The sequence below is a fragment of the Pseudomonas sp. NUPR-002 genome (assembly GCF_056322725.1).
In genome coordinates, this window is record NZ_CM150476.1 from 1,700,596 (window position 1) to 1,755,900 (window position 55,305).

Consider the following 55,305-nt stretch of genomic DNA (forward strand, 5'->3'; position numbering starts at 1 on the left):
GTAAGGCTAGTTCCGATCACCTCGTCCGTGCTTGGCGTCGTACGTACGGTTTGCCAATACTTATTACTAACTGCTCTAATAACTACGGCCCTTACCATTTTCCAGAAAAACTTATCCCGCTGATGATCCTTAACGCACTTGAGGGTAAGCCGTTACCTGTATATGGCAAAGGAGATCAGGTGCGCGACTGGCTGTTCGTCGAAGATCATGCGCGTGCTTTATATGCAGTGCTGAGCCGTGGTGAAATTGGTGAAACGTATAATATCGGCGGCCACAACGAGCGGCGTAATATCGATGTAGTTTATACCCTATGCGATCTCTTGGATGAGATGTGCCCAACAGCACAAAACCCCTCAACTAAGCACCTGACGAGCTACTCAGCATTAATAACCTACGTGGAGGACCGCCCAGGTCATGATCTACGTTACGCCATCGATGCAAGTAAGGTTGAAAGTGCGTTGGGGTGGGTGCCTGAGGAAACTTTCGAGTCAGGCATCCGCAAGACTGTCCAGTGGTACCTGGACAATTTGACTTGGTGTGGGCGTGTTCAGGATGGCAGCTATCAGCGAGAGCGTCTTGGTGCACAGGCTCAAGGAGCAGTAGTATGAAAGGTATTGTATTAGCCGGAGGCTCTGGCACTCGTTTATACCCTATCACCAAAGGGGTATCGAAACAGCTTTTGCCAATCTATGACAAACCGATGATTTACTATCCTTTGTCTGTACTAATGTTGGCGGGTATTCGAGATATTTTGCTGATTAGTACCCCCGAAGACATGAGCGGCTACAAGCGTCTACTGGGCGACGGTAGCGATTTCGGAATCCGTCTGAGTTACGCATTGCAACCAAGCCCGGACGGACTTGCCCAAGCCTTTATAATAGGTGAGGAGTTTATTGGTCAGGACGCGGTATGTCTGGTCCTAGGGGATAATATTTTCTACGGTCAAGGTTTCACGCCTATGTTGCGTCAAGCCGCTCAGCGCCTTACTGGCGCGACTGTATTTGGCTATCAAGTAAAAGACCCAGAGCGTTTTGGAGTGGTTGAATTTGACGCGCAGAAACGGGTTGTATCCATTGAGGAAAAGCCGTTAAAACCGAAATCACATTTTGCTGTAACAGGACTCTACTTTTACGACAACGATGTAATAAGAATTGCAAAAAATGTCCGCCCTTCCGCTCGAGGCGAACTGGAAATTACCAGCATCAATCAGGCTTATCTCGAACGAGGAACTCTTAATGTGGAGTTACTTGGCCGTGGTTTCGCTTGGTTGGATACAGGGACGCACGAAAGTCTGCTGGAAGCGGGTCACTTTGTTGAAACTATTGAAAAGCGTCAAGGTTATAAAGTTGCTTGCTTGGAAGAAATTGCTTTTAACAATGGTTGGTTACAAGCAGATGACCTTCGACGTGTAGGGGCATCACTTAGCAAAAATAGTTATGGTCAGTACCTGTTGTCGCTGACTGAGGAGTTGACATGAGTGACAAGCCGGTTTTCGTAACGCAGCCATACCTACCGCCATTGGAAGAGTTTATTCCCTATCTGGAGAAGATTTGGGATACAAAGACGCTTACAAATGGAGGGCCGATGCACCAGAAACTGGAGAAAGCACTCTGTGATTACCTTGGCGTTGAACACGTCGCTTTGTTCAATAATGGCACTATTGCGCTCCTGACTGCCTTACAAGCGCTAAGAGTTACAGGGGAGGTGATTACTACACCTTACTCCTTCGTTGCTACTGCGCATTCTTTGTTGTGGAATGGCATTAAGCCAGTTTTTGTAGACATTGATCCGAAAACCTTGAACTTAGACCCGGAAAAAGTAGAGGCAGCAATCACACCTCAGACTACTGCGATCATGCCGGTACATTGCTATGGGAATCCTTGTGATGTACACGCATTGCAGCAAATAGCAGATAACTACCATTTGCGTATTATTTATGATGCCGCTCATGCGTTTGGCGTGAGGGATTCAGGTGGAAGTGTCCTTCGTCATGGTGATCTAGCGGTTCTGAGCTTTCATGCCACAAAAGTTTTTAATACTTTTGAGGGGGGGGCAATTATTTGTCCTGATGCAAAAACGAAGAAGCGGATTGATCAGCTAAAGAACTTCGGGTTTGTGGATGAGGTGACTGTTGTTGCTCCTGGTATCAACGGTAAGATGAGTGAGGTTAATGCGGCTTTTGGGTTGTTGCAACTACAACATATCGATCATGTGATCGCGCGCCGCAGAGAAATTGATCGGCTTTATAGAGAAAAGCTCAGTGCCGTAAAAGGTATTCGCTTGGTTGATCAATTAGACGGGGTTGTAAGTAATTATTCGTATTTCCCGATATTGGTTGAGCCCGGGTACTCCCTGACTAGAGATGAGCTATATGAGAAGCTAAAGTTTAACAATATCTATGCTCGCCGGTATTTTTATCCTTTGATAAGTGAGTTTCCGATGTATCGCGGAATGAAATCCGCAGAGTCTAAGAATCTACCAGTAGCAAGCAGGGTGGCCCAAGAAGTGATTTGTTTGCCCATTTATCCTGATTTGAATGAAAGGGACTTTAACGAAATAATTGAAATTATCACTGCGGGTTGACTTGAATTATGAAATTAGCAGTTATGCAGCCCTATTTGTTTCCCTATGCAGGATATTTTAAGCTGCTTGCGCAGGTGGATAGGTTTGTATTTTTTGATGATGTCAACTATATCAACAGAGGTTGGATTAATCGGAATAGGTTAATTCTCTCTGGGGAAATTCGCTATTTTACTGTTCCATTGTTAAAGGCTAGTCAGAACTTAAAGATCAATCAGATTGCCGTCCAGGATCGGACTTTGTGGGAAAGGAAGATCCTTGAAAGCGTTCGCCAGTCATACGCGAAAGCGCCAAATTTTGCAGATGTATTTGACTTGATGCGTGATGTGTTTTCGTGTGATGCGGAAAGCATTGCAGATTTAGCCAGGGTTAGTATTGAAAAGTCTTGTGAGCGCTTGGGCTTAGGCGTTGAGTTTGTGAAAACATCAGCAGTCTATGCCAACGCAGACCTTAAAGGGGCTGAGCGCATACTCGATATATGTCGAAAAGAAGGCGCTAATGAATATATGAATCTTCCTGGTGGGAGAAGCCTTTATGATGAGCGTCAGTTTTCTGATAATGGTATCCGCTTGGAATTCTGCTCCTCTGATTTGCCAGTGTACACGCAATTTCAGGAAGCGTTTGTACCAGGTCTTTCTGTTATAGATATGATGATGTTTAATGACTTTGATGAATGTGGGAGGCTTTTGATTAAGTCATGATCTGAATTTAACTCTATTGGGCTGGAGGTGGTAATGGAAGATTTGTTTGCAATGATCGAGTCAGAGCAGGCGCGCCAAAGCGATCGATTGATTCAAGGGGTGTCGCTTGAGCAGTACTTTCAAAAGATTGAGTCCAATGCAGAATTCCTAGTTCATAGAATTTCAGGGGAGACTGCGGGGTTTGTTGCGTTTTATTGCAATCAGCCGGATGCGGGCGTTTGTTTTATTACCATGGTGTTAACAGCTCAAGAGTTTAGAGGTAAAAAAGTTGCAGGTGCTCTTTTAGATGGAGTTATTTCGCTTGCTCGTGCAAGAGGGTTTTCCAAGTGCGAGCTAGAGGTTAGGAGAGATAATTACCCAGCGATTGCCCTATATTCAAAGCATGGGTTCACTTTTGTCGATACCGATAGTGATCAAAGGAAGATGATGTTCTTGCTCTAGGTAGCGTCTGTTGGGTTTGGCTGGTTAATAAATTAAGGCGTCTGGCTGTGTCTTTGAAAAAGAATATTCTCGCCAATTACATAAGTCAGCTGTATGTAGCTGTTATTGGCATTGTAGTTCTACCTCTTTATATTAAGTATATGGGGGCAGAGGCTTACGGTCTCGTGGGCTTTTTTACGATGCTACAAGCCTGGTTCGCGTTACTAGACCTGGGGTTGACACCGACGATCGGACGCGAAACGGCGAGGTTGCGAGGGGGGGTAACAACCGCTTTGGCATTTCGTCAATTGCTTCGAGCTTTGAATGTTTTGTTTGTTTCCATGGCTGTAATTGGCGGTGGGATTTTATGGATGCTTTCTCATACTATTGCCAGCAAGTGGCTGCATGTTGGATCACTGGAAGTAGAGGATGTGGTTCAGGCTGTGCATATAATGATATTTTGTATAGCACTGAAGTGGTTGGGGGGGATTTATAGAGGGGTGATCAGTGGTTCTGAACGCCTGGTTTGGCTCAGCAATTTCAATATAGTCATAGCGACCTTTAGATTTGTCGCAGTTTTTGGGACTATGTCAGTTTTCGGTTTTACACCTAAGGTTTTTTTCTATCATCAATTGATTGTGGCAGTTTTTGAGTTGGCTGGATTGTTTGTAATGAGTCGGTATTTACTACCTGCTCTTGATCAGCACAGTCATCCGGTAGGCTGGAGTTTCCGTCCTATTCTACCAGTGCTAAAGTTCTCATTAAGTATTGCATTTACCTCTTCAGTTTGGATACTGGTGACACAGACAGATAAACTTATTCTATCTGGTATTTTGCCTCTAGCAGAGTACGGCTATTTTTCACTAGCTGTTTTGGTGGCTGGAGGAATCATGATTATAAGTGGACCTATCAGCAATGCATTGCTACCACGGATGGCGAGGATGCATGCAGAGGGTTCGAATACTGATTTGATAAATCTTTACCGAAAATCTACCCAACTGGTGGCGGTATTAGCCGGTGCCGCATCTGTCACAATTGCATACTGCGCTGAGCCGCTTTTATTTGTATGGACAGCAGATCAGAAGCTCTCTGAAAGCACGGCTCCGATACTTAGGCTTTATGCAATTGGTAATGGTATTTTAACACTTGGTGCGTTTCCCTATTATCTCCAATATGCAAGGGGAAACCTCAAGTATCACCTGATTGGTAGCGGCTTGATGGTTTCTTTGCTGATTCCAATTATTGTATTGGCGGTTAATAATTTTGGCGCCGTTGGTGCAGGGTATACTTGGCTTGGTTTGAATTTGTTTTTTTTGCTTTTTTGGGTCGGGTATGTGCACCAAAAATTAGAGCCGGGATTGCATTTACAATGGCTTTTTAAAGACTGCTTAGGAATAGTTGTCGGGCCGATACTAATACTTTCCCCATTGATATGGATTAATGTCAGTTTTCAAGAGCGCTGGCAGACATTGATGTTTATTGCTGGCGTCAGTACTGCTGCTCTGTTAGCCGCAGTCGTTTGTTCTGATTGCTATCGCGAAATGCTTCGCAATCGGTTAAGGAGATGGCTCTAATGCCTGGAATAAAAAAAGTTTCCGTGTGCGTGATGACTTACAATCAAGCGCAGTACATAGGGCAATGCTTGCAAAGTCTCGTCGATCAAGAAGTAAATTTTGATTACGAGATCCTTGTGAGCGATGACGCTTCCAGTGACAGCACCCCGGACATCGTTAGAGAGTTTCAGCTAAAATATCCTGAGTTGTTCAGGGTGTTTTTGCATGAAACTAATAAGGGGGTGAGTGATAACTATCATTTTGTTCACCAGCAAGCAACGGGGCAGTATATCGCACATGTGGATGGTGATGATTACTTTCTGCCAAATAAGCTTCAGAAGCAGGCCGACTTTTTAGATGAAAACTCACAGTTTAATATTGTATGGCATCGTATGCTGGTAGAGCTTCCCGATGGGACTTTACGTAAGGAGAGTGACTCCGAAGGTTTAGATAGTATTTACACGGGAAGCTATGGGCGATCAGAAATTATTCAGTTTATCGCAGTGGGTGCAAATAGTTCAAAGATGTATAGAAAGTCTGTCCGAGACTTCGAAGATCCGGGTTTTGATGCTGTAGATTATTATGCAAATGTTGAGCAAGTAGGCGATGGTTATGCTGGGTTCGCATGCACGGAGCCTTTAGGGGTCTATCGTTCAGGTATAGGTATTTCTTCAGTTGGTTCTAAAACGCGGGAAATTCTGTACAAGTGTTTTATATTTTTCTCGAAAAAATATCCTGAATACAGGCTGCAGGTCAATACCGCTGCGTTAACCTACCTAGTAGCTGATATGAAAAACAGGAGAAGTACCTGGCCGATGTTCCTCAAAGCGTACTTTAAGACCTTTCATCCATTATCAGTATTTAACTTTGTTAAGTCTTTACGGTTCATTAGCAAGCTGAAGGTTAGGAAGTAATGATGTTTGATAATATTTCTAGGGATTTGAAGCGTTTTGCTGGTGGTGGGGGTATGGCCAGTATGATTAAAACATGCCTGATAAGCCATAGCTTTCATCTTGTTGCTGTCTATCGCATGGGGGTGGTTCTATCTAAGGTTCCGCTGATAGGTTTGTTGTTTCGAGTGATGATTGAGTACTTTATAAGGGTGGTGTATGCAAGTGATATATCTCTCCGCTCTAAAATTGGGCCTGGCCTTATTATTATGCATCGGCATGATATCGTGATAGGTAGTAGTGTCGTAATTGGTGAGAATTGTAAGATTTTAAATGGTGTTACATTTGGGAATAAAGATACTGAGTCGGATATTAATCAGCAGCCTCTTATTGGAAGTGGGGTTGTCGTGGGTACTGGCGCTAAAATTCTCGGTGGGCTTGTAATTGGTGATAATGTGAGAGTTGGAGCAAATAGCGTCGTGACAAAAGATGTTCCTTCTAATGTTGTCGTTGCAGGGGTTCCGGCCAAAGTCATCCTGAAATAGTGATTTTATGAGGTAGCCGAGGGATCAGAAATTGACAATTTCGCCGTTTTTTTGCTTGTTTTCTTTGTATTTTCTAGCAAATCTAGTGTCAATGGTTTTTGCCGTCAATGATGGAGGTATGGTATTAGAGGGTTATTTTTTTGAACTGGAGTCAGAATCGCTGGTTTATGCTTTCATTTTGCAAATGTCGAGTTTGTTGTTTCTCTATTTGTTCTATAGGGTTTTTTTTAACGGATGTCACAAGGGGGATTTTTTTCTAAAAAATGGTTATGGTTTTTTTCTAGCTGTCGTTCAGGTCGCTTTTTTGATATTTAATATTTCCGCCGGGGTCAACGTGGCTGGCGTGGAGTCAAAAGGCGGACTTGTTAACTATATTTTCATATTGCTGCAGCCTGACTTATTATTTCTACTGATCGGTGTTTGCCTAATCTCAAATAAGCTATTCTGGGTAAACTGTTTAATATTTTTAATTTCGATGTTTTTGCGCGGCTGGATGGGGGGTGTATTCGTTGTTATTATTTTGCTAATGTGCAGAATGCATCCGATGCGGGTTTCCTTGAGAGTTTTTTTTGGAGGCGCATTTGCAAGTGTATTATTTTTCGCATCTATTCCAGTCATTATTGAAGCTAAATGGGCAATGCGAACAGGCATGTCTGTTGTCGATTTTTTTTCCAGTCTGCCAAGTCCAGACTCCGAGAGTTATGAGGCAGCATTGCGTTATTTGTTGAATAGATTTCAACATGTAGGGCATGTGGCATTGATCCTGGAGAACTCTGAGCGATTGCAGTATTCATATCTCAAGGGGAGCTTTATCCCTTATTGGGCAGATGGACTTCCGCAGATGTTTTTTTACAAGATTCTTGGTATTGAATATATAAAATTAAATTCATATATGGTTGGCGATTTGTTTGGATTGCCTGATGTAAGTTGGAATACTAACCCTGGTATCGCCGGTTGGTTTGGTTTGCTTGGTATGTATGGCGTAGGTCTTTTTGTTTACTTATCAGCGCTGTTATTGGTTTCATTCGGTTTCGTAAGACAATATGGAGGGGGGAGAGTTGTGCTGCTAATCTCCTGCTTTTCTCTAGTTTATCTATACCATGGTTGGATAGGAGCATTTTTCAACATGGTATTTTTTGCTATAATTTTTCTGTTTTTTGTTCGTGTCAGACTGTTTAGTGGTCATGCAGGGCATAGGAATAATTTCTGATGTGTGGATTTTCTGGGTATTTTCAGTCTTCACCTATCTCGTACGATCCGGCTGAAGTTCTGCGGAGGATGGGGGACGCTATATACCGTCGTGGTCCAGATGATGGCGGCGAATGGTTTGATATAAATCAGGGTATCGGCTTGTCTCATCGTCGATTGGCGATTGTTGACTTGTCTTCAGCCGGAGCACAACCGATGCTCTCTGCATGCGGACGGTATGTCCTAGTGTTTAACGGAGAGATCTACAACCATTTAGAGTTGCGAAAAGAGTTGCAGAGGCATGGGCAGCACTTTAGTTGGCGTGGTCACTCGGATACCGAAACGCTACTGTCCTGTTTTGTAAATTGGGGAGTAGAGCGGACGTTAAAAAGTGCTGTAGGGATGTTTGCTTTTGCTTTATGGGATCGCCAGGATCGTACCCTCATCCTTGCTCGCGACCGTTTGGGCGAAAAACCTCTCTATTGGGGGTGGCAAGGAAAAACGTTGGTATTCGGTTCTGAACTCAAAGCACTGAAAGCACATCCATCATTTTCTGCCAGCGTGGACCGGGGAGCACTGTCTTTGCTCCTTCGACATAATTATATCCCTGCCCCCTACAGCATCTATAAAGGGATCAAAAAATTACTGCCCGGCCATTTCGTTTCTATTCCTTGCGGAGAGGAAGGCCGCAAAGCTGAGACTCATGCTTACTGGGATATGAACGCTGTAGTTGAGTCTGGGTTACGTACACCCTTTATTGGTACTGATGAAGATGCGGTTCAAACGCTCGAAGGTATATTGAGTAAAAGCATTTCCGAGCAAATGCTGGCTGATGTTCCATTGGGTGCATTTCTTAGTGGTGGCGTTGATAGCAGTTTGATTGTTTCACTTATGCAGAAGCAAAGCGAGCGTCCAATTAAAACCTTTACAATTGGTTTCCGTGAGGAAGGTTTTAATGAGGCTGAGCACGCGTTAGCGGTCGCACAACATTTGCATACAGAACATACCGAACTTTATGTCGGCTCCGCTGAAGCTATGGCAGTCATTCCAAAGTTGGCTGATATTTATTGCGAACCATTTGCGGATAGTTCGCAGATTCCGACATTCCTTGTTAGTCAGATGGCCAGACAACATGTAACCGTGGCATTAAGCGGGGATGCCGGTGATGAGCTTTTTGGTGGCTACAATCCTTATTTGTTCGCACCTAAAGTTTGGAGACACCTGTCGAGAGTTCCCTATGCCTTGCGAAAATTAGCATATCGTTTGGGTGGGCAGGTTAATTTGCCAGGGAAGTTTCAAGTCCTTTCTGAGATCGTTGACTCTCCTACGCGAGAAGTTTTTTATCAGAAACTTTTGAGCCACTGGAAGAAAACAGAAGGTGTTGTAATCAATGGAGAGGTTCCAGATACATTCTTTGATGCTGCTGAACTTTGGCCAGCGACAGATAGTTTTGAAAGCTGGATGATGGCTGTTGATGCCCAGACTTATATGGTGGATGACATACTTGTTAAGGTTGATCGAGCCGCAATGGCGAATAGCCTAGAAACACGTGTGCCATTACTAGATCACCGAGTGGTTGAGTTTGCTTGGAAGCTGCCATTAGATTTGAAAATTCGAGATGGAAAGGGTAAGTGGATCTTGCGTGAGTTGCTCTATCGGCACGTGCCGAAAGAATTGATTGAGCGTCCCAAAAAAGGATTTTCAATTCCTCTTGGAGCATGGTTAAGAGGTCCGCTACGTGAATGGGCGGAGTCGCTCCTTGATCCTGTAGTGCTAGCTCAACAAGGTTACTTTCATCCGCAACCCATCAGACAGCTTTGGCAGCAACACTTGACTGGAAGGGTTGATCGATCCAGACAGCTATGGAGTATCTTGATGTTCCAGGCCTGGTTGCAGGAGCAATGACTTTGAAGGTTTTGCATGTGATTGTGGGCCTTAATGTGGGAGGCGCCGAGCTAATGCTCAAGCGCTTGATTGAATCCCAGCTCAATTGGCCAGAGTACGAACATTCGGTTATTTCGCTTACCGATATCGGGATAATTGGTCCACAGTTGCAGGCGCAAGGAGTTCTTGTCAGCAGCTTAGAAATGCGCAATCTATTGGGCGCTCCTAAAGCCTTGTGCAGCTTGTACGGAAAAATTCGCCAATTACAGCCAGATATTGTGCAGACCTGGATGTATCATGCTGATTTGTTGGGTGGCTTAGCCGCGCGTGCTGCTGGAGTGCGAAATGTAATCTGGGGGGTGCGGACTACCGATCTAAGCAAGGGTGGAAAGCGTTCAACACGGTTAATTCGTAAATTATGCGCTTTCCTTTCAAGATTGCTGCCGTCCAAGATCGTTTGTGCTGCGGAAGCTTCAAGGAATGCTCACGTTAAAATCGGTTATGACAGCAGCCGTATGGAGGTCATCCCCAATGGTTTCGATCTCAGCCGTCTCGTCGCAACTAATACACAACGTGATGCAATACGCAAAAGTTGTTCCATTACCAATGAGCAGATTGTCATTGGCAGTCTTGGACGTTTCAACCCTGTAAAAGATCAAGCGAATTTCGTGGAGGCCACAGGAATTCTTGCAAAGCGTTACCCGTCATTGCGTTTCATGATGGTGGGAAGGGGGCTTGAAAGTTCTAATCAGGTGCTGACAAACCTAATTGAAGCTACAGGTTATCCTGATCGCTATATATTATTGGGTGAGCGGCAAGACGTACCCGCTTGTTTAATATCGATGGATATCTTTTGCCTTCACTCAAAGACAGAAGGCTTTCCCAATGTATTGGGCGAAGCGATGGCTGTTGGAGTGCCTTGTGTCGCCACAGATGTTGGTGATGCTGCTCTGCTGCTTGGCGGAAATGGTATTGTTGTACCACCACAGGATGCTGATTCACTTGCCAATGGCCTAGAGAATATGATCCAGCTTCCTCAAGAGCGCCGCGAACTACTTGCGAATCAGAGCAAGGCTCGAATTTTCAATGAGTTCTCACTGGAGCGCGCTTCTCTACGCTTCCGAGACCTGTACGACTCACTAATTGAAGCTCATGGTAAATAGGTATTTAAGAAGGCCAACGCAATGGAGTGAAATTAGTATAAAGATTATTATGGTTTTGGGGTTGTATATGTTTATGAGTAAAATTCGATGTTCGTTACTTTTCTAAAGTATTCCTAGAGTTTTTGTAACTGGCTATTTAGCGGTTCATGTTTTTTTGGTCGCGCGAGAAATTTTTAGGTTTTTCAGAGGCTAAAATTTTTTAATGTAATAGACTTGCTGTGAACAGCTTCGCTGTAGGATCGCTTCAATCTTTCGTTGAGTGAGGGAGTATGGCCTGGTTTAGCTATTATTAGGGTGCTAAGTGTTCGCCATATTTTCTTTGCTGAACTTAAAGTTGCGTACGTTTTATTGCTGCCGAGTGGCTCGTTTATTTGTTGGCAGGATTAGGTTGTTCGTTGTTGTTATTTTGACTGTTCTATCTCTTGCAGTATTCTCGGCTTGTGCAGTTGGTGTCTTGGGGCGGTGTTAAAATGCGTGGCTGATAGTTTTGTTGTATTTTGGTTCGCGGTCGTTCCTTATGTATTTTAAATACAATATTTAATGCAGAGCTTGTTGTTCAAATTGTTAGCTCTGCCTCTACAGACCACCCTATAAATTTCGTATAGCTAAAGCCTAAACTCTTTGATGCTCTGTTGAGCTGGGTGCTTGTGCAGCTTTGGGACGGCTAACCTTTTTACAATCTCCGTTGGTTTGAGATCTCACAAATATTCGGTTCTTTAATGGTTTGTGTTGGATTGTCGGGATTTCGAACGTAGCTTAGGGATGTTAACCTAGCTTAGGTAAGCCTACACCGGGGAGCCATTGAGCATGGTCAGGAGAAGGCTCAGTCTTTGTGCTGGCAACTCCAGCGCTGCGCCATCCGGTTAAAATAAGGAGATTGGTTGTTGCTCGCATACAGCTGGAGTCGAGCGTTGGTTACAATGGCTGCGATTGTAGCGGTGCTTCCCTCATAAATTCTTGTTAGCCTAGTAGAGTGACAGGATTTGGTTTTTTATGGGAGGCTGTTGGCAGTTTTTGAATTTATCGCCACTGTGGAAGTCGGAAGTATTTTTACGGTGAGAGATGGCGTCCCATAAATGCAAACACCTTGAGATTGGGGCGCAGAAATAGCTTGTTTTTCTCTAATGAAATTTGCACGCAATTGGGTCTGAATTGAGTCCGTGTAGTGGAATTTTCCAGGACAAGAATCAAATTGGATCAAGCACTGACAGGATTAACATGAAACCAGTTCTACTGATAATTGGGAATGATGCCAAATATTTCCTTTCGCATCGTCTACCTATCGCTCTGGCAGCACGAGAAGAAGGGTACGAGGTTCATATTGCCACTCCAGAGGGGCCGTCTGTTAAGGAAATAAAAAGCCTGGGTTTCAGTCATCACGAACTGTTCTTCTCGCGGAGTGGTACTAATCCTTTCGGTGAGTTGAAAGCTTTACTTTCAATTTGTTCGCTTTGCTGGAGTCTTCGCCCCGAAGTTCTTCATTTGGTAACTATAAAGCCTGTTCTATACGGTGGCATCGCAGCGCGATTGTCACCAGTAAAAGGTGTGCTGGCAGCAGTTCCTGGGCTTGGTTTTATATTTATGGCTCGGGGAGTTAAGGCAAACTTGGTGCGGGGAATAATAAGCATCATGTACCGGCTTGCATTGGGTAAGCGGAATCTTTTAGCTGTTTTTCAGAATCCAGATGATCAGAAAGCATTAATGGATATAGGAGCAATTACCCTCCAAAAGAGTATGATCATTCGCGGCTCCGGTGTGAGCCTTTTGCAATATAGTATGTCTCCTGAGGTCGACGGTGTACCGGTCGTTACTTTTGCTGCCCGTCTTTTACGTGATAAGGGTGTTATTGAATTTGTGGAGGCGGTACGAATTCTTAAGTCGAGAGGTTTGAATGCACGTTTTCAATTAGTTGGTAATATTGATCGAGGTAATCCAACTAGTATTTCTGCAGAGAATGTTGACAGCTGGCTGAATGAAGGTGTGGTCCAGTCCCTTGGCTACTGTAGTAACATGGCGGAAGTTTTGAAAAATTCACATGTTGTGGTACTTCCCTCTTATCGGGAAGGGTTACCGAAAGTTTTAATAGAAGCGGCGGCTTGTGGACGTGCGGTGGTTACTACAGATGTTCCGGGCTGTAGAGATGCTATTGATCCTGATGTGTCAGGGTTGCTGGTTCCTGTTCGAAATGCATCTGCGTTGGCTGAGGCGATCCAACGCTTGCTTGAGAATCCAGAGCTCCGCCGGGAAATGGGGCTCGCTGGACGTGCTCTGGCTGAGCGCGCATTTGCTATCGAAAGTGTAGTTTCGAAGCATTTGGAAACTTATAGGCTGCTGGAGCGCAATATTTAAAAAAGCGTGAATGCATCCGGTAATCTTGGTTAAGTTTTATAAACCCTTTGCCTTTCAACCCAAACCTGGCCTGGGGTGTTGATTGACACTCGAAGGCCAGTTCTGGAGTTTTATATTCTGATTACTTTAAAGGTTTACAGTTCCAAGCGTCTCTGTTGATAAACCCAGTCGACAATCTCCCCTTCTGGGGTGTACCCGGTCACTGTCGCCCTCAAGAGCTGCCGAACACGTGTGAAATCCTCTTGAGAAGCGGCGCTCAATAGCTCGGAGAGACGGTTTTTGAGTGTATCCCAAGGAAGGTAATCCTCGTTTGCTCTCATAATCATAGGGTGCTGAGTTGGCGCAACGTTGTCGCCAATCAGTAGTTCCTCATAGAGTTTCTCACCGGGACGCAGTCCCGTAAACTCTATAGCAATATCACCATGTGGATTCTGCTCGGAGCGAACGCTCAATCCGGAAAGATGTATCATTTTTTCGGCTAAATGGGCAATGCGAACAGGGTCGCCCATATCCAGTACGAATACATCCCCCCCTTGCCCCATTGATCCTGCCTGGATCACCAATTGTGCGGCCTCTGGAATCGTCATGAAATACCGGGTGATCTTGGGGTGGGTTACTGTCAGGGGGCCGCCAGCTTTAATTTGTTTATGAAAAAGTGGAATTACTGAGCCTGAAGAGCCCAATACATTTCCAAATCGTACCATTGTGAACCGCGTCTTATTTACGCGCGCAACATTTGCTGAGTCGCCAAATAATACGGGAGCCATTTCCTTGCTCAGTGCTTGTAGTGAAAGCTCGGCCAAGCGTTTGGTGCTACCCATGACGTTTGTCGGACGTACTGCTTTATCGGTAGAAATGAGTACAAAATTTTCAACATTGGCTTGAAGTGCGGCTTGAGCTGTATTCAAAGTGCCAATGACATTGTTGAATACGCCCTCGGCTATATTGTGCTCTACCATCGGAACATGTTTATAGGCTGCCGCGTGATAGACAGTGTTTACATGCCACATGCTCATTGTGTCATACAAGTGCTTCTGGTTGCGTATAGAGCCCAGGAAGGGAAGAACTCGCACGGGGAGCGATTCACGAGTGACACGTTGTTCGAGTTCACCAAGGATGCTGTAAAGATTAAATTCACTATGCTCGAAGAGGATTAGCGCTTTAGGTTCAAGAGAAATAATTTGCCGACAGAGCTCTGAGCCAATGGAGCCTCCGGCACCAGTTACCATTACGGTCTGACCCGTAATGCATTTAGCAAGCAGATCACCCTGAGCAGGCACTGCATCGCGTCCAAGCAAGTCCGCGATATCTACTTCCTGAATGTCATCCACCTTCACGCGTCCGCTTGCAAGGTCCATTACGCTTGGAACGCTACGAACGTGCAACGAAAATTTTTCGAGAAGCCCGAGAATTTCGCTACGCCGTGCGCGTGTTGCTGAGGGTATAGCGAGCAGTACTTCGTCGGCGCCGGTCATATCTATCATTCGTTGGATGTCGGTACCCCTGAATACCTGCAAGCCCGAAATGACGCGATCCGCAATGCTTTCATCGTCATCAATGAATGCTACTGGGCGCATTGCCCGATCCAGGCGCAGTGCTGCCATGAGCTGGTTGCCAGCTGCACCTGCTCCGTAGATTGCTACCTTTGGTAGCCCGTCTTTAAAATTGGTGAAGGGGACGTGTTGCTTAGTAGCGTACCAATCTCCAAGGAAGAACTGGCGCATTACTAGGCGTAAGCCCCCGATCATGACAAGGCTAAGCCACCAGTAGTTGAAAATTATAGAGCGCGGGACAACGGTTGTGTGGTTGCTATACCAATAGACCACAAGAGCTAAGACGAGGGCTGATAGGCTAACTGCCTTGGCAATCATTATTAAGGCATCGTTTCCAAAATAACGCATTACCGCTCTGTACATACCGAAGCGGATAAAGATAGGTATCGCTACCAATGGTGCGGCTATGAATAGCCAAAAATGGCCCTTAAGCGGATTATTCAAATCCTCGAGTCCTAAGCGAACCACAAAAGCCAGCCAAAGCGCGAACCAAACTAACAGCACATCCGTAAAAACTTGTACTATGCGCTTATGCGGTCGTGGCAGCTCTAGCATGCGCTTTCTTAATTTATCCATAACCCCTCTATCTATCCTCAGTTTCTGCATTCATGCTCTGAGTAAAATACCCTTCAGCTAATAGTCGCTAACCATTGAAGCTTCTCTGTCTTCCGGCCCCGAAGCTTGAGTAGGCTACCCTGCCTTTGCTGGGTATCGCTATGCGGCTTGTCGGAAAGGACGCGAGGTAGCGATGCCTTGGCTTGGTCAGATCAGCCTGCAGATTATGACGCTTTCTGTGCGTTCAGGTGTGTTTTATTTGCCCTGTGTGCCACCCCGGGCAGGCAAACCTTATCCTGGCCAAGCGGCAGTTCGAAAATGGTCTCGACCACTACTTTCCTTGGTGGCGCCACGCCAGCCTTGCTGATTTTTGATTCGCCCTTAATTGAGGCGCTGATAGCTCAAATAGTGGAAGGTTTACAGTAAGCACTGCCATCACTTCCGGCGTAAACGGCATCACGGCCTGTACGTGAGTGACATTGCCCCATCGTCGCTCTGTCGCAGAAACCTCAATGCCTTGCCTCTAAGGCTATGTGCCCTTAAAGCAGCGCGGCTAAGCTCTCATCAGTCAATGGGCAAATATTTTGCTCGTATCGTCCTGCCATGGTACGGTCTTGGCCATCATTGAGTTCATGTGACAAGCTATAATTCCAGCCAAGCTTCGGCTTCGACCAAATCTGCGGTTGACTCAGACGACTCGACCTAACGGCTTTTCGAGCGCCCATTGGTCAATCCGTTTGGCCGCAAGCGAAGTATGGTTGTGAGGTTTTTTCCTGATTGGGTATGCGGGAAGAGCGGACGGTTTCGGATATAATGGTGCAGCGTTCTTGAGTCTAGGTACTTGGTCCTCTTCAGTAATAATCAAATACAAAGATCCCTCCTTGGTTCTCAGTCTAGGGTTGGTCTTTGATGGTGATTAATTGTTGTGAGTACAATAGATTTAGTTTAATTGGCGGGCTGATGAGGGAACTAAGTCAGTGAAAATCATGCTAACTGGTGCGACGGGGTTTGTTGGTCGCGCGCTTATAACGCACTTGCATCGTCTTGGCCACGAGTGTGTCGGTGTTTCGCGAGCGAAAGTCGAGATTGTTTCGGGGGTGGTTACACAAGCCGTCGGGGATATTAGCGATGATACCGACTGGAGAGATCTTCTGGCTAGCGTGGAGTGCGTTATCCACTTAGCGGCGAGAGCTCATCTGCTTAATGATCGCGTTATTAACCCACAGTTAGAGTTTGATCGAGTAAACTACCACTCTACTATGAACTTGGTTCGGCAAGCTGCTGAGGCTGGTGTCAAGAGGTTTGTCTATATAAGCAGCATTGGTGTTCACGGGGCTTCATCCGGAGATGTTCCTTTTACAGAAGTTTCAGCGTTAGCGCCTCACTCGTTTTATGCTAAGTCAAAGTTAAAGGCAGAGGAAGGAATTATACGCTACCTGAAAGACAAACCGATGGAATGGGTTGTAGTCCGTCCACCGTTGATTTATGCCGCCGATGCGCCTGGAAATTTCCAACTACTGCTCAAGTTAGTCAGAAAGGGTCTACCACTTCCTTTCGGTAATGTGTGTAACGCCCGCTCCATGGTTGCTCGGGAAAATGTTGTTGATTTTCTCACCTGTTGTGCCTCCCATCCGCGGGCGGCAAGGGAAGTGTTTGTAGTTGCTGATGGTCAAGATTCATCCATTGGTGAAATCGTCGAGTTGATCGGACGAGGAATGGGAGTTCGCACGCGACTTTTTAGCGCGCCAGTCAGCTTTATTAAATTTTGTGCACGTCTGATCGGACGTCAGAATATGTACGTCCAATTATTTGAGTCATTGCAAGTAGATGCTGCCAAGGCAGCAGAACTACTCGAGTGGCGGCCAGTGGTCAGATCAGATGAGGCATTAATCGATAGCGGACGGCTGTTCCAATCTGGCAAGTAAAGTGGTGATTAAATGAGTTTTCTTTTTATTGTAGTTGCGGTTCTATCAGCATGGGGGCTGACTTGGCTATTACGTCGTTATGCGCTGGCACGCAGCATCATAGATGTCCCTAATGCTCGCAGTTCTCATTGTGTACCCACCCCCCGAGGGGGGGGAGTTGCCATCGTCGTATCGTTTTTGGTAGCGCTGGTGTGGATGCGTAGCTCTGGATTGGTGGATGCTGTGACCACTTGGTCCGTGTTTGGCGCCGGTGTCGCTATCGCCATATTGGGTTTTCTAGACGACCATGGACACATCGCTGCGCGGTGGCGGTTACTCGGTCATTTTGGCGCTTCGGCCTGGGCTTTATGGTGGTTAGGCGGACTACCGCCGTTGACACTTTTCGGTAGTGAGTTACAAATGGGGTGGATAGGCCACAGCTTGGCTTTATTCTACTTGGTGTGGTTGCTCAATTTGTACAATTTCATGGACGGGATCGATGGTCTAGCCAGTGTTGAAGCAATTACTACATGTATTAGTGTTTGCCTGTTGTACATATTAGTAGAAGCTCCGGATTTGGTGTCGCTACCACTAATACTAGCCGCAACCGTGGCAGGATTTTTATTCTGGAATTTCCCACCAGCCCGGATTTTTATGGGAGATGCGGGTAGCGGTTTTCTTGGAATTACCTTGGGTATTCTTTCGTTACAGGCGGCCTGGGTTTCATCCGACTTACTCTGTGCGTGGCTAATTCTGCTCGGTGTATTCATTGTTGATGCCACAGTTACTTTACTACGTCGTTTGCTGCGCGGAGACAAGGTTTACGAAGCGCATCGAAGTCATGGATATCAGTATGCTTCTCGTCGGTTCGGTCGGCATTTGCCTGTGACCTTGGCGGTCTTACTGATCAACCTCATCTGGCTATTACCTATGGCTGCCTTGGTAGCACTCAATTACATTGATGCTGCTGTTGGAGTAATAATTGCCTGGTCTCCTCTGGTCGTTCTGGCGTTCTTGTTCAATGCAGGGGAGCTTGAGAAAGTTTAATCGAGCTTTAAGTTTGCAAGGGTTTTGCCGAGAATTACTTCATTTGCGGTGAATCAGACTCTGTACGGAAAAATATAATGCTACCTGTTTTCCGTGCAGAGCTTACATTCGATCGAAGCGTTAGCTGGCGATCAAGTGTGCGTTATGCAGTGTCGCTACACCAAATATGATGATCAATTGAGTGAACTCCGTTACAGGGTCTGATGATACCTTTGCACGCTAATCTATTGGTCTCCGATGGTAAGCTCAATGGTTGTTGTAACTTCGGACGGTCGCTTAGCAGTAACCTCGAGCGGATCAACTGTTGATAGCAAATTTGCTGGTCGACCTCGCTAAAGCAGTATCCACGTATGGATGATGTTAGCGCTGATGCTCTCTCTGATAGAGAGGCTGGAAGTGGTTACTTCGAGCGGCTGTTGTTAATGCGCGACTGGGGGGGGGCGAAGGTTTTTCAGGTAGGGGCATTGTTCGTGCGAAGAAATCTTGGTGGTAAGAGCGATTGTATTCACTTAATAATAAGCGAATACAATCGCTCTTAATTCTGCAGGCTGGCGTAGGCGTGGATAGAAGCTTATGTTTGTTTCATGAAAAGCTATTAATGAAAATCTGAAACTTCTGTAAGTTTATTTGTAATTACCGTAGACGCTTTGGTGGACCCATCAATTGATAGGTGAGTGGCGTCGGAGTAAAGGATTTTCCCACTTTCTATTGTGCTGCACATTCCGTCCGGGCATAGGGCTTCGAAAGAATCAATATAGTATGTGTTTTTGTGATTTCTCGCAAAATTCTTCAGTATCATATTGATTTTGTAAGAGTATGCCTGTTCTGCTCGATAGTGCATGCTTTCTTCGCATCGTTGGTAAACATAGCTTGGGCGCAATAGGCAAGAAGCAGCAGATTTACTTAATGAAAGATACGGTTGACTACCCACAATTATGAACGGACGGTCGCCAATGTCTGAACGAACGCCTGAAAGCAGGTTGGTAATCACTGTGGCGTAGTCTTCGTCACTTGACGAGTTTACTAGAGTCCCGGCAGAGTCCACAATTTTATTTTTGTACCCGTCCCAGCTTTGGGCGAACACGAATGGCAGATTGTTACCATTGAGGCTGGATATTATCTTTGCATAGGAATCGCGGCAGTCTTGTCGAGGTACATTATTAAGCGTTCTGGTATATTCGCCTGATAGTACACAACCGTGCTGGAATATGCCGTCTATGTACAAGCCCTTTCCCTTCAAGAGTTTATCTATGCCGGAGGCATATTGGTGGGCGAAACTATCGCCGCCAATAACTGCTATTTTTTTTCCGGAGGTGTCACCAAGGGGGGTTTCAAGTTTAAATCCAGTTCCGCCATAGTTTGATCTGTGGAATTTGACTGGGTCCGATGCCATGGCTAAATAGCTTGCGGGGACTCGGCTAGGAATTCCTTTGTTGTTCACGATAGAGGTTGAGGCAATAAATACTGCGAAAGACCCTAGCGCAGTTAGTGTGGTTCCAATTATGAGAGTTAATTGTTTTCTAGATATGAAGACTCTTTCAATTGCTTTGTATTGGAGCCATCCAAGGGCGATTGAAACGATCAGAAGTGCTAGTTTGTCTGGAGTCTCAAGCTCGCGAAATACGTAATATTTGTATAGTACCAGCAGTGGCCAGTGAACCAAATATACAGAGTAGGATATAAGGCCAATGGATACTGCAGGTTTAATTCTTAGTATCGCTCCGGCAGAAGAGTAGCCGTAAGCAATACATAGAGCCGTTCCTATGACCGGGATCACTGCATGAAGCCCAGGGAAGGGGTCAGCTGAATTAAGAAGAAATGCTGATGCAATTATAGAAACTGCGCCGATGGTGAAAAGTGATGAGCTGATTTTATCACTTACTTGTGACTGGCTTAGAAAGGCAAGTAGGCCTCCAGACGACAGTTCAAAAATTCTAAATGGAGTAAGGAAATATGCCGCGGAAGAATCAATGGATAACATGAGTTCTGACGCGATGAGAGAAGCGATAGTTATTGATAATAATGTTAGGGTTGATAGGTTTTTTGGGAGTTTTACAATGGCCCACATGATGAACGGCCAGACTAAATAGAATTGCCATTCAGCAGCAAGGGACCATGTGTGTAGCAGCGCTTGAGTCTGTGCTGATGCGTCAAAATAATCCTGATGTTGCCAAAAATATATATTTGAAATAGAAAGTATGGCGTGTTTTGCTGACTCTGCGAGAGATGAAAATGAGGCAGGGTCAAAAATTACGTAGGCTGCTGCAAGGGTAGTAGCAACTGTTGATATCAGTGCAGGGTGCAGCCGAAGCAGACGGCGAATATAAAAATCTACAAAAGAGAAAGATCCCTTTTGCATTGATCCTCGAATTATCCCAGTTATTAAAAAGCCAGAGATCACAAAGAATACATCTACGCCTATAAAACCACCGGGCACACCAAGTTCGAAGTGGAATAGTAGTACCAGGATAACTGCAATAGCCCTGAGGCCGTCTATGTCTGGCCTATAGACCAACTGTTTGCCTTGCATTTCGTAGATTTCCCTTCTGGGGCCGCTTTCGGGTCGCAGATGATACCGTTTTGCCCGCTATACGGGGCTTTTTTATGCCGAATGAAGGACCTTAACCCCTAGCAGGGCTTGTCCCAGTCCGATTTAGAAACGATTCCCTTGTCGCTCCCAATTTGACTCCCCCCCATCCCGTTCTACGGTTCAAAGGCAGCCAAGGAAAAGCTGCCTTCGAAATCACCCTAGGAGTCAAACCCCATGCGCAACACCGTCCTGACCTACCTGCTGCTCCCCCTGTTCGCCAGCGCTTCCCTTGCCCTCAACGCAGCCCCAGCCACTGAGCCCGTGACAAGCCCAGTGCCTGTCGTCGCTACACAACAAACCACCCCGCAGCTAGACCTCAACACGGCCGACGCACTCACCCTCCAAACAACCCTCAGTGGCATCGGCAAAACCAAAGCCGAAGCAATCGTCGCCTACCGTCAGGAGCACGGCGCCTTTGCTTCAGTGGACGAGTTGTTGGAAATCAAAGGCATCGGCAAAGCCTTGCTAGACCGCAACCGAGACAAGCTCACCGTCAACTAGCCTTCGTGCAAAGGCCGGTCAGTTGACCGGCCTTTTTGTTTGGAGGCGCCTTTGGTCGGGGGGGTATTGTGAAAATATTACGCTGGTAATATTTTGCTCGGGCAAAGCGAACCAATCACGGCGACCCCTCGGAGATCACCGCTATGTCAGGCTTCTCGCAATCCTTTACCGCGCTCGTCACGGGCGCTTCTTCTGGAATTGGTGCGGTCTATGCCGAGCGCCTCGCTGCCCGAGGCCACGATTTGTTGTTGGTTGCTCGAGATCGTCAGCGTCTTGAAGCCCTGGCCGCCGATCTTCAGGCCCGTCATGGCATCAATGTCGAGGTGCTACCCGCAGACCTTGCGCAATCGGCTGATGTGGCACGCGTTGAGCAGCGCCTTCGCGACGATCAGCGCATCAGCGTGCTGGTTAACAATGCTGGAATCGCCATGCATGGCACCTTGGCGCAGGCTACGGCCGAGCAGATCGACGCTTTGGTGGCGCTCAATATTGTCGCGTTGACGCGCTTGGCATCTGCGGCGGCCACGCAGTTCGGCAATGCCGGGCGCGGTACCATCATCAATCTGGCTTCTGTTGTGGCGTTGGCGCCGGAATTGTTCAATGCGGTGTACAGCGCCAGTAAGGCCTATGTGCTGAGTCTGACCCAAACGCTGCAGGGCGAGTTGAGGGACAAAGGCGTGCAGGTTCAGGCTGTGTTGCCCGGTGTTACGCGCACGGAGATCTGGGAGCGTTCAGGACTGGATGTCGCCCATATCGATCCGCAGATGGTCATGGAAGCAGGGGAGATGGTGGATGCCGCGCTCAGCGGGCTGGAAAGCGGGGAGTTGGTAACCATCCCGTCGCTGCCCGATGCGGCAGATTGGTACGCTTATATCAAGGCGCGCGATGCTTTGGGGCCAAATCTTTCGCGCAGTTCGGCAGCAGCACGTTACAAGTGATGCTGTGACTTAAATCAGGCCGCCGGGCTTAGCGGTCTTGGGCATCCTTGGCATCCATTTCTGCATTGCGTTCATGAATGCGTTTGAGCTGCTCCTCGGTCAGGGGCAGCTTTTTCGCGGTGTCGCGCAGCAGCATCAGGCCACCAACGATGGAGCCTATCGCGAGCACCAGAATCAACCAGGCATACCAGGGCATGGGGACCTCCTTTGCGCGGCGAACGTCGCTGCGTCTATAAATTGGAGCGAATCTGTTATTTGTTGGTTCAATTATAGGGGCGCCTGCTTTGCGGGGCCAATTCGCGATCATCGGCCCCCCACACGCCGCTGCTTCGTTTACAATGCGCGCCGTTCAAGACTTGCCAAGAGACCAGCCCATGTCCGCCTGCCAGACGCCCATCATTGTCGCCCTGGATTTCCCTACCCGTGACGCCGCCCTGAAACTGGCGGATCAACTCGATCCGTCCCTGTGCCGGGTCAAAGTCGGCAAAGAGCTGTTCACCAGCAGCGCGTCGGGCATTGTTGAAACGCTGGTTGGGAAGGGCTTCGAGGTGTTCCTCGATCTGAAATTCCACGATATCCCCAACACCACGGCGATGGCGGTGCAGGCTGCTGCAGAAATGGGTGTGTGGATGGTTAACGTTCACTGCTCCGGCGGTCTGCGCATGATGTCGGCGTGCCGTGAAGTGCTGGCCAAGCGCACGGGGCCGCAGCCACTGCTGATCGGTGTCACCGTGCTTACCAGCATGGAGCGCGAAGACCTTGCCGGTATTGGTTTGGATATCGAGCCGCAGGAGCAGGTGCTGCGCCTGGCAGCCTTGGCCGAGAAGGCCGGGATGGACGGTTTGGTCTGCTCGGCGCTGGAAGCTCCGGCACTGAAGGCTGCGCATCCGTCGCTGCAGTTGGTGACTCCGGGTATTCGCCCAGCCGGTAGTGCGCAGGATGACCAGCGTCGTATCCTCACTCCGCGCCAGGCGCTGGATGCCGGTTCCGATTATCTGGTGATCGGTCGCCCGATCAGCCAGGCTGCTGATCCTGCCCAGGCATTGGCAGCAGTCGTCGCAGAGATTCGCGGCTGATTTGAAATCGGCCAGTAGGGGTGGGCTTGCTCCGCGATTGCGATGTATCTGATACACCGCAATCGCGGGGCAAGCCCGCTCCTACATTGGTTAAATCTTCAGTACTAGCTTGCCGAAGTTTTCTCCGCTGAACAGCTTCAATAGCGTTTCAGGGAAGGTTTCCAGACCTTCGACTACATCTTCTTTGCTCTTCAGCTTGCCGCTCGCCAGCCAGCCGGCAATCTCCTGGGCCGCTGTGCCGTAGTTGGCGGCATGGTCCATCACCACGAAGCCTTCCATACGCGCACGGTTAACCAGCAATGACAGGTAGTTGGCCGGGCCTTTGACTGCTTGTTTGTTGTTGTACTGGCTGATGGCGCCGCAGATCACTACCCGCGCCTTGAAGTTCAGGCGACTCAACACAGCGTCGAGGATGTCCCCGCCGACGTTGTCGAAGTAGACGTCCACGCCTTTCGGGCATTCGCGCTTGAGACCTTCAAGTACGTCTTCGGCTTTGTAGTCAATGACGCCGTCAAAGCCCAGCTCGTCGATCAGGTAGCGGCATTTTTCCGCGCCACCGGCAATCCCGACGACCCGGCAACCTTTGAGTTTGGCGATTTGCCCGGCAATGCTCCCCACAGCGCCGGCGGCACCGGACAGCACAACAGTTTCACCGGCCTTCGGTGCGCCAACCTCCAGCAGGGCGAAATATGCAGTCATGCCGGTCATGCCTAAAGCTGAAAGGTAGCGGGGTAGGGGGGCCAGTTTGGGGTCGATCTTGTAGAAGCCTTGTGGCTCGCCAACAAAGTAGTCCTGCACGCCAAGTGGGCCGTTCACGTAGTCGCCTACAGCGAAAGCAGGGTGTTTCGAGGCAATCACTTCGCCCACACCCAGGGCGCGCATCACCTGGCCGATCCCCACCGGCGGGATGTATGACTTGCCTTCGTTCATCCAGCCGCGCATGGCCGGGTCCAACGACAGGTACAGGTTTTTCACTTGCACCTGACCTTCGGCAGGTTCGCTCAAGGGTGTCTGCTCGAAGTTGAAATCGTCACGGCTGACAGCGCCGATCGGGCGTTTGGCGAGTAGGAAACGGCGGTTGGTCTGTGGGGTCATGACGGCGTCTCGCGTAAAGGTCAAAGCTTGTTGATAGACCCTCATCGGCATTCCGACAAGGTTTACCCGCCTGGCGAATGCATCGTGATCCATGGGGGTGATCCAAGTGAGGTGAGATAATCACTCACAGCGATAGCCTGCCAACGGGCACCTTGATGATGCTGCCCATTGCTGATGATGACTGCATAGACTCCGGGTCGTTGACCTCACTTTGTTGCAGGAGCAAGCGATGACGATGACTTTTTCCGGCCAGGTTGCCCTGGTCACCGGCGGTGCCGCAGGTATCGGCCGCGCAACTGCCCTGGCGTTTGCTGCTGAAGGATTGAAGGTAGTAGTAGCTGATCTGGATGCCGTTGGCGGCGAAGGAACGGTGGAGTTGATCCGTGCCGCAGGCGGCGAGGCGTTGTTCGTTGCCTGCGATGTCACCCGCGAGGCCGACGTTCAGCGCTTGCTGGCCAGCACCGTTGAGGCCTATGGCCGCCTCGACTATGCCTTCAACAATGCTGGCATCGAAATTGAGCAGGGGCGGCTGGCCGAAGGTAGCGAAGCCGAGTTCGACGCGATCATGGGCGTTAACGTCAAAGGTGTGTGGTTGTGCATGAAGCATCAACTGCCGTTACTGGTGGCGCAGGGCGGCGGGGCGATTGTTAACACCGCTTCGGTGGCGGGGCTGGGGGCAGCGCCGAAGATGAGCATTTACAGCGCGTCCAAGCATGCAGTGATCGGTCTGACGAAATCCGCGGCCATCGAGTACGCCAAGAAAAAAATCCGCGTCAATGCGGTGTGTCCGGCGGTGATCGATACCGATATGTTCCGCCGTGCCTATGAAACGGACCCACGCAAGGCCGAGTTTGCTGCTGTCATGCACCCGGTGGGGCGAATTGGCAAGGTGGAGGAAATTGCCAGTGCCGTGCTGTACTTGTGCAGCGATGGTGCGGCGTTCACCACCGGGCAGGCTCTGGCGGTTGACGGCGGGGCTACCGCTATTTGATCGGGGCCAGTGTAACGGGCGCGGCTCTGTTGCGGTGCAGCAGAGCCAGGCTGGTCACCAGGCAACCAGCCAGCAGGGTCAGGCCGAATACCAGCAATGAGGCTGCGGTGCCGATGTTCTCGATCAGCAGGCCGGTGAGAATGACCGGCAGGCTGAAGCCGATATAGGCCAGCAAGAAGAAGCCTGCGCTGGCACGGCTCTTTTGCTCACCGGCCAAGTGAGTCACTGCCGACAAACCACCCAGATAAATAAAGCCATAGCACGCGCTGCTTGCGGCTATCGCCCCGATTAGTACTGCCAGTAGGTGCCCGTTGTCAGCACCCCAGGCCAGCAGTGCATAGCTGCAAGGCAATACCGCAAGGCCGAGGAGGGTGGCTGTGCCAGATGGCATGCGCCGGGCCAACGGTTGAAACAACACACCACAACTGATCACGCAGAACGTTGAAAACCCAGACCAGCGGCTCAAGCCATGTTCCTTGAGAATGGCAGGCAGCAACGCCGACACCAGACCGACACAGGCCCACGCCAAGAGTATCGCCACGCCATACGGCAGACTGCCACTGGGGTAGCAGGGCAGGCGTAACCAAGGGCTGCGGCTGTTTTGGCGCTGATCAGGCAAACGCCAGACCAGTACCAGCGCCAAGCCGGCCAGTACCACCTGAAGATAAAAGCTGTCAGGGGTCAGGGTTGGTGCGTGTAACAGGCACAGACTGGTCATCGCCGCCCCGAGGCCAAAGCCCAGTGATGTGCTGGCGGTGACCCAGTTGGTTGCGCGAGAGGTGTCGGCGTTTTGCATCAGCTCGCCCATATACGCCGTACCGGTTGCTGAGGCCAGCGCCGTGCCGATGCCCAGCAGCAAGCGCGCCAGCCCCAGGGTTTCCAGGCCGGGCGCCGCTAGCATCAGCGAAGTGGCCAGAATCGACAGGCCCAGAGCGACAAGGATTAACGGCCTGCGCCCGACCCGATCTGCCAGACCGCCGAGCAACAGCAGCACCGGTATCACGCCCAGCACATAGGCTGAGAAGGCCACTGCCGTGGCGCTTGCACCTTTGCCGGAAAGCTCGGCGTAGACGGTGTACAGCGGCGCCTGCAGATTGACGGCGAAGGTGATCATGCACAGGGCAAAGGCCAATTGGGCCGGGGCGCGTGGGGCAGGCATTGAGGTCTCCTTGTCGATAGCGCGACTATCCTGCGCCGGCTGGGGGCTCACAAGGCACACTGCCCGAGGATTTGTGATTAACTGTTTGAACAAAATCAGCAAACACTTTGCCTATGAACCTGACACTTGATCGCCAATCGTCCACACCACTGGTTCAGCAACTGGTGGATCAGTTACAGGGCTGGATTTCCAGTCAGCGTTTGCGCCCCGGCAGTCGCTTGCCGTCGATCCGGCAATTGGCGCGCGAGCTGAGCGTCAGCCAATCCTGCGTGATCGAGGCCTATGACCGGTTGGTGGCTACAGGATTGTTGGAGGCACGGCATGGCGCGGGCTTTTTTGTCGCCGAGCAGCGCCTCAGGGTGCCTGTGGTTGATCAGCCGTTTCGCGATGAAACCTTCGATAATCGCTGGCAACAGTTCAGCGACCAACCGGCCGATCTGCTTAATTTGTGTTGTGGGTGGCTACCTGCCAGCTGGCGAGATTGCGAGGCGATTGCCCAGGCGGTACGACAAGTGAGCCGCGGCCCGCTGGAAGATTTGCTCGACTACTGCCCACCCCTGGGCTTGGCCAGTTTGCGCAGCCAGTTGCACAAGCGCCTGGAGCAGATCGGTATCCAGGTCAGCCCGCAGCAGATCCTTACCACCCAAGGCGCCAGTCACGCGCTCGACTTGCTGGTGCGGACCCTGCTCAAGCCCGGTGACAAGGTCGTGGTGGAAAGCCCGGGGTATTACAACCTGTACAACTTGTTGCGCCACCATCAGGTCGACATGCTGTACGTGCCGCGCAACAGCAGCGGCCCCGACCTTCAGGTGCTGGAAAGCTTGCTCAAGCGCCATAAACCTCGGTGTCTGTATATCAACAGCCTTTATCACAATCCCACGGGCAGCAGCCTGACACCGAAGGTAGCTTATCGCCTGCTCGAGCTGGCTCGCGAGCATGACGTGCAGATCATCGAAGACGATATCTACGCCGACTTTCAGGACGGTGCGGTCACGCGTCTGGCGACGCTGGATGCGGAGCAGCGGGTGATCTACCTCGCGAGTTTTTCCAAAACCCTGAGCAGTTCGTTGCGCTCTGGCTATCTGGTGACAGAGCCGGCGCTGGTTGCGCGGCTGGCGGAGCTGAAGATGGTCGCCGGACTGGGTACCAGCCGCTTCACCGAACAGGTGGTGGCACAGATGCTTGCCAATGGCAGTTACCGCAAGAGCGTGGCCCGACTGCGTCCGCGCCTGGCCCAGCACATGGCCAAAGCCCTGAGCCAGTTGGAGGCCAACGGCTGGGAGGTGTTCACCGAGCCCTACGGCGGCATGTTCGTCTGGGCGCGACGTCCAGGTTGGGATTTTGAGGCACTCAACCGGGCGGCACTGGCATGTTCGGTGTTGTTGGCGCCGGGTAGCGCGTTCGATCCGCAGGGCGCAGCCAGTGACTGGTTACGGATCAACGTCGCCTACGTCCAGGACCAGCGCGCCCAAGCGTTCTTGCGCCTCACCCGGTAGGAGCGAGCTTGCCCCGCGATAGCGGTTTGTCAGCCACATCGCATCGCGGGGCAAGCCCGCTCCTACCGAGCAGCATCAAGCGTTCTTGCGCCAATTGAGGATCATCAGCGTCAGCACGCCTGCGACAATCCCCCAAAACGCCGAGCCAATCGAGAACAACGTAAAACCTGAGGCGGTAACCATGAAGGTGATCAACGCTGCTTCGCGCTCTTTGGCTTCATTCATGGCAACGGTCAGGCCATTCATAATCGAGCCGAACAGCGCCAGGGCGGCAATCGACAGCACCAGCTCCTTGGGCAGGGCGGCGAAGAGGGCGGCCAGGGTGGCGCCGAATACGCCAGCGATGCCATAGAAAATCCCGCACCAGACCGCCGCGGTATAGCGCTTGCTCGGGTCTTCATGGGCGTGGGGCCCGGTGCAGATAGCGGCGCTGATGGCGGCCAGGTTGATGCCGTGAGAGCCGAAAGGTGCCAGTAGTAACGAGGCCACACCGGTGACCGAAATCAGCGGCGAGGCCGGCACCTGATAGCCATCGGCACGCAGCACCGCAACACCTGGCATGTTCTGCGAAGTCATGGCGACCACGAACAACGGTATGCCGATGCTGATCGTGGCCGCCAGGGAAAAGCTCGGGGTAGTCCACACCGGGGTTGCCACTTCCAGGCTGAAACCACTGAAGTCCAGCAAACCCATCGCACCCGACAGCGCGGTGCCCACCAGCAAAGCAGCCAGCACGGCATAACGTGGCGACAGGCGCTTGATGATCAAGTAACTGAAGAACATCCCCAGCACCAGCGCAGTACGGTGCTGGGCCGCAATAAAGATTTCGCTGCCGATCTTGAACAGAATGCCGGCCAACAGCGCCGAGGCCAGTGAGGCGGGAATGCGTTTGACCAGGCGTTCGAAGCTGCCGGTCAGGCCGCAGATCACCACCAGCACGGCGCAGGTGATGTAGGCACCAATGGCTTCGCCGTAGCTGACGCCGCCCAGACTGGTAATCAGCAGCGCGGCACCCGGGGTCGACCAGGCGACAGTCACCGGTGTGCGGTAGCGCAGCGACAAGCCGATGCTGCACACCGCCATACCAATCGACAGTGCCCAGATCCAGGAAGAAATTTGCGCGCTGGTCAAACCCGCAGCTTGTCCGGCCTGAAACATCAGCACCAGGGAGCTGGTATAGCCGGTCAGCATGGCGATAAAGCCTGCGACCACGGCTGAAGGGGAGGTGTCAGCCAGCGGGCGCAGTTGTGCGGAAGTGGCATCGGACATGGGGCAATCCTTGTACTAGGTGTAAGCAGATTTTGCAGACTAACGTGCAGTTCGCTGAGCTTTGTCATACAGCAGGCATTGCATTTAGCCGTACAGTCGCCAACTATGGGCGGCGTGCAGGATCAGCTATTGAACAGGGGGAGTGATGTACAAGGTCTACGGTGATTACCAGTCGGGCAATTGCTACAAGGTCAAGCTGATGTTGCATCTGCTTGGTCTGGAGTACGAGTGGCACTCGGTGGATATCCTCAAGGGTGAAACGGAAACCCCGGAGTTTCTGAAGATGAACCCCAACGGCAAAGTGCCAGTGTTGGCGCTTGAAGATGGCACTTACTTGTGGGAATCCAACGCGATCCTCAACTTTCTCGCGCATGACACAGATTTCCTGCCGAGGGATTCGCGCTTGCGAACCCAGGTGCTGCAGTGGCAGTTTTTCGAGCAATACAGCCATGAACCCTATATTGCCGTGGCGCGCTTTATTCAGTTTTACCTTGGCCTGCCGCAAGAGCGCCTTGAAGAATACAAGTCCTTGCACAAAGGTGGTTACAAAGCCTTGCGGGTGATGGAGCAGCAGCTGCAGTTGACCCCGTATCTGGTCGAAGACAGCTACTCGATTGCCGATGTTGCTTTGTATGCCTACACCCATGTCGCCCACCAGGGTGGATTTGATCTGGATGCGTATCCGGCAATTCAGGCTTGGTTAGAGCGTGTGGCCGCCCATCCTCGCCACGTGAAGATGGTCGACTAGGTCGGTCTGGGGCGGTGGGAGCGGGCTTGCCCCGCGATGCGATGTGACTGACGCACCGCAATCGCGGGGCAAGCCCGCTCCTACCAAGGCGTCAGAGCGGTGCGAAGCGCTTGTTGAGATAGTCGATGATCACCTTGGATTCGTACATCCAGGTGGTCTTGCCATCTTCTTCGATGCGCAGGCACGGCACTTTGATTTTGCCGCCTTCCTTGAGCAGCAGCTGGCGTTCCTGCTCGTTATTCTTGGCGTCGCGCAGCGCCACCGGCACGTTCAGACGGTGCAGGGTGCGGCGGGTTTTTACGCAGAATGGGCAGGCGTGGAACTGGTACAGGCTCAAGCCCTTGGCCTGTTGCTCGACCAGCGCCTGGGCTGCCGGGTCGCGCTTGAGCTTGGCCGGACGGCTGATCCAGTCACCGAACACAATCAACTGGCCTAAGCCCACACGCAGTGCTTTGACGATCATGGCAACTCCTGAGAATAAAAAAGCCGACCACGGAGGGCCGGCTTGCAGACGTACCTGATTACTTGATCAGGCTGAGAAACTCGCTGCGAGTCGCGGCATTTTCGCGGAATTCGCCGAGCATCACCGAAGTGATCATGGTCGAGTTCTGCTTTTCCACACCGCGCATCATCATGCACATGTGCTTGGCCTCGATGACCACCGCCACGCCCAGCGCGCCGGTGACCTGCTGGATCGCCTCGGCCACCTGGCGGCTGAGGTTTTCCTGGATCTGCAGGCGACGTGCGTACATGTCGACGATCCGCGCCACCTTGGACAGGCCCAACACCTTGCCATCGGGAATGTAGGCAACGTGAGCCTTGCCGATGAATGGCAGCATGTGGTGTTCGCACAGCGAGTACAGCTCGATGTCCTTGACCAGGACCATTTCGCTGTTATCGGAGCTGAACAAAGCGCCGTTGGTCACTTCTTCCAGGGTTTGTTCATAACCGCGGCAAAGGTACTGCATGGCCTTCGCAGCCCGTTTGGGCGTGTCGAGCAGGCCCTCGCGGGAGACGTCCTCGCCAATCTGGCCGAGGATAGCGGTGTAGTTCTGTTCCAGGGACATGGATCTACCTGTGGGATTTATCGCAAACGCGAAGGGTACGGCGGCTGTGGCGGCGCTGCAAGTACGGCGTTACTCGTCACGGCCTTCGAGCATGGTTCGTTTGAGCATCACGTACACCGCACCGGTGCCGCCGTGACGCGCCTGGCACGAGGTAAAACCCAGTACCTGCGGGTGTTGGCGCAGCCAGGTGTTGACGTGACTTTTGATCATTGGCTTCTTGCCATCCAGGCGTACAGCCTTGCCATGGGTGACGCGTACGCATCGTACCTCGAAGCGGGTGGCTTCGGCGAGAAAGGCCCAGAGGGTTTCACGGGCTTTTTCCACATTCATGCCGTGCAGGTCGAGGCTGCCTTCAAAGGCGATCTGGCCGAGCTTGAGCTTGCGCATCTGGCTTTCCTGAACGCCGTCACGGCGCCAGTGCAGGTCGTCTTCAGGGCCGACGTCGATGACAAACTGGTCTGACAAGCCGTCGACTACGCTCTGGTCGCTCCGCACCGTTGCGGCCTGGCGCAGGCCGGCCAATTGCTTGCGGTCGGCTTTGGGTTTGCCGACTTCAGCGCGATCATGCTTGATCGGTTTGACACCGCGCATCTCGCTCTTGAACAGGGAAAAATCGTCGTCTTGCATGTAAGCCTCCGCCTGGGCGGCGTAGTTTACGCGACTCCCCCTCAGGTTGCAGTCAATCGTGCTTTTTCATCAGGTGCGGTGACAGGTTCAGCTCACGGCTGCGGCGCAGGCGCAAACGACTGCGCCGCCAGAACCAGACGCCCAGGTACAGCAACAACAAGCCACCGGCCAGTACCACGGCGGCACCCGCCCGGTTGGCGTTCAGCTCGGCCAATGCTTCAAGGTTACCAAGCAGGCTGGCGGTGCCGGCCATGGCCAGCAACACGCCCAAGGTAGCCAGCAGCGCTGAAAAAGCGGCAGCCAGGCGAGCCCCCCAATTACGCGGCTCACGCTGGCGCAAGCGCTTGGCATCGAAACCGTCGGACAATTTCATGCCGATTCCCTCTCTGGATATCCGGCGTATGACCGAATTACCGCAAGGTGGTTCCGCGAGCCGTCAGATCGCCGATCAGATCAGGCTGCTGGTTGGAGCCACACAAGCGAAGTTGTCGGCCATGATCGCCAATTCACTTTGCTGGATCTGTGCCGCCGGAATGACACCGCCTTTGTAAGGCAGGTCACGGGTGGCGCAGGCGTCCTCGATCAGGGTGCAACGGTAACCATAGTCCTTGGCCCGGCGTACGGTGGTGCTGACGCTGGAATGGCTCATGAAACCGCAGACAATCAGGTCCAGATGACCATACTTCTGCAGGGTTTCATGCAGGGTGGTGTTCTTGAAGGCGTTGGGCATACGTTTTTCGATGATCACTTCATCACCCTGAGGCTCAAGGCCGGGGATGAATTCGCCACGTGGACCTTGTGGGTCGAACATGCCGCCGACGGTGCCGAGGTGGCGCACGTGAATGATCGGGCGTCCGGCCTTGCGGGCGGCCTCGAGCATTTTAGCGATGTTCATGACAGCTTCGTCCATGCCCGACAGTGCCAGAGGACCGCTGAGGTACTCTTTCTGTGCGTCGATAATGATCAGGCTGGCGTTGTTCAGCTTGGCGGGTGGATAGCCACGGCCGCTGAGGTGGAACATCGTCGTTGGAACAGACATCAAGGGCTCCTTTGGATAGGGCTTTTCACCTATTGTCCCCTGCCTGAGCACTTATGTGAATCGCTTCGCGTACAAGCAGCGTCGTTAGTGGCCTGCAGCCATGTCGGCGAAACACTTACACGGCGTTTTGCCGAACCTTTTCTGTGAGCGGGCTGTTAGAATCGCAGGTCGTCTTTCAAGGAGTCTGTTGTGATCACTTCTCGCCTGCGCACCCTGCGCGATCATATCCGTTGGGCTGTCAGCCGTTTCCATGAGCATGGCCTGTTTTTCGGGCATGGCGCCGATAACGCCTGGGACGAAGCTCGGTTGTTGGTGCTGGGTTCGGTGCATTTGCCTTGGGAAGTTGCCGACAGCTACCTGGACTGCCAGCTGGAAGATGACGAGTTGGTGCATCTGCAGCGTTTGCTCAAGCGCCGTATCGAAGATCGCGTGCCAACCGCTTACCTGTTGGGAGAGGCGTGGTTCTGTGGCCTGTGCTTCATCGTGGATGAGCGCGTGCTGATTCCGCGCTCGCCCATTGGCCAACTGATTGAAAAACGCTTCGAACCGTGGCTGGCCAATGAGCCGGCGCGAATCCTCGACCTGTGTACCGGTTCCGGTTGCATTGGGATCGTCAGTGCCGAAGTGTTCCCGCAAGCCGAAGTGGTGTTGGCCGACCTGTCGTTCGAAGCGCTGGAAGTGGCCAATCAGAACATCGAGCGTCATGGCCTGGAAGAACGTGTCTTTACCGTTCAAGGCGATGGTTTCGACGGATTGCCGGGGCAGCGCTTCGATTTGATCCTGTCCAACCCGCCGTATGTCGATGCCGAAGATTTTGCCGACATGCCGGAAGAATTCCACCACGAGCCGGAGCTGGGCCTGGCCTGTGGCAACGATGGTCTGGACCTGGTGCGGCGGATGCTGGCCGAAGCGGCAGATCATCTGACCGAGAAGGGCTTGTTGATTGTCGAGGTGGGCAATAGCCAGGTGCACGTCGAGGCGCTGTACCCGGAAGTGGACTTTGCCTGGCTTGAGTTCGAGCGCGGTGGGCACGGGGTGTTCATGTTGACGGCGGAGCAGTGCCGACAGCATCAGGCGTTGTTTGCTTCGAAGGTGTAAATCAATCGCGGGGCAAGCCCGCTCCTACGGTAGGAGCGGGCTTGCTCCGCGATGCATTCATTCAGTGAGTCGCAATCCAGATCAGCAACCCCGCTTGGAACACGGCAAAGGCCACCAGGCAGGTAATGGTGAAGCGCAGGCCGCTGTCTTCACGGCGGTACTTGCTGACCCGCTCGTCACGTTCACGCAGTTGTGCTTCTTTTTCCTGCAGGCTTTGTTCAGCCTGCTGGAGCATCTGCGCCGCCTCGAGGATTTCGACGCGCTGCACTTTTTCTGTGTTCCAGCCGCCTTTGAGTTCGCCGACCTGCACATCGACGTAGCGCCCCTTGAGGTGCTGGGCATCGGCGTACTCGACTTCCAGGCCGTGGCTACGCAACAGTTGGTCGCGGCGCAGGCGGGTGTCTTCGTTGAGCGCGTCTTTACTGGCCAGGGCCGCGCCTTCGACCCGGTAATGTGACCATTTGCGCTGCGCCCAGCTAATCGCCTGGGCCAGCAAAAAGCGCCCCAGGCCGCGGTTCAACGGTTCGACTTGCAGGCCACTGTCGGGGCCGATGCGCACGTGTTTTTCCAGGTGATCAACCCAGATGTCCAGATGGTTCTGTTCCTTGCGCACTTTTTGACCCGGCAACTGGATGGTCATGCGCAACAGGCTGAGGTCTTTGCCGTGGCGCTCAGCGAAACCGTACTGGACGAAGCGCAGCGGCCGAGCGCCGCTGTTGCGGTCAGTGGGCAGGGGCGCCAGACGCAGCATCTGGAAATGTTCTGCACTCACCTCGGCCCACGGCAGCGGGGCGGGTTCCGGCGCGTCCTCTTGGATTTCGGGGGCGTCCTGGGGGGCAACTTCAGTCATCACGGCAATCCTCTTGTGCGCAGCAGGCTGGACACAATCACGATGCCAGCACTGGCTTATCGGCAGAATCGTCCGGGACTGGAGGCGAAATATCGGTGAAATGCGTTCAAGCTGCGGGCAGCCTGTGAATGAAGTCGACGATGCGCTCGCCCAGCTCGCTGGCTTGTGGCAATTGCGGGTTCAGATAGCTGTCGCGCTGCTGGCTTGCCGCTTGCGGGGCAATTCTCAGCATGTGGTTCATGCCCTGGATCAACACCAGCTCAGCATCGGGTTTGGCGGCTTTCAGGCGTTGGGCATTGCTGACATCGACCTGAATGTCGTGGGTACCCTGGAGGATCAGCGCAGGCACCTTGACCTTGGCGAAGGCGGCGGCGGGGTCCTGGCGAAACAACGAAATCAGATAAGGCTGCACGCTCGGACGCAACACATTCTGCAAGGGCCGGGGAATATCCGCCGACGTCTGGCCGGCCTTGAGGTTGTCGAGTATTTGCAGGACACGCGCGTTGTAGCGGGGCGGGATCTGCCCGGCCAATTGCGTGCGAAACACGTCATCGATCGGCCTGCCGCTACCGGCCACGCTGATCACAGCGCTGGCGCCTGCAGGCCCGGCTGCCAGGCTGGCAATCAGTGCCCCTTCACTGTGCCCCAGCAGAATCAGGGGGCCGAAACGCGGGTCGGCCTTGAGCGTGCGGCTCCAGGCCACGGCATCGGCAACATAGCCTTCAACGCTCAAGTTGCGCTCATCGGGTGTCGCGGCTTGGCTGGCGGCTACGCCGCGCTTGTCGTAGCGCACACTGGCAATGCGGTTTTTGGCCAGCACCAGCGCCAGTTGCCTGAGGTTGTCGGTGTGGGCGCCGTCCGGGCTGTTGCCGTTGCGGTCAGTGGGCCCCGAGCCCGGGATGATCAACACCACGGGCGGCGGCTGTTCGGTGCGCGGTAACAGCAAGCTGCCGTAGAGCGTGCCGTTCCCGGTATCGAGGCTGATCGGGCGTTGCAACACCGTGGGAGCAGCTGCTTGCACCAGGCTGCTGAAGAGCAGGGCGAGTACCGCAAATACGCGCAACATCATGAGGCCACTATGAAAGAGATGCGACGTTGGACCGGGTCCCGAACAGAAGGTTCGCTGTCAGGGATGAACTGAATGGTTAGCCTGCGTATACTGGCGCCCTTGTTCAAATCAGGCTGATTCGCGGAGCGTCCTGCATGTCCGGCAATACCTACGGCAAGCTGTTCACTGTCACCACCGCTGGCGAAAGCCATGGTCCGGCGTTGGTCGCCATTGTCGATGGCTGTCCGCCAGGTGTGGAAATTTCCCTGGCCGACCTGCAGCACGACCTTGACCGGCGCAAGCCCGGCACCAGCCGGCACACCACCCAGCGTCAGGAAGCCGATGAAGTCGAAATCCTCTCCGGGGTGTTCGAAGGGCGTACCACGGGCTGCTCGATCGGGCTGTTGATTCGCAACACCGACCAGAAGTCCAAGGACTACTCGGCGATCAAAGACCTGTTCCGCCCGGCCCATGCCGATTACACCTATCACCACAAGTACGGTGAGCGCGACTACCGTGGCGGCGGCCGCAGCTCCGCGCGGGAAACCGCCATGCGTGTGGCTGCCGGTGCTATTGCCAAGAAGTATCTGGCCAGCCAGGGCATCCGTATTCGTGGCTACATGAGCCAGTTGGGGCCGATCGAAATTCCCTTCAAAACCTGGGACTCGGTAGAGCAAAATGCCTTTTTCAGCCCCGACCCGGACAAAGTGCCAGAGCTTGAGGCCTACATGGATCAGCTGCGCCGTGACCAGGATTCGGTGGGTGCGAAGATCACCGTGGTTGCCGAAGGTGTCATGCCCGGCCTTGGTGAGCCGATCTTCGACCGCCTGGACGCCGAGCTGGCGCATGCGCTGATGAGCATCAACGCCGTCAAAGGCGTGGAGATCGGCGCCGGTTTCGCCAGCGTGGCGCAACGTGGCACTGAACACCGCGACGAAATGACCCCGGAAGGTTTCCTCAGCAACAATGCTGGCGGCATTCTTGGCGGGATTTCCTCCGGTCAGCCGATTGTCGCGCACCTGGCCTTGAAGCCGACCTCGAGCATCACCACGCCGGGCCGCTCCATCGACATTCATGGCAACCCGGTTGAAGTGATCACCAAAGGCCGTCATGACCCGTGCGTAGGCATTCGCGCTACACCCATCGCCGAAGCGATGATGGCCATCGTATTGATGGACCACCTGTTGCGTCATCGTGGGCAGAATGCCGACGTACGCGTTACCACACCGGTGCTGGGCCAACTGTAATGGCGCTTTCTGGCGCGCGCGCCGCGGCCTGTTGAGCCGTGGCGCCGATTCCTTACTGGCGATTGTCCAGCTTCTACCTGTTCTACTTCGCCTTGCTCGGTTCTACAGCGCCCTTTCTGGCGCTGTACTTCCATCACCTGGGCTTTTCAAGTGCGCGAATCGGCGAGCTGGTCGCCATTCCCATGCTCATGCGTTGCATCGCGCCGAATTTATGGGGCTGGCTGGGTGACCGCAGTGGTCAGCGCCTACTGATCGTGCGCCTCGGTGCGCTGTCGACCCTGGCCAGTTTCTCACTGATCTTCTTTGACAAAAGCTATGCCTGGCTGGCGCTGGTAATGGCCTTGCATGCCTTTTTCTGGCACGCCGTGCTGCCGCAATTCGAAGTCATCACCCTGGCGCACCTGCACGGCCAGACCGCGCGCTACAGTCAGATTCGCCTATGGGGCTCGATCGGCTTCATCCTCACTGTGGTCGGCCTCGGCCGCCTGTTCGATGCGTTGAGCCTGGATGTCTACCCGCTGGCGCTGGTGATCATCATGGCCGGTATCGTCGTTGCCAGTTTGTGGGTGCCTAACGCGCAGCCACCGGGGCAGCAAGAGCGCAGCCCGGGTGGCTTTCTCAAACAGTTGGCGAGCCCGGGCGTTGTTGCTTTCTATGTCTGTGTGGCGCTGATGCAGCTTAGCCACGGCCCTTATTACACCTTTCTTACCCTGCATCTGGAGCAGCTCGGCTATAGCCGGGGTGTGATCGGCATGCTCTGGGCCTTGGGGGTCGTTGCCGAGGTGCTGATGTTCCTGGCCATGAGCAGGATTCTGGCGCGGGTTTCGTTGCGTCGGGTGTTGATGGCGAGTTTCGTCCTGGCAGCCCTGCGTTGGCTGCTGCTGGGTAATTTTGCCGAACACTTGCTGGTGTTGTTGCTGGCCCAGGTGCTGCACGCCGCAACCTTCGGCAGTTTCCACGCCGCCTCCATCGCTTTTGTCCAACGCAGCTTTGCCGCGCGTCAGCAAGGCCAGGGCCAGGCGCTCTACGCAGCCCTGGCTGGCACCGGTGGCGCGTTGGGGGCGTTGTATTCCGGCTACAGCTGGAACCTGCTGGGTGCGGCTACCACCTTTAGTATTGCCAGCGTCGCAGCCCTGGCTGCAGCCGTTATCATTGCCACCCGAATGCATGAAGCCGAGAAATAGGAATCGCCGCTGATGAGCAGCCTGACCGTATACCACCATTCCACCCCGGATATTCCCAACAAGGTATTGACCCACCTGGAGGATATCGCTGCGACCCTGGCCGAGCAGGGCGTACGCTTTGAGCGCTGGCAGGCCAGTGCACCGATCCAGCCAGGTGCTGGTGACCAGGAGGTGATCAGCGCTTACCGGCAGAGCATCGATCAACTGATGGCTGAGCAGGCCTGCACGCAGGTCGATGTGGTGCGCGAGGTTGATCCGCAGTTACGCGATGAACATACCTGTGAAGAAACCCAGTTGCGCTTTTTCGCGGCCGGGCGTGGGCTGTTCAGCTTGCACATTGGCGGCTACATCTACGCGGTGTTGTGTGAGAAGGGTGACTTGATCGGAGTGCCGGCGGGTACCCGGCATTGGGTCGATATGGGCGAGGATCCACGCTTTGTGGTTGTGCGTGTGTATAACGAAGCTGCGGGGCTGGTTGCTCAGTTCAGTGGTGACAAGATCGCTGAGGGGTTCCCGCGGCTTGAGGACTGATCGATCGCGGGGCAAGCCCGCTCCTACGGCCTATAGGAGCGGGCTTGCCCCGCGATGAATTCAACTATAAGTCGGCAACGCAAACCGCTGCTGACTCTGCAGCCGGGAAATCACCGGCAATTCACTGGCCTGCTCCGCCAGGTCACGGCGAATCGCACTGATTGCCCAGGTTAATTGGTCGGCACTATGCAGTTGAGCGTAAGAAATCGAGCGCTTGATCTGTTTGCCATCTGCTGCACGCAACGTCAGCAGAATCCCGCCATCTGGTCGTGCCTGGGTGGTCACGGTGTAGGCGGAGAATACCGAGGCAAACTTTTCCTGGATGAGGTCCATATCAGCTCCTGACTGTGTGTGGCAGACATAGCGTGATAGGTGCAGTGACTGTGCCAGGTTTTATTTTTATAAAATTCTATATAAATCAATAAGTTAAATTGTTTATCAAAAATTGTTGCCATGCATTGTGCAAGGTCGGGCACGCTGCACCGTGCATTTTGCAAGGTGCCTTGGCCAATAGAATTGTTCTGTCGGTGCCATGGGTTATCCACAATGGACCCAATGGCCAGGCTGACCAATACTTGGGCTTTCCCGCATACCAGGAGGTTCCCCATGTCTGATGAACGCAACGCTACGCCGATGACTGATGAGGAAACCGCAGCGTTTGCTGAACAGGTTTTCGACCGGGCGCGCCAAGGCGATGCACAGATGCTGGCGCGTCTGCTGGAGAGCGGCTTGCCCGCCAATCTGCGCAACCATAAAGGTGACAGCTTGTTGATGCTGGCCAGTTACCACGGCCATATCGACGCCGTTAAGGTCTTGTTGCAGCATGGCGCCGATCCGCAGATTGCCAACGACAATGGTCAGCTACCGATGGCGGGGGCCGCGTTCAAGGGCGATCTGGCGATGGTCCAGTTGCTGGTCGAGCAGGGTGTAGCAGTTGACGCTGCATCGCTCGATGGGCGCACCGCACTGATGATGGCTGCCATGTTCAACCGTACGGCGATTGTCGAGTATCTGCTCAGCCAAGGCGCCGATGCCCGCCGCCAGGATGCCAAGGGCCTTACCGCGCTAGGGGCCGCCCAGGCCATGGGCGCCGCAGACACCGCGGCACAATTGCAGGCGCTGATCGGCTAACCCCCAGGGGCCATTTGCGGCTATCCTTGGCGACTTTTTTTCAGTGTCGCAGGGCCCCTTCATGAAACCCCAACTGCTCGAACTCATCGGCAAAATCAGCGCAGGTTGCATGCGCGAAGCAGACATCGAGCGCATCGCCGACGAGGCCGCCCAGGCCTACGCCGACCCGCAAGCCTTCCTGGCTGCCAACCCTGATATCAACTACGACGATAGCTTCCCGATGCCTCTGGGCGAGTGGGTCGTGGTTGGCAGTCTGCCAGATACCGTGTTGTTCCAGGCCGATAGCTATGAGGATCTGTTCGCACAGATCGTCGATTCTTTCGACAAGAGCGTGGCGTTCAACCTCAAGCCCAAGCAGCTGGCCAAGGTCGAGCCGTTGACGGCGCTTAACCGTATTCAGGTACAGATGGGCGCACTGAACAAAGAAGCCGGAGGCTATGTGCTGGTGAATTTCAGCCAGTTGCTCGATGACGAGCTGCAGATGGTCATGGTCGGCAACAACGATCTGCAGCGGGTGTTGGAGCTGAGCGCCGAGGTAGGTATTGCCGCAGCGCCGGCACTGGAGGCGCTGCGGGTAGCGGTGCACGTTTAACCGAGGGCGGTGTCGAGGAACATCATCACCGCAAAACCGCCCATCAGGCCCAGGGTGGCGGAGGTCTGGTGGCCGTTGCGGTGGGTTTCCGGAATCACCTCGTGAGACACTACGAAGATCATCGCACCCGCCGCCAGGCCCATGCTGACCGGGTAGGCGATCGCAAAGCCGGTGGAAATCCCCAGGCCGATCACCGCGCCGATGGGCTCCATCAGGCCAGAGCCGATCGCCACCAGGGCCGCCTTCACGGTTGAAAGCCCGGTAGCGCGCAACGCCAGCGCCACCGCCAGGCCTTCGGGAATGTCCTGAATGGCGATGGCGCTGGTCAGCGGCAGGCCAACATTCAAATCGCCATTGGCAAAGCTGACGCCAATGGCCATGCCTTCTGGCAAGTTGTGCAGGGTGATGGCCAGCACGAACAACCACACGCGATTGATCCGTTCGGACTGTGGCCCGCAGGGGCCGGTGCTTTCGTGTTCGTGTGGGGTGAAGCGGTCCAGGCCGAGCATCAACAACACCCCAAGCCCCATGCCTACCACTACGGTCAGTGCCGCATAAGGACCGTTGCCAGTGATCTCCCGGGCAGCGTCCAGGCCCGGCAGGATCAACGAGAATGAACTGGCGGCGAGCATCATGCCGGCAGCAAAGCCGAGCATGACATCCTGGCTACGCGCGCTGACTTCGCGCAGCACCACCGCCATCACCGCGCCCAGCGCCGTCGCCGCAAATCCGGCCAGGCCGCCAAGCATGGCCATGTGCAGGTTTTCCTGATGGTCGCCGTGCACGGCATTCCAGGCGCTGGCGCACAACAGGCCAAGCACCACCAGCAGGCTCAGGCCCAGCCCCGCGCTCAGCCACGGTGTGGTTTGTGCCTGTTGCATCCAGGCACTCCAGAGTGACGGTTGTGCAGCGCTGCTGGAGCTTTGGGCGGGGGGCATAGGAACCTCACACAATCAGATCGATGCAGCCAGTGTAACCAGTGCGCTAGCGCGCTCGCCAAGCAATAGCCTCTATGGAGGTTATAGCCAGCTATCCTGTGAACAGGCATGTGCAAGGGAGCTACAGCATGGGTTCGACATTCAATGGCTTGGTTGGCCTGATTATCCTCGTCCTGGATATCTGGGCGATTATCAATGTGCTCAAGAGCGGAGCAGGGACGGGCGCCAAAATCCTCTGGATCCTGTTGATTCTGCTGCTACCGGTGCTCGGATTGATCATCTGGGCGATCGCCGGCCCCCGCGGTGGTGGACTCACGCGATAAGTAGGAGCGGGCTTGCCCCGCGAGGCGATGTGACTGAACGCACGCAATCGCGGGGCAAGCCCGCTCCTACAGGAAGACATCAGATCAGCCAGGCGCCTTCAAGCTCCAGTAGCATCTGTTTGCGCTCCACGCCGCCAGCGTAGCCGGTCAAGGTGCCGTTGCTGCCAATCACCCGGTGGCAGGGCACGATGATTGCAATTGGATTGGCGCCGTTGGCGGTACCGACGGCGCGTACCGCGCGCGGGCGGCCGATGTGTTCGGCCAGGTCGCGGTAGCTGCAGGTGGTGCCATAAGGGATGCGCTGCAGCGCTTGCCAGACTTCCTGCTGAAACGGCGTACCCAACGGCGCCAGCCTGACGTCGAACACTTCGCGCTCGCCTGCGAAATACTCCTCCAACTGGCGGGCCACCGCATCTAATTGGTTACCCGCAGGCATCCAGCTTTGCGGCAGCTCCCAAGGCTGTGCGGCGTCCATGTGCAGCAAGTGCAAACCTTGCTGGTCGCCCGCCAGTAGCAGCGGGCCAAGTGGGCTTGGCTGATAGCGGTAATACATGGTGTAGCGCCTGGGCAGTGAACACGCGACTAAGATAGCGCAACCTGTTGCCAAGGATGTTTCTCAACGAAATTTTCACATTCGATTATGGAAAATCCGCGCGCGCAATTATCCGTTCGCCGAATGGCCGTGCATTGCTCTCGGGTTTAGTGCACATTTGCCGACTGCTTTTCGCCTTCTTGAATCTGAATCCTAGGGATCTTCCAATCCATGGCTAACACGGACGCCTTGAGTGATCAGCGGGCTGCGTCGCGCCCGCTGCAACCGACGTTAAAATCGCACCTGGTCTACACCCTGTTGTGTGGCCTGGTGATCATGCTGATGCTCAGCCTGGTTCGCCTGGCACTGCTGATCTACAACAGCGACATGATCGGCGATACGCCGATGTCGACCGTGGCCGAGGGTTTTCTCAATGGCCTGCGCTTCGACTTGCGCGTTGTGGTCTACCTGAGCATCCCACTGCTGCTGGCCACCCTCAGCGCACGCGCCATGGCGGCCCGCGGCCTGTTCCGGGTGTGGTTGACCCTGGCCTCGAGCGTTGTGATGTTCCTCGGCCTGATGGAACTGGACTTCTACCGCGAGTTTCACCAGCGCCTCAACGGCCTGGTGTTCCAGTACGTCAAAGAAGACCCTAAAACTGTTCTGAGCATGCTCTGGTACGGTTTCCCGGTGGTGCGCTACCTGTTGGCGTGGATTGTCGGTACCTGGCTGCTGAGCCTGGTGTTCAAAGGCATCGACCGCCTGACCCGCCCACGCGCAGCCTACCAGAACCAGACCGCCGGTAGCCGTGCGGTGGCGCCGTGGTACGTGCGTGGCGTGGTGTTCTTCATGATTCTGCTGGTGGCCGTCATCGCCGCTCGTGGCACCCTGCGCCAGGGCCCGCCAATGCGTTGGGGTGATGCGTTCACCACTGACTCGAACTTCGTCAACCAGTTGGGCCTCAATGGCACGCTGACCTTGATCGATGCCGCCAAGAGCCGTTTCGGTGAAGACCGCGCCAACGTCTGGAAGTCGACCATCGAGCAGACGCTGGCGACCCAGACCGTGCGTGACATGCTGTTGACCGAAAACGACAAGCTGGTCGATGCCGACACCGCCGCTGTGCGTCGCGACTTTACACCGCCGGCCAACAATACCCTGCCGGTCAAGAACGTTGTCGTGATCCTCATGGAGAGCTTCGCCGGTCACTCGGTAGGTGCACTGGGCAGCCCCAACAACATTACGCCGTACTTCGACAAGCTGGCCAAAGAAGGCCTGCTGTTCGACCGTTTCTTCTCCAACGGTACCCATACCCACCAAGGTATGTTCGCCACCATGGCCTGCTATCCGAACCTGCCAGGTTTCGAATACCTGATGCAGACTCCGGAAGGCGGTCACAAGCTGTCTGGCTTGCCGGCACTGCTCAGTGCTCGTGACTACGACGATGTCTACGTCTATAACGGCGACTTTGCCTGGGACAACCAGTCGGGCTTCTTCGGCAACCAGGGCATGACCACCTTCATTGGCCGTAATGACTTCGTCAATCCGGTGTTCTCCGACCCGACGTGGGGCGTGTCCGACCAGGACATGTTCGACCGTGGCGCTGAGGAACTGGCCAAGAACTACGGCAAAAAGCCGTTCTATGCACTGCTGCAGACCTTGTCCAACCACACGCCGTACGCCCTGCCAGCCCAGTTGCCGGTGGAGCCGGTTACCGGCCAGGGCCGTCTCGATCAGCACCTGACTGCCATGCGTTACTCCGACTGGGCGCTGGGCCAGTTCTTCGAGAAGGCGCGCAAAGAGCCTTACTTCAAGGAAACCCTGTTCGTCATCGTCGGTGACCACGGCTTCGGCAACCACCAGCAGGTGACCGAGCTGGACCTGGGCCGCTTCAACGTTCCGCTGCTGCTGATTGCCCCGGGCATTCAGGAGAAGTTCGGGGCGGTGAACCACACCGTAGGCACTCAGATCGACATCGTGCCGACCATCATGGGTCGTCTGGGCGGTGAAACCCGTCATCAGTGCTGGGGCCGCGACCTGCTCAACCTGCCGGCGGGCGATCCTGGCTTCGGCATGATCAAACCGTCGGGTAGCGAGCAGATTGTGGGCCTGGTGAAGGGTGATCGCATCCTGATCGAGTCCAAAGACATGTCGCCGCGCATGTACCGCTACGAGCTCGGTGCCAACTTCAAGGCCGAGTTGATCGAAAGCCCGGACCAGCAAGAGCTGACCCACAAGCTTGAGTCGTTCATTCAGACCGCGACCAAGAGCCTGCTGGATAACACCGCAGGGGTTGTGCATGGTGTGCCGGAGTAACCGGCCGCTGGCGTTGCGCTGAACAAAAAGAGGCCTGCGGGCCTCTTTTTTTTGGCTCTTCACAGATTGTCGGGAAAAGGTTGGATTTGGCTTTGAGGGCTGTGGGCTTATCCATTTGATGGGGGGGCTGGGCTGGCCCCTTCCGCCTTTACGGCGGCCTACTTTGCTCTTGGGCAAAGTAGGCAAAACCGCTGGCTCCTGCATCCGGCCCTACGCTGCGCTCCGGGTCCCCTCGGCTCCGGCGCCTTCCAGGCCCGCGCGGCCTACGACTTGCTACGAAAGTCTACATCTCGCGCCTTCGGCTACGCCGAAGGGTGCTAACGCACCTGGCCCTCCAGTCACCTCCACTCGGCCTCCTGAAGTCGCAAAGTTACGGGCAGCGCCTGGGCTGACGTTAGCTTCGCTAGTGACCCGCGAAGAGCCTTTTTTGAGGGAGGGCAGTGGGAGCGGGCTTGCCCCGCGAAGCGATTTGACAGGTACACCGCAATCGCGGGGCAAGCCCGCTCCCACAGGTAGTTACCCACCAAACCTTTTTTCGCTGATGGGCATTCGCCAGCAGAACAATCCATCCTGCTGTGTGGTCAACAGAGGGAACGCAGCGCTAGCTGGAATACCTGCCCAGAGGAGAATCCAATGAAAGCGTGGGTCATTACCTTTGTTGATCAAAAAGGCGAGCGCACCTCGCTGCCCTACATTGGCGAACATGAGCCCACCGTCGAGGAGGCCGCACGGCGAATACGTGCCCACCTTTTCCCCGTCATGGATGAGCTGAATCTGACCGACTACGAAGACCGTGCTTCGATGCCCACGGCAAAGTGGCTCAAAGAGCAAAATGGAGTCGAGATCACCGCCATCACCGAAGCGCCCTGAGCGCGCTAATTGGCGCGCTTGGCAACTTGGCGCTACGCTGCAATCAAGGTCGGGCCGTTTTTTTGTGATTGCCCGGGCTTGCCGATCCACGTCATGCATCAGCTCGAATTGCCCCCGCACGTTTTGTGTGGCGGGCAGGTGCGTTTTGCACTGAAAGTCTATCCATCGGTAGTTAGGAGGACGATTCATGAGCAGCCAATACGAGGACATCAGCAGCACTGTATTACGGCAGATGAAAGAGGGTGGCTTCAACTTTGCCCAGATTCATCCCATCGAGTTCTATGCGGTTTTTCCTGATGAAGCGCGGGCCAGACGGGCCGCCGGGCAGTTCCGTGGAGAATCGCTCAGTGCTCAAGTGCATGAGCGCGACGATGGTGCCTGGAACCTGGAATTGAGCAAGGTGATGTATGCCACCTATGGCGGCATTGGCGAATTCGAGCAGGATTTCGAAGCGGTTATCGCACCGTTAGGCGGTGAAATAGAGGGTTGGGGCGTGAAACAGGAGCGCCCGTTGGCTTGAAACACGCTTCGCAATGAAGCGTTAGTGCGCAAAGCAGCCGTAGCGGTTGCACACATCTGGTGCAACCGCGCGTCTTTGAAATTACAACCTATTGAAATCAAAGGAATTGTGCCGCTGGCACGGGGCTTGCGACGGCTCTGCTGCACGGGTGACAAGGAGTTCGGCATGATCCGCACTTTTTACGATGAGATGTACAGCGCAGACGGCCAGGTCCGTCCGCATTACCGGGAGTTCGCCCGCTGGTTGGCCGACACCCCACCGGAGCTGCTGGCGCAACGTCGGCGTGAAGCTGACCTGTTGTTCCATCGCGCCGGTATTACTTTCACGCTGTATGGCGACGAGCAAGGCACCGAGCGCCTGATTCCCTTCGACACCATTCCGCGTAGCATCCCGGCCAGTGAGTGGCGCGTGGTGGAGCGCGGCTGTATCCAGCGGGTCAAGGCCCTGAACCTGTTCCTGGCCGACCTTTACCATGGCCAGCGCATCATTCGCGCCGGCATCATTCCGGCCGAGCAGGTGCTGGCCAACGAGCAGTACCAGCTGGCAATGCAAGGGCTGGACCTGCACCGTGACATCTACTCGCACATCTCCGGGGTTGACCTGGTGCGTGACGGTGATGGCAGCTACTACGTGCTCGAAGACAACCTGCGCACCCCCAGCGGCGTCAGCTATATGCTGGAAGACCGCAAGATGATGATGCGCCTGTTCCCCGAGTTGTTCGCTGCGCAGCGCATCGCGCCGATCGACCATTACCCGAGTTTGCTGCTCGACACCCTGAAAAGTGCCAGCCCCCTGGATAACCCCAGTGTCGTGGTGTTGACCCCGGGGCGGTTCAACAGTGCCTTCTTCGAACATGCCTTTCTGGCCAGGGAAATGGGCGTAGAGCTGGTCGAAGGGGCTGACCTGTTCGTGCGTGATGAGCGGGTGTTCATGCGCACCACCGACGGACCCAAGGCGGTGGATGTGATCTATCGGCGTCTGGACGACGCCTTCCTCGATCCGTTGGCGTTCAATCCCGAGTCGATGCTCGGCGTGCCCGGCCTGCTTTCGGCCTACCGCTGCGGCAATGTGGTGCTGGCCAACGCCATCGGCACGGGTGTGGCCGACGACAAGTCGATCTATCCCTATGTCACCGACATGATCCGCTTCTACCTGGACGAAGAGCCGATCCTCAAGAATGTGCCGACCTGGCAGTGCCGCAAGCCTGAGGAGCTCTCCCATGTGCTGGCGCACCTGCCAGAACTCGTGGTCAAGGAAACCCAGGGCTCGGGTGGTTACGGCATGCTGGTCGGGCCCGCTGCCACTCGCGCCGAAATAGAGGCCTTTGCCGCCCGAATCAAAGCGCGCCCGGCGGCTTACATTGCCCAGCCGACGCTGTCGCTATCGACCTGCCCGACCTTTGTGGAAAACGGCATTGCCCCGCGGCATATCGATCTGCGCCCGTTCGTGCTTTCCGGCCGCGAAACCCGGGTGGTACCTGGCGGTTTGACCCGGGTGGCGCTGCGCGAAGGTTCACTGGTGGTCAACTCGTCCCAGGGCGGCGGTACCAAGGACACCTGGGTGGTCGAGGATTAAGTCATGTTGAGTAGAACTGCCTCTGATTTGTATTGGATGTCGCGCTATCTTGAGCGAGCGGAAAACCTCGCGCGGATGCTCGATGTCAGTTATTCGCTGTCATTGATGCCACAGGACGGCCGTGGCGATGGCCTGGATGAAATGGCCATGCCATTGCTGATCACCGGCACCCTCGACGACTACCTGGAGCGCCACGGGCAGTTGCATGCCGAGCGTTTGTTGCACTTCTTCGCTCTTGATCCCGACAACCCGGCGAGCATCTACAGCTGCCTCGGTGCGGCTCGCGCCTGTGCGCATGCGGTGCGCGGGCGCATCACCGCCGACATGTGGGAAAACATCAACGCCACCTGGCTGGAGATTCGCGGCATTGCCGAGCAAGGCCTGGGCCGTTATGGCATGAGCCGCTTTTGTGAGTGGATCAAGGAGCGTTCGCACCTATTCCGCGGCGCCACCTACGGCACCATCATGCGCAACGATGCGTTTCGCTTTATCCGCCTGGGAACATTCATTGAGCGCGCTGACAACACGCTGCGCCTGCTCGACGCGCGCTATGAAATGCTCGGAGAAGAAGCCGAAGCGGTCAGTGACAGCTCGGCCCGCGGCTACTACCAGTGGAGCGCGTTGCTGCGGGCGTTGTCGTCGTTCGAGGCCTACACCGAAATTTATCGAGACGCGCCCGCCGCCCGCCATGTTGCCGAACTGTTACTGCTGCGCGCTGATGTGCCGCGTTCATTGCGTGCCTGTACCGAAGAGATCGACCAGATTCTCGCCAGCCTGCCAGGCAGCAACGGCCGCGCTGCACAGCGCCTGGCCGCCGAAGTGGACGCACGGCTGCGGTACACCGGCATCGACGAAATTCTCGCCGAAGGTCTGCACCCCTGGTTAACCCACTACATCCCGCTGGTGCGCCAGTTGGGCAACGCCATCCACAGTGCCTATCTGGAGGCTATATGAGACTGACCATCAGCCACGAAACCGCCTATCACTATGAAGATCAGGTTCGTGCCAGCATTCAGTACCTGCGCCTCACTCCCCACGACAGCGAACGTCAGCAGGTGCTGGCCTGGCAACTGGACCTGCCACGGCCGGCGCGGGCGCAACTCGACCCGTTCGGCAATATCCTCCACGTCCTGAGCCTGGAGGAGCCGCATTCAGATCTGGTCATCGCGGCACGCGGCCTGGTAGACATCGACGAAACCCGTGAAGTCGAGCACGAAGCACAATCGCCGTTGCCCTTTTTGCGCTTCACCCGCCTGACCGAGGCCGACGAAGCCTTGCGCGCCTTTGCCCTGCAGCAATGCCGCAAACGTCGAGACCGTTCGGCGTTGATCGATTTGATGAACGCGCTCAATCAGCGCATGACCTACCAGCCCGGCAGCACTGCAGTGGACACCAGCGCTGCTCAGGCTTTTGCCGGTGGCGCTGGCGTCTGTCAGGACCATACGCACGCCTTCCTGGCCTGCGCCCGCAGCCTTGGCGTGCCGTCGCGCTATGTTTCGGGCTATCTGTTCGACAGCCAAAGCCAGCAGATGGCCAGTCACGCCTGGGCTGAAGCCTGGTTGGACGATGGCTGGTACAGCTTTGACGTGACCAATCAACTGGCCAGGCCTGAACGCCATTTGAAGCTGGCTGTGGGCCTCGACTACCTGGACGCCTGTCCGGTGCGTGGCATGCGCAGAGGGGGAGGATTCGAGCAAATGCATGCCAAGGTGCTGGTGCTGCCGAGCGTTACCGCCCAGCAGCAATAGCCATCAGGGCTGTTTGCGCGTGGCCATGTGCGCCAGGTAAGCGAGCAGGGCATCGAGTTCCGCATCGCTGAGTACCTCAGGTGAGAAGGCGGGCATTCTTGCCTGTGGCCACTGGCGCAAGCTCTGAGGGTCACGAATGTAGCGGCGCAGGAAGGCTGGCTGGAAGTACTCGGTGGGGTTGTGCGGCAGGTTAAGGTCCGGGCCGAACTGCGCATCACCGGCGCCATTGAGGCGATGGCAGGCCAGGCAGTTTTTCTGGAACAGGCTGAAACCGAGATTGATAGGGTCGTTGCTTGCCAGTTGAGGTGCTGGCAGCAGCCCCGGGAAGCGTGTAGCGACCGGCTCCAGGCGACGAATGCTGGCAACATGGAATGGCCACTGTTCCGGGCTGATGCGTCCGGCCTGCGGGTTGGTCCACACCAGATAGAACGGGCCGGCACTGGGTTTGCCGGTCCCCAGCGGCGGCCAGGGTTTGGCCGGGTCTTCAATCGCCAGCCAGGCCCTGGCGGGGCCGTTCTTGAGCAAGGGCGCCGCCGGCATCTCGGCAACGAAGCCATCATCCGCCACGGCCTGCAGGTGGTCACCAGTGGCGACACCTTCAAGCAGCACCGCCAGCGGTACGGCACGGTAATGCATGGTGCGTTTGTAGGAGACGTCGTTGTCGATACGGATCTCCTGCGCCTGAGGGTGGGCGAGCAGATCGGCGCTTTGCCACTGCCGACTAGTGTCACCCAGTTCCAGGGTCAACTGCGCTGCCTGTACAGGCAGGCAGAGCAGTGGCAGCAGAAGGGCGAGGCAAAAGCGCATAGGTAATCTCCAGCAAGTCAGGGCTGGCAGAGTACTTGCGCAGGGCCGCCGAGGGCTATAGGAATTCAGCCGAAAAGACGTGAGAGATTTGGCAAAATCAGCAGCAATGTCGTGGCAAAGAGAATGAGCCCGGCTTGACGTACTTTGTGTTGTTTGAACATGGCTGACCGCCTTCTTGTTGTTATTCCTGAGTGCCCAATGGCTTCCTTGTCGTTCCGGCAAACATGGGTAACGCGGTTTGACGTCCAGACGCGAACCTTTGCTGATGGGTATACAACTAACAGTAGGGTCAACGTCAGCGATATTTTAGATCGCTTTCGTATTTGTAACTTTATTTTTCATTGTTTTTGTTATGAGGCCTTATGCCATCTGGCAACTATTCCCCTTGCTAGACGCTTGCAATGGTTCTTTAACGGGAATCGCTAAATGTGACCGTTCGTCAGTGCATCGGACTTGCCTGTAAGCCTTATTCGGGGCAGGCTCTAGGGGGCAATCCCGCCTTTGTCGTTCAGGACTATTTTTATGCCGTTACGCATCTGCATCCTGGAAACCGACGTCCTGCGACCTGAGCTGGTCGAGCAGTATCAGGGCTACGGACGGATGTTCGAGCAACTGTTCGCCAGTCAACCGATCGCCGCCGAGTTTGACGTATACAACGTGATGAATGGCGACTACCCCGCCGATGATCAGGTGTTTGACGCTTACCTTGTGACCGGTAGCAAAGCCGACTCCTTCGGCAGCGATCCGTGGATCGAGCGCCTCAAGGCCTATCTGCTTGAGCGCTACAACCGTGGCGACAAACTGTTGGGCGTGTGTTTTGGTCATCAGGTGCTGGCGTTGGTGCTGGGCGGCAAGACTGAACGCGCCTCTCAGGGCTGGGGCGTGGGCGTGCATCGCTATCAATTGGCTGGCAAAGCGCCGTGGATGGACCCGACCGTGTCGGAGCTGACCTTGCTGATCAGTCATCAGGATCAAGTCACGGAGCTACCAGAAAACGCCACAGTGATTGCCTCCAGCGATTTCTGCCCCTTCGCCGCCTATCACATCGCCGATCAGGTGCTGTGTTTCCAGGGGCACCCAGAGTTCGTTCACGATTACTCGCGTGCACTGCTGGACCTGCGTCAGCAAAGCCTGGGTCAGGAGGTTTACCAGAAGGCGGTGGCCAGCCTGGTGCAAGAGCACCAGGGCGGCATGGTCGGCGAGTGGATGATGCGCTTTGTGGCGCATCAGCAGGAGGCTAAAGCCAGCCTGAGCGCTTGAAGCTGGCAAACAGCGCCGTGCAACCTACGGTGATGGCACCGAGCACGGCGAAGTAACCGTAATGCCAGCTCAACTCCGGCATGTTCTGAAAGTTCATGCCGTAGATCCCTGCCACCGCGGTAGGGAAGGCGAGAATCGCCGCCCAGGCGGCGAACTTGCGTTGCACGATACTCTGGCGTGATGACTCCAGCAGCATACCGATCTCAATGGTCTGGCTGGCGATGTCACGAATCCCGGCCAGATCTTCCATCTGCCGGGTCACATGAATCTGCACGTCGCGAAAGTACGGTCGCATGTTTTTGTCGATGAACGGAAAGGTCAGGCGCTGCAGTTCTTCGCTGATCTCGACCATCGGCGCAACGTAACGGCGCAAGCGCAGAATGTCGCGGCGCAGGCTGTGCAGGCGCTGGATGTCTTCTTCCTGTAGCGAGTTGCTCAGCACACTTTGTTCCAGCTCTTCGATTTCGCCGTGAATGGCTTCGCTGATAGGCTGGTAGTTTTCGGTGACGAAGTCGAGCAGGGCGTACAGCACAAAATCCTCACCATGCTCCAGCAGCAACGGCCGTGCCTCGCAGCGCTGGCGCACCAAGGCGTAGGATTTGGATTGGCCATTGCGACAGGTGATGAGGTAGCCAGTGCCGGCGAAGATGTGGGTTTCGATGAACTCCAGCTTGCCTTCATGGCGCACCGGCGAGTACGTCACGATAAACAGCGCGTCGCCGAAGGTTTCCAGCTTCGGCCGACTGTGTTTTTCCAGGGCATCTTCAATGGCCAGTTCATGCAGGTTGAACTGCTGTTGCAGGTTGGCCAGCTCTTCGGCGTTGGGTTCTTCCAGACCAATCCAGACGAAATGCCCGGGTTTACTGGCCCATTGGCTGCCTTCATCGATGCTGATGTTGGTAACTTTTCTGCCGGCGCTGTACACAGCCGCCGCAACGACTCGTCCCATGGTGGTTCGCTTCTTGTGATAACCGTGCCAGTAGCTTGGTCTGACACGCACAATTGAGCAACCCTTCAGGCGTGCGGCAATTCGGCCTCCATCAGGTCGATGCAACGCTGCATCTGCGCCTGGCATTGCTCCGCCAGTGCAGGCACATCCTGTTGGGTCAGTCCGGTAGTTGCGATCGGTGGCAGCGAGCGAATGATGACTTTGCTGCGACGCCAGCGGTTAAGGCCCAGGCGTTGGGTGTAGCGGCTGACACACACCGGCACAATCGGCACTCCGGCCTCGACGGCCATGTGGAACGCACCTTTCTTGAAGGGCACCAACTGCTCGCCAGCATTGCGCGTGCCTTCGGGGAATACCCAGATCGATGTGTCGTTTTCGCACAGGGTGCGTGTAGTGGTCTGCATTGCCCGGCGCGCCTGGTAGGCGTTGCCGCGATCGATCAGCACATTGCCGCTGAGCCAGAACAACTGGCCGAACAGTGGAACCCATTTCAGGCTTTTTTTGCCGATGCACACGGTCCGCGGTGGCACCACGTGGCCCAGCACGAACAGGTCGTGATTGGATTGATGGTTGGCAACGATCACGCAACCGGGGGGCTGGTCGAACAGCGGGCCGACTTCGGCTTTGACATCCATACGCATCAGCCAGGTAGCAGGCAGCCCATAAAGACGTGCGCAAATACGGCTGTTGTCCGGGTTGAAGGGCCGGCACAGGCCAACCAGTACACCGATCACACCAACCACAATGAAGTGCAGCCCCAACAGGAACATGCGGATAAGAAAAAGCATCGTACGACTCACACCAGACAAACGCGGCGCAGTGTACGGATGTGCACAGGCGCGGGCAAACGCTCTATGCACCAGTGGCAGCCTGATTGCGCAAATAAACGCAATCAGGCCTTGGTAGGAGTCAGCCCAGGTGTTGCTGGTCGCGGATGATCGCGTCATCGAGGCTGTCGAGCAGCGCCTTGCGCACCTTGAGCTTGGTGTGTTTATGCGCGTTCATGTTGATCTTCTTAAGCTGCCGCGCGGCTGCCAGTGCCGTTTCCTGCAGTTGTTCGGCGGCCACAACCTTATCGAGGAAGCCTGCGTCCACAGCGCTGACCGGGTCGAACATCTCGGCGTTGATTACCGAGCGATGGAAGGCCGAGCGGCGCAGGCGGTCACGGGCAAGTTCAATACCGGCGTGGTGCATGGTCATACCGATCTGCACTTCATTCAGGCCAATATTGAAAGGCCCTTCAACACCGATGCGGTAGTCCGCCGAGAGCAGCAGGAACGCGCCCTTGGCCACAGCATGGCCTGGGCAGGCAACAATGATCGGGAACGGGTGCGCCAGCATGCGCCGGGCCAGGGTGGAACCGGCGGTGACCAGGCTGACCGCTTCTTTAGGGCCTGCGGTCATCACTTTGAGGTCATAGCCGCCAGATAGAATGCCCGGCTGGCCGGTGATGATTACCACCGCACGATCTTGCGTGGCCTGATCCAGGGCTGCATTGAAGGCCGCAATGACATCGGGCGAGATGGCGTTGACCTTGCCGTTGTTCAGGGTCAGGGTCGCGATGCCGTCGTCGAGGTGGTAGGTAATCAGCTCACTCATGACAGAGTTCCTTACTGGGAGAGTGGGGCAGACGTTACTCAGGCTGCGCAGTCAGGTAAAGCGCTGTGACTGACTGGGCAGTCAGGCTTAGCCCGCTTTGCCTTGCAAGCCGGGGCCAGCGGCTGAACGGCTACCGAAGCACAGCAGAGATTGGCGAGTTTGCCCTGTGCACCGTCGTGTTTTCGCTCGATCGGCTTAAGCGCATGAAAATTCTGAAAAAAACCTTTGCCATCAGCAGCTCTTTCGACTACATTAGCGCGCCTCGACAGGCTGAACAGCTTGAAGAGAAACGGTGAAGTGTCCGAGTGGCTGAAGGAGCACGCCTGGAAAGTGTGTATACAGGAAACTGTATCAAGGGTTCGAATCCCTTCTTCACCGCCACATTTAGAAAAGCCCCGCAAATTACGATTTGCGGGGCTTTTTGCATTCTGGGTCAGCTGTTTTCTGATTGAACTTGCAGAATTGTCAAAGGGTGGGATTGCAGCGCGATGAAAATAAGAACCTTAGGCTGCCTGTTAATGTTGGTGTCGCTAAGCGCCGTTGCCGGCGTGAATGAAAATGCGCAAAACAAGTGCCGGGCGATGGAACGGGATGTTCCAAGCTACAACATTCCGTTTGAAAGCATGCGCACAACAGTTGTTCAGTACGTCGTTGTAAAAGGTGTAAAGGACAAGGCCAACCAAACGGATCAGCAGATACCTTCACTGTTACGCGAAAAAATCAGTGTATTGGCTCGTCCTGAATACAGTGAGTTCCTCGAAGAGGCGATTGCGCTGCGTCTTGAACAGGCGCAGGTGGCGCATAAGGCTGCATACCAGAGAGTCGGTGCGTCGGTGCAAGCGAAATACGATCGGTATGCTGAATGTTATCTGGACAGTGTCTCGGATCCGCAATCAGCAGCGTACGTTGATGCCAGCAAGGCACTGGACGAAACCTATGCGTATGTCAGCTTCAAAGCTGAGGAAAGACAAATCCAAGCCGAGGCACAGCGGCGACAGGATGAATACCTGGCCAGTGAAAATGCCAGAAAAAAACGAGAGCTCGAAGCGCATAAAGTGCTGGAGCAGCGTCGCCAGAATCCGCCTTCACGTTCTGCTGAAATTGGCCCTTTTGTTGTAACAGTGGACAGCTGTACAACCAGTCAGAACGCAGACTTTGGCCTGATACCTGTTAGTTCGCAACCCGGCTCAAAGTTTTTGATACTTCAGGCTACTTTCAAAAATACCAGCAACACTGGGCAATTGATTGTTCCTGGTGTG

The 55,305-nt window shown here is 54.2% G+C and carries 56 protein-coding genes and 1 tRNA gene (2 of these 57 cut by a window edge); 37 read left to right on the forward strand and 20 right to left on the reverse strand.

Features of this window, described 5'->3' with window-relative positions; genetic code table 11:
* The 12 genes from rfbB to ACVWSC_RS07920 all read left to right on the forward strand — a co-directional run.
* A protein-coding gene (gene rfbB, locus ACVWSC_RS07865) for a dTDP-glucose 4,6-dehydratase (RefSeq protein ID WP_442112976.1) crosses the window boundary here: on the forward strand, positions 1 to 608 show its 3' portion. Its footprint begins 484 nt before the window's first position; 608 of the gene's 1,092 nt are visible here — the last part of the coding sequence; the start codon falls outside the window, past its left edge; its stop codon occupies positions 606 to 608.
* A complete protein-coding gene (rfbA, locus tag ACVWSC_RS07870; protein ID WP_442112978.1) occupies positions 605 to 1,477 on the forward strand; it encodes a glucose-1-phosphate thymidylyltransferase RfbA in 873 nt (290 codons plus the stop codon). The genes rfbB and rfbA overlap by 4 nt, the downstream gene beginning before the upstream one ends.
* Positions 1,474 to 2,583: a DegT/DnrJ/EryC1/StrS family aminotransferase gene (locus ACVWSC_RS07875; protein WP_442112980.1), complete on the forward strand. Its 1,110-nt coding sequence runs from the start codon at positions 1,474 to 1,476 to the stop codon at positions 2,581 to 2,583. The genes rfbA and ACVWSC_RS07875 overlap by 4 nt, the downstream gene beginning before the upstream one ends.
* Positions 2,584 to 2,591: 8 nt before the next feature.
* Positions 2,592 to 3,281, forward strand: coding sequence for a WbqC family protein (locus ACVWSC_RS07880; RefSeq protein WP_442112982.1), 690 nt, complete (start codon positions 2,592 to 2,594; stop codon positions 3,279 to 3,281).
* Between the two features lie 33 nt (positions 3,282 to 3,314).
* Entirely contained in the window at positions 3,315 to 3,722 is a 408-nt protein-coding gene (locus ACVWSC_RS07885; protein ID WP_442112984.1) for a GNAT family N-acetyltransferase, read from the forward strand.
* Positions 3,723 to 3,769: 47 nt separating this feature from the next.
* The gene (locus tag ACVWSC_RS07890) at positions 3,770 to 5,275 is read left to right on the forward strand and encodes a lipopolysaccharide biosynthesis protein (protein WP_442112986.1); all 1,506 of its coding nucleotides are present in this window, start codon (positions 3,770 to 3,772) and stop codon (positions 5,273 to 5,275) included.
* Positions 5,275 to 6,168 (forward strand): glycosyltransferase family 2 protein, encoded by an 894-nt coding sequence (locus tag ACVWSC_RS07895; RefSeq protein ID WP_442112988.1) that lies wholly within the window; start codon positions 5,275 to 5,277, stop codon positions 6,166 to 6,168. Before ACVWSC_RS07890 ends, ACVWSC_RS07895 begins: the two co-directional genes overlap by 1 nt.
* Positions 6,168 to 6,689 carry a serine O-acetyltransferase gene (locus tag ACVWSC_RS07900; RefSeq protein WP_476461724.1) on the forward strand — a complete coding sequence of 174 codons (522 nt, stop codon included), beginning with the start codon at positions 6,168 to 6,170 and terminating at the stop codon, positions 6,687 to 6,689. Before ACVWSC_RS07895 ends, ACVWSC_RS07900 begins: the two co-directional genes overlap by 1 nt.
* A gap of 31 nt (positions 6,690 to 6,720) precedes the next feature.
* The gene (wzy, locus tag ACVWSC_RS07905; RefSeq protein WP_442112992.1) at positions 6,721 to 7,899 is read left to right on the forward strand and encodes an oligosaccharide repeat unit polymerase; all 1,179 of its coding nucleotides are present in this window, start codon (positions 6,721 to 6,723) and stop codon (positions 7,897 to 7,899) included.
* Positions 7,899 to 9,782, forward strand: coding sequence for an asparagine synthase (glutamine-hydrolyzing) (gene asnB / locus ACVWSC_RS07910; RefSeq protein WP_442112994.1), 1,884 nt, complete (start codon positions 7,899 to 7,901; stop codon positions 9,780 to 9,782). The genes wzy and asnB overlap by 1 nt, the downstream gene beginning before the upstream one ends.
* The gene (locus tag ACVWSC_RS07915; RefSeq protein WP_442114272.1) at positions 9,779 to 10,924 is read left to right on the forward strand and encodes a glycosyltransferase family 4 protein; all 1,146 of its coding nucleotides are present in this window, start codon (positions 9,779 to 9,781) and stop codon (positions 10,922 to 10,924) included. Before asnB ends, ACVWSC_RS07915 begins: the two co-directional genes overlap by 4 nt.
* A 1,218-nt stretch (positions 10,925 to 12,142) precedes the next feature.
* Complete coding sequence (locus ACVWSC_RS07920; RefSeq protein ID WP_442112996.1) at positions 12,143 to 13,273, forward strand: glycosyltransferase family 4 protein; 1,131 nt, start codon at positions 12,143 to 12,145, stop codon at positions 13,271 to 13,273.
* A gap of 134 nt (positions 13,274 to 13,407) precedes the next feature.
* Here ACVWSC_RS07920 and ACVWSC_RS07925 read toward each other — a convergent pair whose 3' ends face one another.
* Complete coding sequence (locus tag ACVWSC_RS07925) at positions 13,408 to 15,402, reverse strand: polysaccharide biosynthesis protein (RefSeq protein ID WP_442112998.1); 1,995 nt, start codon at positions 15,400 to 15,402, stop codon at positions 13,408 to 13,410.
* 965 nt (positions 15,403 to 16,367) lie between these two features.
* Between ACVWSC_RS07925 and ACVWSC_RS07930 the strand changes: the two genes are divergently transcribed.
* Both ACVWSC_RS07930 and ACVWSC_RS07935 read left to right on the forward strand, forming a co-directional pair.
* Entirely contained in the window at positions 16,368 to 17,306 is a 939-nt protein-coding gene (locus tag ACVWSC_RS07930; protein ID WP_442114273.1) for an NAD-dependent epimerase/dehydratase family protein, read from the forward strand.
* Positions 17,307 to 17,318: 12 nt separating this feature from the next.
* Positions 17,319 to 18,332 (forward strand): MraY family glycosyltransferase, encoded by a 1,014-nt coding sequence (locus ACVWSC_RS07935; protein ID WP_442113000.1) that lies wholly within the window; start codon positions 17,319 to 17,321, stop codon positions 18,330 to 18,332.
* Between the two features lie 595 nt (positions 18,333 to 18,927).
* On the opposite strand, the gene ACVWSC_RS07940 is transcribed toward ACVWSC_RS07935, so the two are convergent.
* Positions 18,928 to 20,862, reverse strand: coding sequence for an acyltransferase family protein (locus ACVWSC_RS07940; protein ID WP_442113002.1), 1,935 nt, complete (start codon positions 20,860 to 20,862; stop codon positions 18,928 to 18,930).
* A gap of 234 nt (positions 20,863 to 21,096) precedes the next feature.
* Here ACVWSC_RS07940 and ACVWSC_RS07945 point away from each other — a divergent pair, with 234 nt between their 5' ends.
* On the forward strand, positions 21,097 to 21,423 hold the full coding sequence (locus ACVWSC_RS07945) for a ComEA family DNA-binding protein (protein ID WP_442113004.1): 327 nt from the start codon (positions 21,097 to 21,099) through the stop codon (positions 21,421 to 21,423).
* 143 nt (positions 21,424 to 21,566) lie between these two features.
* On the forward strand, positions 21,567 to 22,361 hold the full coding sequence (locus ACVWSC_RS07950) for an SDR family NAD(P)-dependent oxidoreductase (RefSeq protein WP_442113006.1): 795 nt from the start codon (positions 21,567 to 21,569) through the stop codon (positions 22,359 to 22,361).
* 28 nt (positions 22,362 to 22,389) lie between these two features.
* Here the strand turns inward: ACVWSC_RS07950 and ACVWSC_RS07955 are convergent, their stop codons facing one another.
* A complete protein-coding gene (locus ACVWSC_RS07955; protein WP_133210748.1) occupies positions 22,390 to 22,557 on the reverse strand; it encodes a DUF2897 family protein in 168 nt (55 codons plus the stop codon).
* Positions 22,558 to 22,735: 178 nt separating this feature from the next.
* Here ACVWSC_RS07955 and pyrF point away from each other — a divergent pair, with 178 nt between their 5' ends.
* Positions 22,736 to 23,437 carry an orotidine-5'-phosphate decarboxylase gene (gene pyrF, locus ACVWSC_RS07960; RefSeq protein ID WP_442113009.1) on the forward strand — a complete coding sequence of 234 codons (702 nt, stop codon included), beginning with the start codon at positions 22,736 to 22,738 and terminating at the stop codon, positions 23,435 to 23,437.
* 90 nt (positions 23,438 to 23,527) lie between these two features.
* Here pyrF and ACVWSC_RS07965 read toward each other — a convergent pair whose 3' ends face one another.
* Positions 23,528 to 24,532, reverse strand: a complete 1,005-nt coding sequence (locus ACVWSC_RS07965) for an NADP-dependent oxidoreductase (RefSeq protein WP_442113011.1) — start codon at positions 24,530 to 24,532, stop codon at positions 23,528 to 23,530.
* A 229-nt stretch (positions 24,533 to 24,761) separates the two neighbouring features.
* Here ACVWSC_RS07965 and ACVWSC_RS07970 point away from each other — a divergent pair, with 229 nt between their 5' ends.
* On the forward strand, positions 24,762 to 25,523 hold the full coding sequence (locus tag ACVWSC_RS07970) for an SDR family oxidoreductase (protein ID WP_442113013.1): 762 nt from the start codon (positions 24,762 to 24,764) through the stop codon (positions 25,521 to 25,523).
* On the opposite strand, the gene ACVWSC_RS07975 is transcribed toward ACVWSC_RS07970, so the two are convergent.
* Complete coding sequence (locus tag ACVWSC_RS07975; RefSeq protein WP_442113015.1) at positions 25,516 to 26,682, reverse strand: MFS transporter; 1,167 nt, start codon at positions 26,680 to 26,682, stop codon at positions 25,516 to 25,518. The two genes, ACVWSC_RS07970 and ACVWSC_RS07975, sit on opposite strands and share 8 nt — an antisense overlap.
* Before the next feature lie 113 nt (positions 26,683 to 26,795).
* Between ACVWSC_RS07975 and ACVWSC_RS07980 the strand changes: the two genes are divergently transcribed.
* Complete coding sequence (locus ACVWSC_RS07980) at positions 26,796 to 28,178, forward strand: aminotransferase-like domain-containing protein (RefSeq protein WP_442113017.1); 1,383 nt, start codon at positions 26,796 to 26,798, stop codon at positions 28,176 to 28,178.
* A gap of 75 nt (positions 28,179 to 28,253) precedes the next feature.
* Here the strand turns inward: ACVWSC_RS07980 and ACVWSC_RS07985 are convergent, their stop codons facing one another.
* Positions 28,254 to 29,447 (reverse strand): benzoate/H(+) symporter BenE family transporter, encoded by a 1,194-nt coding sequence (locus ACVWSC_RS07985; protein WP_442113019.1) that lies wholly within the window; start codon positions 29,445 to 29,447, stop codon positions 28,254 to 28,256.
* Between the two features lie 145 nt (positions 29,448 to 29,592).
* Here ACVWSC_RS07985 and ACVWSC_RS07990 point away from each other — a divergent pair, with 145 nt between their 5' ends.
* Complete coding sequence (locus ACVWSC_RS07990) at positions 29,593 to 30,195, forward strand: glutathione S-transferase family protein (protein WP_442113021.1); 603 nt, start codon at positions 29,593 to 29,595, stop codon at positions 30,193 to 30,195.
* 91 nt (positions 30,196 to 30,286) lie between these two features.
* Here the strand turns inward: ACVWSC_RS07990 and ACVWSC_RS07995 are convergent, their stop codons facing one another.
* The 5 genes from ACVWSC_RS07995 to ACVWSC_RS08015 all read right to left on the reverse strand — a co-directional run bounded on the left by ACVWSC_RS07995 (position 30,287) and on the right by ACVWSC_RS08015 (position 32,928).
* On the reverse strand, positions 30,287 to 30,658 hold the full coding sequence (locus ACVWSC_RS07995) for a glutathione S-transferase N-terminal domain-containing protein (protein ID WP_442113023.1): 372 nt from the start codon (positions 30,656 to 30,658) through the stop codon (positions 30,287 to 30,289).
* A gap of 58 nt (positions 30,659 to 30,716) precedes the next feature.
* On the reverse strand, positions 30,717 to 31,262 hold the full coding sequence (gene folE / locus ACVWSC_RS08000; RefSeq protein ID WP_442113025.1) for a GTP cyclohydrolase I FolE: 546 nt from the start codon (positions 31,260 to 31,262) through the stop codon (positions 30,717 to 30,719).
* Between the two features lie 69 nt (positions 31,263 to 31,331).
* Entirely contained in the window at positions 31,332 to 31,889 is a 558-nt protein-coding gene (locus ACVWSC_RS08005) for a Smr/MutS family protein (protein WP_285861675.1), read from the reverse strand.
* 52 nt (positions 31,890 to 31,941) lie between these two features.
* Entirely contained in the window at positions 31,942 to 32,262 is a 321-nt protein-coding gene (locus ACVWSC_RS08010) for a hypothetical protein (protein ID WP_442113030.1), read from the reverse strand.
* Positions 32,263 to 32,337: 75 nt separating this feature from the next.
* Complete coding sequence (locus tag ACVWSC_RS08015; RefSeq protein WP_442113032.1) at positions 32,338 to 32,928, reverse strand: cysteine hydrolase family protein; 591 nt, start codon at positions 32,926 to 32,928, stop codon at positions 32,338 to 32,340.
* Between the two features lie 189 nt (positions 32,929 to 33,117).
* Between ACVWSC_RS08015 and prmB the strand changes: the two genes are divergently transcribed.
* Positions 33,118 to 34,026 carry a 50S ribosomal protein L3 N(5)-glutamine methyltransferase gene (gene prmB / locus ACVWSC_RS08020; RefSeq protein ID WP_442113034.1) on the forward strand — a complete coding sequence of 303 codons (909 nt, stop codon included), beginning with the start codon at positions 33,118 to 33,120 and terminating at the stop codon, positions 34,024 to 34,026.
* A 61-nt stretch (positions 34,027 to 34,087) separates the two neighbouring features.
* Here prmB and ACVWSC_RS08025 read toward each other — a convergent pair whose 3' ends face one another.
* Both ACVWSC_RS08025 and ACVWSC_RS08030 read right to left on the reverse strand, forming a co-directional pair.
* Positions 34,088 to 34,876: a hypothetical protein gene (locus ACVWSC_RS08025; protein WP_442113036.1), complete on the reverse strand. Its 789-nt coding sequence runs from the start codon at positions 34,874 to 34,876 to the stop codon at positions 34,088 to 34,090.
* A 106-nt stretch (positions 34,877 to 34,982) separates the two neighbouring features.
* Entirely contained in the window at positions 34,983 to 35,945 is a 963-nt protein-coding gene (locus ACVWSC_RS08030; RefSeq protein WP_442113038.1) for an alpha/beta hydrolase, read from the reverse strand.
* Positions 35,946 to 36,079: 134 nt separating this feature from the next.
* Between ACVWSC_RS08030 and aroC the strand changes: the two genes are divergently transcribed.
* The 3 genes from aroC to ACVWSC_RS08045 are packed head-to-tail and all read left to right on the forward strand — an operon-like array spanning position 36,080 to position 38,886.
* On the forward strand, positions 36,080 to 37,171 hold the full coding sequence (gene aroC / locus ACVWSC_RS08035; protein ID WP_133210778.1) for a chorismate synthase: 1,092 nt from the start codon (positions 36,080 to 36,082) through the stop codon (positions 37,169 to 37,171).
* 38 nt (positions 37,172 to 37,209) lie between these two features.
* Entirely contained in the window at positions 37,210 to 38,355 is a 1,146-nt protein-coding gene (locus ACVWSC_RS08040) for an MFS transporter (RefSeq protein ID WP_442113041.1), read from the forward strand.
* A 12-nt stretch (positions 38,356 to 38,367) separates the two neighbouring features.
* Positions 38,368 to 38,886, forward strand: coding sequence for a 1,2-dihydroxy-3-keto-5-methylthiopentene dioxygenase (locus ACVWSC_RS08045; protein WP_442113043.1), 519 nt, complete (start codon positions 38,368 to 38,370; stop codon positions 38,884 to 38,886).
* 60 nt (positions 38,887 to 38,946) lie between these two features.
* Here the strand turns inward: ACVWSC_RS08045 and ACVWSC_RS08050 are convergent, their stop codons facing one another.
* The gene (locus tag ACVWSC_RS08050) at positions 38,947 to 39,219 is read right to left on the reverse strand and encodes a DUF3509 domain-containing protein (RefSeq protein ID WP_442113045.1); all 273 of its coding nucleotides are present in this window, start codon (positions 39,217 to 39,219) and stop codon (positions 38,947 to 38,949) included.
* A gap of 273 nt (positions 39,220 to 39,492) precedes the next feature.
* On the opposite strand from ACVWSC_RS08050, the gene ACVWSC_RS08055 reads away from it, so the two are divergent.
* The gene (locus ACVWSC_RS08055) at positions 39,493 to 40,017 is read left to right on the forward strand and encodes an ankyrin repeat domain-containing protein (RefSeq protein WP_442113047.1); all 525 of its coding nucleotides are present in this window, start codon (positions 39,493 to 39,495) and stop codon (positions 40,015 to 40,017) included.
* A gap of 61 nt (positions 40,018 to 40,078) precedes the next feature.
* Entirely contained in the window at positions 40,079 to 40,609 is a 531-nt protein-coding gene (locus ACVWSC_RS08060) for a hypothetical protein (protein WP_442113049.1), read from the forward strand.
* On the opposite strand, the gene ACVWSC_RS08065 is transcribed toward ACVWSC_RS08060, so the two are convergent.
* Complete coding sequence (locus ACVWSC_RS08065; RefSeq protein ID WP_442113051.1) at positions 40,606 to 41,547, reverse strand: ZIP family metal transporter; 942 nt, start codon at positions 41,545 to 41,547, stop codon at positions 40,606 to 40,608. The genes ACVWSC_RS08060 and ACVWSC_RS08065 overlap by 4 nt on opposite strands.
* A gap of 128 nt (positions 41,548 to 41,675) precedes the next feature.
* On the opposite strand from ACVWSC_RS08065, the gene ACVWSC_RS08070 reads away from it, so the two are divergent.
* Positions 41,676 to 41,870: a PLDc N-terminal domain-containing protein gene (locus ACVWSC_RS08070; RefSeq protein ID WP_442113053.1), complete on the forward strand. Its 195-nt coding sequence runs from the start codon at positions 41,676 to 41,678 to the stop codon at positions 41,868 to 41,870.
* Positions 41,871 to 41,949: 79 nt separating this feature from the next.
* Here ACVWSC_RS08070 and ACVWSC_RS08075 read toward each other — a convergent pair whose 3' ends face one another.
* On the reverse strand, positions 41,950 to 42,423 hold the full coding sequence (locus tag ACVWSC_RS08075; protein ID WP_442113055.1) for a methylated-DNA--[protein]-cysteine S-methyltransferase: 474 nt from the start codon (positions 42,421 to 42,423) through the stop codon (positions 41,950 to 41,952).
* 210 nt (positions 42,424 to 42,633) lie between these two features.
* On the opposite strand from ACVWSC_RS08075, the gene ACVWSC_RS08080 reads away from it, so the two are divergent.
* The 6 genes from ACVWSC_RS08080 (at position 42,634) to ACVWSC_RS08105 (ending at position 49,431) form a co-directional block, all read left to right on the forward strand.
* Complete coding sequence (locus ACVWSC_RS08080) at positions 42,634 to 44,718, forward strand: LTA synthase family protein (RefSeq protein WP_442113057.1); 2,085 nt, start codon at positions 42,634 to 42,636, stop codon at positions 44,716 to 44,718.
* Between the two features lie 633 nt (positions 44,719 to 45,351).
* Positions 45,352 to 45,588 (forward strand): hypothetical protein, encoded by a 237-nt coding sequence (locus ACVWSC_RS08085; RefSeq protein ID WP_442113059.1) that lies wholly within the window; start codon positions 45,352 to 45,354, stop codon positions 45,586 to 45,588.
* A gap of 187 nt (positions 45,589 to 45,775) precedes the next feature.
* Complete coding sequence (locus ACVWSC_RS08090; RefSeq protein ID WP_442113061.1) at positions 45,776 to 46,108, forward strand: ribonuclease E inhibitor RraB; 333 nt, start codon at positions 45,776 to 45,778, stop codon at positions 46,106 to 46,108.
* A gap of 165 nt (positions 46,109 to 46,273) precedes the next feature.
* Positions 46,274 to 47,683: a circularly permuted type 2 ATP-grasp protein gene (locus ACVWSC_RS08095; protein WP_442113063.1), complete on the forward strand. Its 1,410-nt coding sequence runs from the start codon at positions 46,274 to 46,276 to the stop codon at positions 47,681 to 47,683.
* 3 nt (positions 47,684 to 47,686) lie between these two features.
* Positions 47,687 to 48,637, forward strand: coding sequence for an alpha-E domain-containing protein (locus ACVWSC_RS08100; RefSeq protein ID WP_442113065.1), 951 nt, complete (start codon positions 47,687 to 47,689; stop codon positions 48,635 to 48,637).
* On the forward strand, positions 48,634 to 49,431 hold the full coding sequence (locus tag ACVWSC_RS08105; protein WP_442113067.1) for a transglutaminase family protein: 798 nt from the start codon (positions 48,634 to 48,636) through the stop codon (positions 49,429 to 49,431). Before ACVWSC_RS08100 ends, ACVWSC_RS08105 begins: the two co-directional genes overlap by 4 nt.
* 3 nt (positions 49,432 to 49,434) lie before the next feature.
* Here the strand turns inward: ACVWSC_RS08105 and ACVWSC_RS08110 are convergent, their stop codons facing one another.
* Positions 49,435 to 50,238: a cytochrome c gene (locus tag ACVWSC_RS08110; protein WP_442113069.1), complete on the reverse strand. Its 804-nt coding sequence runs from the start codon at positions 50,236 to 50,238 to the stop codon at positions 49,435 to 49,437.
* Between the two features lie 522 nt (positions 50,239 to 50,760).
* Here ACVWSC_RS08110 and ACVWSC_RS08115 point away from each other — a divergent pair.
* Positions 50,761 to 51,498: an amidotransferase gene (locus ACVWSC_RS08115; protein ID WP_442113071.1), complete on the forward strand. Its 738-nt coding sequence runs from the start codon at positions 50,761 to 50,763 to the stop codon at positions 51,496 to 51,498.
* On the opposite strand, the gene ACVWSC_RS08120 is transcribed toward ACVWSC_RS08115, so the two are convergent.
* From ACVWSC_RS08120 to ACVWSC_RS08130, 3 genes are all read right to left on the reverse strand, one after another.
* Positions 51,476 to 52,447: a magnesium and cobalt transport protein CorA gene (locus ACVWSC_RS08120; protein ID WP_442113073.1), complete on the reverse strand. Its 972-nt coding sequence runs from the start codon at positions 52,445 to 52,447 to the stop codon at positions 51,476 to 51,478. The two genes, ACVWSC_RS08115 and ACVWSC_RS08120, sit on opposite strands and share 23 nt — an antisense overlap.
* A 65-nt stretch (positions 52,448 to 52,512) precedes the next feature.
* Complete coding sequence (locus tag ACVWSC_RS08125) at positions 52,513 to 53,235, reverse strand: lysophospholipid acyltransferase family protein (protein WP_442113075.1); 723 nt, start codon at positions 53,233 to 53,235, stop codon at positions 52,513 to 52,515.
* Between the two features lie 121 nt (positions 53,236 to 53,356).
* Positions 53,357 to 54,046 (reverse strand): crotonase/enoyl-CoA hydratase family protein, encoded by a 690-nt coding sequence (locus ACVWSC_RS08130; RefSeq protein ID WP_442113077.1) that lies wholly within the window; start codon positions 54,044 to 54,046, stop codon positions 53,357 to 53,359.
* A 65-nt stretch (positions 54,047 to 54,111) separates the two neighbouring features.
* On the opposite strand from ACVWSC_RS08130, the gene ACVWSC_RS08135 reads away from it, so the two are divergent.
* From ACVWSC_RS08135 to ACVWSC_RS08145, 3 genes are all read left to right on the forward strand, one after another.
* A complete protein-coding gene (locus tag ACVWSC_RS08135) occupies positions 54,112 to 54,342 on the forward strand; it encodes a hypothetical protein (RefSeq protein WP_442113079.1) in 231 nt (76 codons plus the stop codon).
* Positions 54,338 to 54,427, forward strand: a tRNA-Ser gene (locus tag ACVWSC_RS08140). The genes ACVWSC_RS08135 and ACVWSC_RS08140 overlap by 5 nt, the downstream gene beginning before the upstream one ends.
* 107 nt (positions 54,428 to 54,534) lie before the next feature.
* Positions 54,535 to 55,305: the 5' portion of a hypothetical protein gene (locus ACVWSC_RS08145; RefSeq protein ID WP_442113081.1), read on the forward strand. It continues 213 nt past the right edge of the window; the window shows 771 of its 984 coding nt (coding positions 1-771); it begins with the start codon at positions 54,535 to 54,537; the stop codon falls past the right edge of the window.

Excerpts from the sequence above, each read along its gene's own strand:
- ACVWSC_RS08075 (WP_442113055.1), bottom strand. The coding sequence starts at position 42,423 with ATGTATTACCGCTATCAGCCAAGCCCACTTGGCCCGCTGCTACTGGCG.
- ACVWSC_RS07945 (WP_442113004.1), top strand. The coding sequence starts at position 21,097 with ATGCGCAACACCGTCCTGACCTACCTGCTGCTCCCCCTGTTCGCCAGC.
- ACVWSC_RS07915 (WP_442114272.1), top strand. The coding sequence starts at position 9,779 with ATGACTTTGAAGGTTTTGCATGTGATTGTGGGCCTTAATGTGGGAGGC.
- ACVWSC_RS08045 (WP_442113043.1), top strand. The coding sequence starts at position 38,368 with ATGAGCAGCCTGACCGTATACCACCATTCCACCCCGGATATTCCCAAC.
- ACVWSC_RS08060 (WP_442113049.1), top strand. The coding sequence starts at position 40,079 with ATGAAACCCCAACTGCTCGAACTCATCGGCAAAATCAGCGCAGGTTGC.
- ACVWSC_RS08055 (WP_442113047.1), top strand. The coding sequence starts at position 39,493 with ATGTCTGATGAACGCAACGCTACGCCGATGACTGATGAGGAAACCGCA.
- ACVWSC_RS08050 (WP_442113045.1), bottom strand. The coding sequence starts at position 39,219 with ATGGACCTCATCCAGGAAAAGTTTGCCTCGGTATTCTCCGCCTACACC.
- ACVWSC_RS07995 (WP_442113023.1), bottom strand. The coding sequence starts at position 30,658 with ATGATCGTCAAAGCACTGCGTGTGGGCTTAGGCCAGTTGATTGTGTTC.
- ACVWSC_RS07920 (WP_442112996.1), top strand. The coding sequence starts at position 12,143 with ATGAAACCAGTTCTACTGATAATTGGGAATGATGCCAAATATTTCCTT.
- folE (WP_442113025.1), bottom strand. The coding sequence starts at position 31,262 with ATGTCCCTGGAACAGAACTACACCGCTATCCTCGGCCAGATTGGCGAG.
- ACVWSC_RS08065 (WP_442113051.1), bottom strand. The coding sequence starts at position 41,547 with ATGCCCCCCGCCCAAAGCTCCAGCAGCGCTGCACAACCGTCACTCTGG.
- ACVWSC_RS07970 (WP_442113013.1), top strand. The coding sequence starts at position 24,762 with ATGACGATGACTTTTTCCGGCCAGGTTGCCCTGGTCACCGGCGGTGCC.
- ACVWSC_RS08005 (WP_285861675.1), bottom strand. The coding sequence starts at position 31,889 with ATGCAAGACGACGATTTTTCCCTGTTCAAGAGCGAGATGCGCGGTGTC.
- rfbA (WP_442112978.1), top strand. The coding sequence starts at position 605 with ATGAAAGGTATTGTATTAGCCGGAGGCTCTGGCACTCGTTTATACCCT.
- ACVWSC_RS07950 (WP_442113006.1), top strand. The coding sequence starts at position 21,567 with ATGTCAGGCTTCTCGCAATCCTTTACCGCGCTCGTCACGGGCGCTTCT.
- ACVWSC_RS08125 (WP_442113075.1), bottom strand. The coding sequence starts at position 53,235 with ATGCTTTTTCTTATCCGCATGTTCCTGTTGGGGCTGCACTTCATTGTG.
- ACVWSC_RS07900 (WP_476461724.1), top strand. The coding sequence starts at position 6,168 with ATGATGTTTGATAATATTTCTAGGGATTTGAAGCGTTTTGCTGGTGGT.
- ACVWSC_RS07975 (WP_442113015.1), bottom strand. The coding sequence starts at position 26,682 with ATGCCTGCCCCACGCGCCCCGGCCCAATTGGCCTTTGCCCTGTGCATG.
- ACVWSC_RS07940 (WP_442113002.1), bottom strand. The coding sequence starts at position 20,862 with ATGCAAGGCAAACAGTTGGTCTATAGGCCAGACATAGACGGCCTCAGG.
- ACVWSC_RS08010 (WP_442113030.1), bottom strand. The coding sequence starts at position 32,262 with ATGAAATTGTCCGACGGTTTCGATGCCAAGCGCTTGCGCCAGCGTGAG.
- ACVWSC_RS07985 (WP_442113019.1), bottom strand. The coding sequence starts at position 29,447 with ATGTCCGATGCCACTTCCGCACAACTGCGCCCGCTGGCTGACACCTCC.
- pyrF (WP_442113009.1), top strand. The coding sequence starts at position 22,736 with ATGTCCGCCTGCCAGACGCCCATCATTGTCGCCCTGGATTTCCCTACC.
- ACVWSC_RS08015 (WP_442113032.1), bottom strand. The coding sequence starts at position 32,928 with ATGTCTGTTCCAACGACGATGTTCCACCTCAGCGGCCGTGGCTATCCA.
- ACVWSC_RS07965 (WP_442113011.1), bottom strand. The coding sequence starts at position 24,532 with ATGACCCCACAGACCAACCGCCGTTTCCTACTCGCCAAACGCCCGATC.
- ACVWSC_RS07990 (WP_442113021.1), top strand. The coding sequence starts at position 29,593 with ATGTACAAGGTCTACGGTGATTACCAGTCGGGCAATTGCTACAAGGTC.
- ACVWSC_RS08025 (WP_442113036.1), bottom strand. The coding sequence starts at position 34,876 with ATGACTGAAGTTGCCCCCCAGGACGCCCCCGAAATCCAAGAGGACGCG.
- ACVWSC_RS07875 (WP_442112980.1), top strand. The coding sequence starts at position 1,474 with ATGAGTGACAAGCCGGTTTTCGTAACGCAGCCATACCTACCGCCATTG.
- ACVWSC_RS08090 (WP_442113061.1), top strand. The coding sequence starts at position 45,776 with ATGAGCAGCCAATACGAGGACATCAGCAGCACTGTATTACGGCAGATG.
- ACVWSC_RS07895 (WP_442112988.1), top strand. The coding sequence starts at position 5,275 with ATGCCTGGAATAAAAAAAGTTTCCGTGTGCGTGATGACTTACAATCAA.
- ACVWSC_RS07925 (WP_442112998.1), bottom strand. The coding sequence starts at position 15,402 with ATGGATAAATTAAGAAAGCGCATGCTAGAGCTGCCACGACCGCATAAG.
- ACVWSC_RS07930 (WP_442114273.1), top strand. The coding sequence starts at position 16,368 with ATGCTAACTGGTGCGACGGGGTTTGTTGGTCGCGCGCTTATAACGCAC.
- ACVWSC_RS08100 (WP_442113065.1), top strand. The coding sequence starts at position 47,687 with ATGTTGAGTAGAACTGCCTCTGATTTGTATTGGATGTCGCGCTATCTT.
- ACVWSC_RS08030 (WP_442113038.1), bottom strand. The coding sequence starts at position 35,945 with ATGATGTTGCGCGTATTTGCGGTACTCGCCCTGCTCTTCAGCAGCCTG.
- ACVWSC_RS08105 (WP_442113067.1), top strand. The coding sequence starts at position 48,634 with ATGAGACTGACCATCAGCCACGAAACCGCCTATCACTATGAAGATCAG.
- ACVWSC_RS08115 (WP_442113071.1), top strand. The coding sequence starts at position 50,761 with ATGCCGTTACGCATCTGCATCCTGGAAACCGACGTCCTGCGACCTGAG.
- ACVWSC_RS08110 (WP_442113069.1), bottom strand. The coding sequence starts at position 50,238 with ATGCGCTTTTGCCTCGCCCTTCTGCTGCCACTGCTCTGCCTGCCTGTA.
- ACVWSC_RS07935 (WP_442113000.1), top strand. The coding sequence starts at position 17,319 with ATGAGTTTTCTTTTTATTGTAGTTGCGGTTCTATCAGCATGGGGGCTG.
- ACVWSC_RS07980 (WP_442113017.1), top strand. The coding sequence starts at position 26,796 with ATGAACCTGACACTTGATCGCCAATCGTCCACACCACTGGTTCAGCAA.
- ACVWSC_RS08130 (WP_442113077.1), bottom strand. The coding sequence starts at position 54,046 with ATGAGTGAGCTGATTACCTACCACCTCGACGACGGCATCGCGACCCTG.
- asnB (WP_442112994.1), top strand. The coding sequence starts at position 7,899 with ATGTGTGGATTTTCTGGGTATTTTCAGTCTTCACCTATCTCGTACGAT.
- ACVWSC_RS08070 (WP_442113053.1), top strand. The coding sequence starts at position 41,676 with ATGGGTTCGACATTCAATGGCTTGGTTGGCCTGATTATCCTCGTCCTG.
- ACVWSC_RS08095 (WP_442113063.1), top strand. The coding sequence starts at position 46,274 with ATGATCCGCACTTTTTACGATGAGATGTACAGCGCAGACGGCCAGGTC.
- ACVWSC_RS07885 (WP_442112984.1), top strand. The coding sequence starts at position 3,315 with ATGGAAGATTTGTTTGCAATGATCGAGTCAGAGCAGGCGCGCCAAAGC.
- ACVWSC_RS08085 (WP_442113059.1), top strand. The coding sequence starts at position 45,352 with ATGAAAGCGTGGGTCATTACCTTTGTTGATCAAAAAGGCGAGCGCACC.
- ACVWSC_RS07955 (WP_133210748.1), bottom strand. The coding sequence starts at position 22,557 with ATGCCCTGGTATGCCTGGTTGATTCTGGTGCTCGCGATAGGCTCCATC.
- aroC (WP_133210778.1), top strand. The coding sequence starts at position 36,080 with ATGTCCGGCAATACCTACGGCAAGCTGTTCACTGTCACCACCGCTGGC.
- ACVWSC_RS07880 (WP_442112982.1), top strand. The coding sequence starts at position 2,592 with ATGAAATTAGCAGTTATGCAGCCCTATTTGTTTCCCTATGCAGGATAT.
- ACVWSC_RS08080 (WP_442113057.1), top strand. The coding sequence starts at position 42,634 with ATGGCTAACACGGACGCCTTGAGTGATCAGCGGGCTGCGTCGCGCCCG.
- ACVWSC_RS08120 (WP_442113073.1), bottom strand. The coding sequence starts at position 52,447 with ATGGGACGAGTCGTTGCGGCGGCTGTGTACAGCGCCGGCAGAAAAGTT.